At 67.1% G+C, this 57,318-nt stretch carries 50 protein-coding genes and 1 tRNA gene (1 of these 51 only partly in view); 35 read left to right on the forward strand and 16 right to left on the reverse strand.

Annotation, left to right across the window (positions count from 1 at the left end):
• Window positions 1-85: 85 nt before the first annotated feature.
• The 3 genes from ACFUEJ_RS15420 to ACFUEJ_RS15430 all read right to left on the reverse strand — a co-directional run bounded on the left by ACFUEJ_RS15420 (window position 86) and on the right by ACFUEJ_RS15430 (window position 2,932).
• On the reverse strand, window positions 86-901 hold the full coding sequence (locus tag ACFUEJ_RS15420; protein ID WP_388030374.1) for a transposase: 816 nt from the start codon (window positions 899-901) through the stop codon (window positions 86-88).
• Window positions 902-1,137: 236 nt separating this feature from the next.
• Window positions 1,138-1,917 (reverse strand): aquaporin Z, encoded by a 780-nt coding sequence (gene aqpZ, locus ACFUEJ_RS15425; RefSeq protein WP_165629942.1) that lies wholly within the window; start codon window positions 1,915-1,917, stop codon window positions 1,138-1,140.
• Between the two features lie 148 nt (window positions 1,918-2,065).
• Window positions 2,066-2,932 carry an alpha/beta fold hydrolase gene (locus ACFUEJ_RS15430; protein ID WP_078113205.1) on the reverse strand — a complete coding sequence of 289 codons (867 nt, stop codon included), beginning with the start codon at window positions 2,930-2,932 and terminating at the stop codon, window positions 2,066-2,068.
• Window positions 2,933-3,016: 84 nt separating this feature from the next.
• Between ACFUEJ_RS15430 and ACFUEJ_RS15435 the strand changes: the two genes are divergently transcribed.
• Window positions 3,017-3,616, forward strand: a complete 600-nt coding sequence (locus ACFUEJ_RS15435) for a TetR/AcrR family transcriptional regulator (RefSeq protein WP_068972542.1) — start codon at window positions 3,017-3,019, stop codon at window positions 3,614-3,616.
• An 80-nt stretch (window positions 3,617-3,696) separates the two neighbouring features.
• Here ACFUEJ_RS15435 and ACFUEJ_RS15440 read toward each other — a convergent pair whose 3' ends face one another.
• The gene (locus ACFUEJ_RS15440) at window positions 3,697-4,464 is read right to left on the reverse strand and encodes a pirin family protein (protein ID WP_068972548.1); all 768 of its coding nucleotides are present in this window, start codon (window positions 4,462-4,464) and stop codon (window positions 3,697-3,699) included.
• 86 nt (window positions 4,465-4,550) lie between these two features.
• Window positions 4,551-5,225: a DUF1345 domain-containing protein gene (locus tag ACFUEJ_RS15445; protein WP_165629943.1), complete on the reverse strand. Its 675-nt coding sequence runs from the start codon at window positions 5,223-5,225 to the stop codon at window positions 4,551-4,553.
• Window positions 5,226-5,331: 106 nt separating this feature from the next.
• Between ACFUEJ_RS15445 and ACFUEJ_RS15450 the strand changes: the two genes are divergently transcribed.
• From ACFUEJ_RS15450 to ACFUEJ_RS15490, 9 genes are all read left to right on the forward strand, one after another.
• On the forward strand, window positions 5,332-5,625 hold the full coding sequence (locus ACFUEJ_RS15450; RefSeq protein ID WP_078113201.1) for a hypothetical protein: 294 nt from the start codon (window positions 5,332-5,334) through the stop codon (window positions 5,623-5,625).
• Window positions 5,622-6,446, forward strand: coding sequence for a hypothetical protein (locus tag ACFUEJ_RS15455; protein WP_165629944.1), 825 nt, complete (start codon window positions 5,622-5,624; stop codon window positions 6,444-6,446). Before ACFUEJ_RS15450 ends, ACFUEJ_RS15455 begins: the two co-directional genes overlap by 4 nt.
• 58 nt (window positions 6,447-6,504) lie before the next feature.
• Window positions 6,505-8,451, forward strand: a complete 1,947-nt coding sequence (locus ACFUEJ_RS15460) for a fumarate reductase/succinate dehydrogenase flavoprotein subunit (RefSeq protein WP_226513498.1) — start codon at window positions 6,505-6,507, stop codon at window positions 8,449-8,451.
• Between the two features lies 1 nt (window position 8,452).
• Complete coding sequence (locus tag ACFUEJ_RS15465; RefSeq protein ID WP_065632377.1) at window positions 8,453-9,199, forward strand: succinate dehydrogenase/fumarate reductase iron-sulfur subunit; 747 nt, start codon at window positions 8,453-8,455, stop codon at window positions 9,197-9,199.
• 80 nt (window positions 9,200-9,279) lie between these two features.
• Window positions 9,280-10,656, forward strand: a complete 1,377-nt coding sequence (locus tag ACFUEJ_RS15470) for an AMP-binding protein (RefSeq protein ID WP_388030379.1) — start codon at window positions 9,280-9,282, stop codon at window positions 10,654-10,656.
• A 61-nt stretch (window positions 10,657-10,717) separates the two neighbouring features.
• Complete coding sequence (locus ACFUEJ_RS15475) at window positions 10,718-11,860, forward strand: acyl-CoA dehydrogenase family protein (RefSeq protein ID WP_065632378.1); 1,143 nt, start codon at window positions 10,718-10,720, stop codon at window positions 11,858-11,860.
• 239 nt (window positions 11,861-12,099) lie between these two features.
• The gene (locus ACFUEJ_RS15480) at window positions 12,100-13,044 is read left to right on the forward strand and encodes a WcbI family polysaccharide biosynthesis putative acetyltransferase (RefSeq protein WP_068972539.1); all 945 of its coding nucleotides are present in this window, start codon (window positions 12,100-12,102) and stop codon (window positions 13,042-13,044) included.
• Window positions 13,041-14,051: a hypothetical protein gene (locus ACFUEJ_RS15485; RefSeq protein WP_068972538.1), complete on the forward strand. Its 1,011-nt coding sequence runs from the start codon at window positions 13,041-13,043 to the stop codon at window positions 14,049-14,051. The genes ACFUEJ_RS15480 and ACFUEJ_RS15485 overlap by 4 nt, the downstream gene beginning before the upstream one ends.
• Window positions 14,048-15,424, forward strand: a complete 1,377-nt coding sequence (locus tag ACFUEJ_RS15490; protein ID WP_068972547.1) for a glycosyltransferase — start codon at window positions 14,048-14,050, stop codon at window positions 15,422-15,424. The genes ACFUEJ_RS15485 and ACFUEJ_RS15490 overlap by 4 nt, the downstream gene beginning before the upstream one ends.
• 70 nt (window positions 15,425-15,494) lie before the next feature.
• Here ACFUEJ_RS15490 and ACFUEJ_RS15495 read toward each other — a convergent pair.
• Window positions 15,495-15,571: transfer RNA gene (locus ACFUEJ_RS15495), tRNA-Leu, on the reverse strand.
• A gap of 111 nt (window positions 15,572-15,682) precedes the next feature.
• Between ACFUEJ_RS15495 and ACFUEJ_RS15500 the strand changes: the two genes are divergently transcribed.
• The gene (locus ACFUEJ_RS15500) at window positions 15,683-16,306 is read left to right on the forward strand and encodes an ANTAR domain-containing response regulator (protein WP_159371932.1); all 624 of its coding nucleotides are present in this window, start codon (window positions 15,683-15,685) and stop codon (window positions 16,304-16,306) included.
• A 193-nt stretch (window positions 16,307-16,499) separates the two neighbouring features.
• The gene (locus tag ACFUEJ_RS15505; RefSeq protein ID WP_388030385.1) at window positions 16,500-17,864 is read left to right on the forward strand and encodes an ABC transporter substrate-binding protein; all 1,365 of its coding nucleotides are present in this window, start codon (window positions 16,500-16,502) and stop codon (window positions 17,862-17,864) included.
• A gap of 92 nt (window positions 17,865-17,956) precedes the next feature.
• Here the strand turns inward: ACFUEJ_RS15505 and ACFUEJ_RS15510 are convergent, their stop codons facing one another.
• From ACFUEJ_RS15510 to ACFUEJ_RS15525, 4 genes are read right to left on the reverse strand one after another with little or no spacing between them, the layout of a single operon-like run.
• Window positions 17,957-18,769: an ABC transporter ATP-binding protein gene (locus ACFUEJ_RS15510; RefSeq protein WP_388030388.1), complete on the reverse strand. Its 813-nt coding sequence runs from the start codon at window positions 18,767-18,769 to the stop codon at window positions 17,957-17,959.
• Window positions 18,766-19,821, reverse strand: coding sequence for an ABC transporter ATP-binding protein (locus ACFUEJ_RS15515; RefSeq protein ID WP_388030391.1), 1,056 nt, complete (start codon window positions 19,819-19,821; stop codon window positions 18,766-18,768). The genes ACFUEJ_RS15510 and ACFUEJ_RS15515 overlap by 4 nt, the downstream gene beginning before the upstream one ends.
• On the reverse strand, window positions 19,814-20,803 hold the full coding sequence (locus ACFUEJ_RS15520) for a branched-chain amino acid ABC transporter permease (protein WP_247449452.1): 990 nt from the start codon (window positions 20,801-20,803) through the stop codon (window positions 19,814-19,816). Before ACFUEJ_RS15520 ends, ACFUEJ_RS15515 begins: the two co-directional genes overlap by 8 nt.
• A 3-nt stretch (window positions 20,804-20,806) precedes the next feature.
• Window positions 20,807-22,060, reverse strand: coding sequence for a branched-chain amino acid ABC transporter permease (locus tag ACFUEJ_RS15525; RefSeq protein ID WP_388030450.1), 1,254 nt, complete (start codon window positions 22,058-22,060; stop codon window positions 20,807-20,809).
• Window positions 22,061-22,320: 260 nt separating this feature from the next.
• Between ACFUEJ_RS15525 and ACFUEJ_RS15530 the strand changes: the two genes are divergently transcribed.
• The 6 genes from ACFUEJ_RS15530 to ACFUEJ_RS15555 all read left to right on the forward strand — a co-directional run bounded on the left by ACFUEJ_RS15530 (window position 22,321) and on the right by ACFUEJ_RS15555 (window position 29,843).
• A complete protein-coding gene (locus ACFUEJ_RS15530) occupies window positions 22,321-22,893 on the forward strand; it encodes a GNAT family N-acetyltransferase (protein WP_388030393.1) in 573 nt (190 codons plus the stop codon).
• Between the two features lie 60 nt (window positions 22,894-22,953).
• Window positions 22,954-25,734: a DNA polymerase I gene (gene polA / locus ACFUEJ_RS15535; RefSeq protein WP_388030396.1), complete on the forward strand. Its 2,781-nt coding sequence runs from the start codon at window positions 22,954-22,956 to the stop codon at window positions 25,732-25,734.
• Window positions 25,734-26,819 carry an isocitrate/isopropylmalate dehydrogenase family protein gene (locus ACFUEJ_RS15540; protein WP_165629949.1) on the forward strand — a complete coding sequence of 362 codons (1,086 nt, stop codon included), beginning with the start codon at window positions 25,734-25,736 and terminating at the stop codon, window positions 26,817-26,819. Before polA ends, ACFUEJ_RS15540 begins: the two co-directional genes overlap by 1 nt.
• Before the next feature lie 357 nt (window positions 26,820-27,176).
• Window positions 27,177-28,076 (forward strand): ABC transporter substrate-binding protein, encoded by a 900-nt coding sequence (locus ACFUEJ_RS15545; RefSeq protein WP_165629950.1) that lies wholly within the window; start codon window positions 27,177-27,179, stop codon window positions 28,074-28,076.
• 1 nt (window position 28,077) lies between these two features.
• The gene (locus tag ACFUEJ_RS15550) at window positions 28,078-29,040 is read left to right on the forward strand and encodes an amino acid ABC transporter permease (protein ID WP_165629951.1); all 963 of its coding nucleotides are present in this window, start codon (window positions 28,078-28,080) and stop codon (window positions 29,038-29,040) included.
• Window positions 29,037-29,843: an amino acid ABC transporter ATP-binding protein gene (locus ACFUEJ_RS15555; protein WP_272498183.1), complete on the forward strand. Its 807-nt coding sequence runs from the start codon at window positions 29,037-29,039 to the stop codon at window positions 29,841-29,843. The genes ACFUEJ_RS15550 and ACFUEJ_RS15555 overlap by 4 nt, the downstream gene beginning before the upstream one ends.
• Before the next feature lie 6 nt (window positions 29,844-29,849).
• Here ACFUEJ_RS15555 and ACFUEJ_RS15560 read toward each other — a convergent pair whose 3' ends face one another.
• Complete coding sequence (locus tag ACFUEJ_RS15560; RefSeq protein WP_165629952.1) at window positions 29,850-30,713, reverse strand: class I SAM-dependent methyltransferase; 864 nt, start codon at window positions 30,711-30,713, stop codon at window positions 29,850-29,852.
• Between the two features lie 44 nt (window positions 30,714-30,757).
• Between ACFUEJ_RS15560 and ACFUEJ_RS15565 the strand changes: the two genes are divergently transcribed.
• On the forward strand, window positions 30,758-33,745 hold the full coding sequence (locus ACFUEJ_RS15565) for a BTAD domain-containing putative transcriptional regulator (RefSeq protein ID WP_242697076.1): 2,988 nt from the start codon (window positions 30,758-30,760) through the stop codon (window positions 33,743-33,745).
• Here the strand turns inward: ACFUEJ_RS15565 and ACFUEJ_RS15570 are convergent.
• Window positions 33,695-34,789, reverse strand: a complete 1,095-nt coding sequence (locus ACFUEJ_RS15570; RefSeq protein ID WP_388030404.1) for a class I SAM-dependent methyltransferase — start codon at window positions 34,787-34,789, stop codon at window positions 33,695-33,697. The genes ACFUEJ_RS15565 and ACFUEJ_RS15570 overlap by 51 nt on opposite strands.
• A gap of 487 nt (window positions 34,790-35,276) precedes the next feature.
• Here ACFUEJ_RS15570 and ACFUEJ_RS15575 point away from each other — a divergent pair, with 487 nt between their 5' ends.
• Genes ACFUEJ_RS15575 through ACFUEJ_RS15615 form a run of 9 tightly spaced genes read left to right on the forward strand, consistent with a single transcriptional unit; the run spans window position 35,277 to window position 46,064 of the window.
• Window positions 35,277-36,161: a glycosyltransferase family 2 protein gene (locus ACFUEJ_RS15575; protein WP_388030408.1), complete on the forward strand. Its 885-nt coding sequence runs from the start codon at window positions 35,277-35,279 to the stop codon at window positions 36,159-36,161.
• Window positions 36,151-37,488, forward strand: a complete 1,338-nt coding sequence (locus ACFUEJ_RS15580) for a lipopolysaccharide biosynthesis protein (RefSeq protein ID WP_388030411.1) — start codon at window positions 36,151-36,153, stop codon at window positions 37,486-37,488. The genes ACFUEJ_RS15575 and ACFUEJ_RS15580 overlap by 11 nt, the downstream gene beginning before the upstream one ends.
• Window positions 37,488-39,173 (forward strand): glycosyltransferase family 2 protein, encoded by a 1,686-nt coding sequence (locus ACFUEJ_RS15585; protein ID WP_388030413.1) that lies wholly within the window; start codon window positions 37,488-37,490, stop codon window positions 39,171-39,173. Before ACFUEJ_RS15580 ends, ACFUEJ_RS15585 begins: the two co-directional genes overlap by 1 nt.
• Window positions 39,170-40,900, forward strand: coding sequence for a hypothetical protein (locus ACFUEJ_RS15590; RefSeq protein WP_388030415.1), 1,731 nt, complete (start codon window positions 39,170-39,172; stop codon window positions 40,898-40,900). The genes ACFUEJ_RS15585 and ACFUEJ_RS15590 overlap by 4 nt, the downstream gene beginning before the upstream one ends.
• Window positions 40,897-42,162, forward strand: coding sequence for a hypothetical protein (locus ACFUEJ_RS15595; RefSeq protein ID WP_388030418.1), 1,266 nt, complete (start codon window positions 40,897-40,899; stop codon window positions 42,160-42,162). Before ACFUEJ_RS15590 ends, ACFUEJ_RS15595 begins: the two co-directional genes overlap by 4 nt.
• On the forward strand, window positions 42,159-43,334 hold the full coding sequence (locus ACFUEJ_RS15600) for a glycosyltransferase family 4 protein (protein ID WP_388030420.1): 1,176 nt from the start codon (window positions 42,159-42,161) through the stop codon (window positions 43,332-43,334). The genes ACFUEJ_RS15595 and ACFUEJ_RS15600 overlap by 4 nt, the downstream gene beginning before the upstream one ends.
• Window positions 43,331-44,095 carry an alpha/beta hydrolase gene (locus tag ACFUEJ_RS15605; RefSeq protein ID WP_388030422.1) on the forward strand — a complete coding sequence of 255 codons (765 nt, stop codon included), beginning with the start codon at window positions 43,331-43,333 and terminating at the stop codon, window positions 44,093-44,095. Before ACFUEJ_RS15600 ends, ACFUEJ_RS15605 begins: the two co-directional genes overlap by 4 nt.
• Window positions 44,068-45,279 (forward strand): glycosyltransferase, encoded by a 1,212-nt coding sequence (locus ACFUEJ_RS15610; RefSeq protein WP_388030425.1) that lies wholly within the window; start codon window positions 44,068-44,070, stop codon window positions 45,277-45,279. The genes ACFUEJ_RS15605 and ACFUEJ_RS15610 overlap by 28 nt, the downstream gene beginning before the upstream one ends.
• Window positions 45,276-46,064, forward strand: coding sequence for a glycoside hydrolase family 16 protein (locus tag ACFUEJ_RS15615; protein ID WP_388030427.1), 789 nt, complete (start codon window positions 45,276-45,278; stop codon window positions 46,062-46,064). Before ACFUEJ_RS15610 ends, ACFUEJ_RS15615 begins: the two co-directional genes overlap by 4 nt.
• Window positions 46,065-46,347: 283 nt before the next feature.
• On the opposite strand, the gene ACFUEJ_RS15620 is transcribed toward ACFUEJ_RS15615, so the two are convergent.
• A complete protein-coding gene (locus tag ACFUEJ_RS15620; protein WP_388030429.1) occupies window positions 46,348-46,926 on the reverse strand; it encodes a 2'-5' RNA ligase family protein in 579 nt (192 codons plus the stop codon).
• A gap of 225 nt (window positions 46,927-47,151) precedes the next feature.
• On the opposite strand from ACFUEJ_RS15620, the gene rpsA reads away from it, so the two are divergent.
• On the forward strand, window positions 47,152-48,630 hold the full coding sequence (gene rpsA, locus ACFUEJ_RS15625; RefSeq protein WP_058251851.1) for a 30S ribosomal protein S1: 1,479 nt from the start codon (window positions 47,152-47,154) through the stop codon (window positions 48,628-48,630).
• Between the two features lie 76 nt (window positions 48,631-48,706).
• On the opposite strand, the gene ACFUEJ_RS15630 is transcribed toward rpsA, so the two are convergent.
• Together ACFUEJ_RS15630 and ACFUEJ_RS15635 are read right to left on the reverse strand one after the other, a co-directional pair.
• A complete protein-coding gene (locus tag ACFUEJ_RS15630) occupies window positions 48,707-49,306 on the reverse strand; it encodes an SWIM zinc finger family protein (RefSeq protein ID WP_388030432.1) in 600 nt (199 codons plus the stop codon).
• A complete protein-coding gene (locus ACFUEJ_RS15635; protein WP_388030453.1) occupies window positions 49,303-50,898 on the reverse strand; it encodes a DEAD/DEAH box helicase in 1,596 nt (531 codons plus the stop codon). Before ACFUEJ_RS15635 ends, ACFUEJ_RS15630 begins: the two co-directional genes overlap by 4 nt.
• Before the next feature lie 234 nt (window positions 50,899-51,132).
• On the opposite strand from ACFUEJ_RS15635, the gene ACFUEJ_RS15640 reads away from it, so the two are divergent.
• From ACFUEJ_RS15640 to ACFUEJ_RS15655, 4 genes are all read left to right on the forward strand, one after another.
• Window positions 51,133-51,879, forward strand: coding sequence for a TetR/AcrR family transcriptional regulator (locus ACFUEJ_RS15640; protein WP_388030435.1), 747 nt, complete (start codon window positions 51,133-51,135; stop codon window positions 51,877-51,879).
• 91 nt (window positions 51,880-51,970) lie between these two features.
• Complete coding sequence (gene aztD / locus ACFUEJ_RS15645) at window positions 51,971-53,203, forward strand: zinc metallochaperone AztD (protein WP_388030438.1); 1,233 nt, start codon at window positions 51,971-51,973, stop codon at window positions 53,201-53,203.
• Between the two features lie 126 nt (window positions 53,204-53,329).
• Entirely contained in the window at window positions 53,330-54,226 is an 897-nt protein-coding gene (gene coaE / locus ACFUEJ_RS15650) for a dephospho-CoA kinase (protein ID WP_259936489.1), read from the forward strand.
• 137 nt (window positions 54,227-54,363) lie between these two features.
• On the forward strand, window positions 54,364-54,834 hold the full coding sequence (locus tag ACFUEJ_RS15655; protein ID WP_065632416.1) for a hypothetical protein: 471 nt from the start codon (window positions 54,364-54,366) through the stop codon (window positions 54,832-54,834).
• Here ACFUEJ_RS15655 and ACFUEJ_RS15660 read toward each other — a convergent pair.
• A complete protein-coding gene (locus tag ACFUEJ_RS15660; protein WP_065632394.1) occupies window positions 54,820-55,428 on the reverse strand; it encodes a DUF402 domain-containing protein in 609 nt (202 codons plus the stop codon). The two genes, ACFUEJ_RS15655 and ACFUEJ_RS15660, sit on opposite strands and share 15 nt — an antisense overlap.
• Window positions 55,429-55,522: 94 nt before the next feature.
• Here ACFUEJ_RS15660 and ACFUEJ_RS15665 point away from each other — a divergent pair, with 94 nt between their 5' ends.
• Entirely contained in the window at window positions 55,523-56,188 is a 666-nt protein-coding gene (locus ACFUEJ_RS15665; protein ID WP_137810694.1) for a hypothetical protein, read from the forward strand.
• Between the two features lie 20 nt (window positions 56,189-56,208).
• Window positions 56,209-57,318, forward strand: the 5' portion of a protein-coding gene (gene uvrB, locus ACFUEJ_RS15670) for an excinuclease ABC subunit UvrB (protein WP_388030442.1). It continues 1,047 nt past the right edge of the window; only the first 1,110 of its 2,157 coding nucleotides appear in the window; its start codon is at window positions 56,209-56,211; its stop codon lies beyond the right edge, outside the window.

Consider the following 57,318-nt stretch of genomic DNA (forward strand, 5'->3'; position numbering starts at 1 on the left):
ACTAGCCCTGGCCTACCCCGACCGCATCGAACCCCACCTCAACTAGACCCAACCAGCAACCACAGGAAACCCAGGAGTCACGTTCTTACACAGACATCTTGACAAGCTCCAGGAACTCTTTGGCACACCCGGCCGAATCGGTACGGATGAGCACGTGGGCGCGTTCGGCAGCGGGCAACTGCGCCACCGCCCTCTCGGTGGCGGCGATGTGCATGTCCGCACCCTTGGGGGAGGCGCCCCCACGCCGCAGGTCCAGGTTCAGTGTTTCCCCGGTGCCGTAGGCGCCGTGGTCGACGAACGAACACATCGGGGAATGCCCGAACACCCGTTTATACGTTTTCTGGGCCTGTTCTTTGGCCGATCCGGCCGTCACGGTCGTGGCATCGAGATCGACGGTCACCAGCCCGCCATCGACGCTGCCCGCGGCGCCTTCCAGTGGGCGGGCGATGTCCCACACCCGTTCCCGCGCGGCGGCGCGAGCCGCACCGATCGCGGTACTGACCGCCTCGACATCAGCAGCGAGTCGGGTGATCACCCGCGAGATCGTGGGATCAGAGGCCACCTGCCCGTACAACTGTGGTTGAGCACGGACTGTGGCCACATCGGCCACACAGTCACCACCGGTCGCCAAGGTCATCGCCAGATCCAGCACGATCTTGGCCGGATCATGGACCGTGGCTGTCGTTCGCCATGGCGCCATTGCCGCGGTCAGGGCGGCGCCCAGGCCGCAGACCTGCACGGTTTTCGTCAGTAACACCCCGCCGGAGGTTGTCAGCACCGACTCGGTGCGCGTGGGGTCCACCATCAACTCGGGATACACGTTATTCTTCACCTGCGAGGTGCCTTTCTTCTTGTGACTATTTGTTTGTGGTGAATCAATAATCACAAGGTAGACAGGCACTTTCGCATATCACACGCCGAACACCAGCAACATCAGTGAAATATCCAGGCTGAGGAGCGCCCGGAGCTTGCAGGAGGCGCGTCACGAAGGGTCTTCGCAACCCGACTCACCAGCCCCCTTCGTGACGGCCTCCGCAAGCTCCGGCCTCCTCAGGGAGCAGTAGTTGGGCCCGCTCCGAGCATTCGGGTTCATCAGTCGCACGGCAGGGGCGTCCTCGAACCGGCCCATCGCCACGATCAGGCGTCGGCGGTCTCGGTCCGTGTTGGTTCGGCTGCCGCGCGCTTCCCGTTCTGGAACAGCAGCGGGTAGAGGAGACCGCCGATCAGTCCGCCGATCAGCGGCGCCAGCCAGAAGGCCCACAACTGACCGGGTGCGCCGTTGCCGTTGAAGAAGGCGACCGCCGTCGAACGCGCCGGGTTGACCGACGTGTTGCTGATCGGGATCGAGATCAGGTGGATGAGAGTGAGGCACAGGCCGATGGCCAGCGGGCCGAAGCCCGCGGGAGCGCGTCCGTCGGTCGCGCCGAGGACCACGATGAGGAAGAACGCCGTCAGCAGGATCTCCGCGATGAGGACCGCGGTGAGCGAGTAGTTGCTGGGGGAGTGTTCGCCGAATCCGTTGGCGGCCATGTTGCCCTCGGCCTCGAACCCGGGTTGGCCCTTGGCGATGAGGAAGAGCATGAGGCCGGCCAACAGGCCACCCACGACCTGCGCCACCCAATAGGTGGGCAGCTCTTTCCAGGAGAGCCGGCCGCTGACGGCGGCGCCCAGCGTGATCGCGGGATTGAAGTGTGCGCCGGAGACGTGCCCCACCGCGTAGGCCATCGTCACGACGGTGAGACCGAAAGCCAGAGAGACACCGAGGAACCCGATTCCGACCTGGAAGGTGTCCTGGCCGTCCTCGGACTGGGCGATCTGCTTGGCGGCGTAGATCGCGCTGCCGCATCCGCCGAAGACCAACCAGAATGTTCCGAAGAACTCAGCCGCGAGTCGTGCTGCGGGCGACGGGGAAGGCATGGACGTCCTTTCGCTCGGTGACCTGACCGGCGAGGCGCGCGCAGTGCCTCGCCCTTCGAGTGGCTCACACAGTAGCCGTGCCGCCGGAAACCGGCAGCGTTATGGCAAATCCTGTGCAGTTCAACGAAGAAACGGTCGCCGAAGCTCGTCACCGATCGCGGAATCGCGCGGCGATTGCCGCGCTCATCGTCTCGGGAGCGTCTTCGGACACGAAGTGCTTGGCGTCCGGGAGCTCGACGACCTCCAGGTCGGAGAAGGCCGCGCGAATCTTCGGGAGGCAGTGTCGCGGCCGGAAAACGATGTCCCCCATCCCCCATACGGCGAGTGCCGGCCTATCGCCCAGACGGAGTGGGACATCCGCGGCTAACTGCTCGAGGAGTGGTCTCGCCGAGCGGATCTCGCCGGGCATGACCGAGAGTCCATATCGGGCGTCGGGACTCGGTTGCACCCGGCGATAGTGCTCGCCCTCCGCGTTGGTCAAGGTCGGCCCGAACCTGCCGAGCAGTACGCCTTCGACGAGCAGATTCTGTTCGAGGATGCACTGTCGCAACGGACGACTGCTCATGACCGCGCTGAACAATCGATTCGGTAGCGGATCGATCGGCCAGAATGCAGTGTTCGCGAGAACGATCCCGCCCACGCGTTCGGCGCGGGGGACTGCCGCACCGAGTCCGATGGGTCCACCCCAGTCGTGACCCACCAGGACGAAGTCGTCCAAGGCGAGGTGGTCGATCAGCTCGCCGAGGACAACTGTCAGCTCGGCGATGGTGTAGCCGAACCCGTCGGGGCGAGTGGACAGCCCGAAGCCGGGGAGGTCCAGGGCGACGCAGCGAAAACGATCGCGCAGCCCGGTCACGATGTGCCGATAGAGAAAGCTCCAGGTGGGGGACCCGTGACACATCAGGACAGCTCGCCCGACGCCTTCGTCGATGTAATGAAGCCGTCCGACCGACGATTCGAACCATCGTGACTCGAAGGGATACAGCGTTGGGTCGGGTACGAAATCGATTTCCACTGGCGTCTCCGTCCACCGCGATGCATCGGGCTCTACACATGTAGAGACTACGGGACGATCCGCTACATCTGTAGTATCTCGCGCATGTCTGCGGATTCGACCAGTGGAGGCGGGCGTCGGGATGTCATCGCCGATGCCGGCATCCGAATCATCGCCCGCGACGGTGTCCGCGCACTCACCCATCGGGCTGTCGATCGGGAGGCGCGGTTGCCGCTGGGGTCGACCTCCTACCATGCGAGGACCCGGATCGCGCTGATCGAGCTCATCGTCGACGCACTGGCGGCCCGCACCCGGATCGACACCGAGGCATTGGTGATGACAGATGAAGGGGTCGACCACGACGGACGGGTTCCGGTCGACGAACTGGCCGGATCGCTGTCGGAATTGGTCGACACCCTCGCTGCCAGACACGACGACATGCGCGCCCGTTACGCGCTCATCCTCGAACTCGACGATCTGCCCGCCATTCGCCAAAGGTTGACGGGTCGGTCCGACGTCGAGGACGTGGCACGACTGGTGGCGACGCGTTCGCTCGCCGGTGCCGGCCTGCCGAATTCGGGCGTCGAGGTCGAAGATCTACTCGCGATCACGGATTCACTGGTGTTCTACCGCACCGCCATCAACCCGGCAGTCGACATCCGGCGCATTCTGGACCAGTACCTCCGGGGCGCCATCGTCGGGTGACCTCGCATTCGCAGTCGCCGTCATCGCCGGTTGACGAATGTTGGGCTTCCTTTCCGCGTCCAGTTCGGCCCGACGGGTGGTCAGAGGTCACGGTTGAACGTCGTGTGCATCTCCCAGAACAGGATCTCGGCCTCGGACGTCGCGGTGACACCGACCGCGCCCTCATCGATGGTGCGCAGCGCGTCGCCCTCGACGAGTCGGATGCCGTCGTCCAGCTCGACACCGCCTCGCGCAACGTAGAGATGTCCGTACGGTGCCGGGGGAAGGGCGACCGACTGTCCGGAACCGATCCGGGCCACGTGCAGTGCCGCGAACGGGTTGCCGATCGAGATCGCATCTGTGCCCGCGTGTTCGGGCCTGCCGGAGACCACCGTGACCAGCCCGCCGGTCGCGAGATCGGCGCTGAAGTCGCGTTCGGCGTAGCCGGGTTCACCTCCACCGTGCTCGGGCGCCACCCACATCTGCACGACGCGCAGGTCCCGGTTCTCGCTGCGCCGTGACGCATTCGCCTCGGTATGGGTGATCCCGCGGCCCGCGCTCATCCGCTGCGCGACGCCCGGCGTGATCGTGCCGGTGTTGCCGAACGAATCACGATGAGCGACAGCACCTTCGAGTACCCACGTGATGATTTCGGCATCCCGGTGGAAGTGGGCGTCGAAACCTTCACCGGCGTCGACGCGATCGTCGTTGTGCACCAGCAGGACTCCGTGGGCGTTCGCCGCGAGATCGAAGTTGCCCGTGACGGGGAAGGACTGGCGGGAATCGAGCCACCCGCTCCGGAAGATGTGCCGCTCGGTACCCGGAATGACCTGCCGCGACGGCACGGTCCTGATAGATGGCTCGCTCATCGTGACTCCGATCTGGTCCTCCGGACCCCGCCGGCACAACCGTCACGTCGCCGACCCTATTCCGGTGTGCGATCGTGCCGCGGTTGTCAATCGAGAAGGTTGACCGCGTTGGCCACCACCAGGCTGAGGATGACGATCGACAACAGCGACTGCGACGCCATCGCCAGCTTCGCACGACGCGACAGCGGCATCACGTCGGTGGGGCTGAAGGCAGTCGCGTTGGTCAGGGCCAGATAGAGGTAGTCGAAGAACACGGGACGCCATCCCGGCGGTGCCAGTCGGGGCTCGAGGTGTTGCGGAAAGGCGAGGTCCGGGTATGCGGCCGGACGCAGGTGCCGGTTCACCGGACCGCCGCCGTCGAGCTCCCAGTAGAGGAATGCGAACGCGATGACGGTCTGCAGCCAGACGAGAGCCCCGGCGACCAGCAACTGGTTCGCCGCCGCGGTCTGCGGATCTCCGTGCAGCAGGTCCCACACGAGTCGTCCCGCTCCCCACGCCGCACCTGCGGCGATGGCGACGACCAGCCCCACGGAGAGGCTGCGGACCCACCGGCCGGGCCGGTCGATGCGACCGGGGTCGACCACGATCAGTGTCAGCAGGACCAGCCCCTCGATCGCGGGTAGCAGCCAAGCGGTACCGGCGGCGTAACGCGCGGGCAAGAGGAACGGGATCGCCATCGCGACCAGTACGAACGCCGATGCGGTCCAACGCTGCTCAGCTCGGGGCAGGTTCTGCGCGGGAACGTGGTCGTCGTCGTTCATCTGGCGGCCTCCGGTCGGGGGAGCCGACACGTTCCGCCAACATCGTTGACTCAGCGGGCCCGGCCGGTACTGTGTTCTTCATCACATAGGCAGGAAGGGATGTGCCATGATACCGACCGAGATGAAGGAGCTGCATCGGAGTATAGGTGCGCTACGGCATCACATGACCACGCTGCAGACGCAGTACGGCGATGTAGACGCGGTTCGGCGAATGTCCAACGATCTGGATCGGCTGGAGATCGACCTTCACGACTTCGAGCACGCACCGCCACCGCTGCTGCAGACGAAAGTCGGGCGAGACCAGGTGATCTATGTGCCTGACTGCAAGTCGGACGAGTCGGCCTGGCTGGGTGCGCAAGACGAAGGGCTGGGCTTTCATTCGCGTGAGCGCACGAAGTGAGCGCCCCCGCGACTGAGCGGGACACAGTCGGGGTCTTCTCTCCGGGCCGCGCGCGAATCCTGGCCCGAACTCTCCGCCAGGACAGGTGGTGGCTGTCGCCGCTGCTGACAGTCGTGGGTCTCGCGGCCTTCGTCATCTACGCGACGATCCGGTCCTTCGTGCGCACCGCCTACTACGCCGCGGACTATCACTACCTCTCGCCGTTCTATTCGCCGTGCCTCAGCGAGTCGTGCGTGCCCGGGGCGAGTCATTTCGGTACCCCCTTCCCCGAACTCCCCATGTGGATTCCGCTGGCATTCCTCTCGCTGCCGTTCCTGCTCGGGTTCCGATTGACCTGCTACTACTACCGCAAGGCCTATTACCGGTCGGTCTGGCTGTCGCCGCCTGCCTGCGCCGTCGCCGAACCCCACAGTCGGTACACCGGCGAGACGCGACTGCCGCTCATCATCCAGAATTCGCACCGGTACTTCTTCTACGTGGCCGTGGTCATCTCGGTGATCAACACCTACGACGCGATCGTCGCCTTCCACGGTGAAGGCGGCGGTTTCGGCTTCGGGCTGGGCAACGTGATCCTCGTCGTCAACGTGCTCCTGCTCTGGACCTACACGGTGTCGTGCCACTCGTGTCGCCACGTGACCGGCGGCCGGCTCAAGCACTTCTCGAAACATCCGGTGCGGTACTGGGTCTGGAGTCAGGTGTCCAAGCTCAACACCCGGCACATGCAATTCGCCTGGATCACGCTCGGCACGTTGGTGCTCACCGACTTCTACATCATGCTGGTCGCCAGCAACACCATCTCGGACCTGAGGTTCGTGGGTTGACCGATTGACAACACAACGCCTGTGGTGCAGCCGTTCTCAACGTTGGGAGTCCCGCTAGATGACCGAGCCGGAACGCTACGAGTACGACGTCGTTGTCATCGGTGCGGGGGGTGCCGGCCTGCGAGCGGTCATCGAGGCCCGCGAGCGCGGCTACTCGGTGGCCGTGGTGTGCAAGTCGCTGTTCGGCAAGGCCCACACGGTCATGGCCGAAGGCGGATGTGCCGCCTCGATGGGCAACGCCAACTCGAAAGACAACTGGCAGACACACTTCCAGGACACGATGCGAGGCGGCAAGTTCCTGAACAACTGGCGCATGGCCGAGTTGCACGCCAAAGAGGCCCCGGATCGTGTCTGGGAACTCGAAACCTATGGCGCCCTGTTCGATCGAACCGCGGACGGGCGGATTTCGCAGCGCAACTTCGGCGGCCACACCTATCCTCGACTCGCTCATGTCGGCGACCGCACCGGGCTGGAGCTCATCCGGACGATGCAACAGAAGATCGTCTCGCTGCAGCAGGAGGACTACGCCGCCACCGGTGACTACGAGTCGCGCATCAAGGTGTTCGCCGAATGCACGATCACCGAACTGCTGAAGGACGGCGACGCGATCGCCGGTGCATTCGGGTATTGGCGCGAGTCCGGCCGCTTCATCGTGTTCGAGGCGCCCGCGGTGGTCGTCGCCACCGGCGGGATCGGCAAGTCGTTCAAGGTGACGTCGAATTCGTGGGAATACACCGGCGACGGGCACGCTTTGGCACTGCGAGCCGGCGCGAGCCTGATCAACATGGAGTTCGTCCAGTTCCATCCGACCGGGATGGTGTGGCCGCCCAGCGTCAAGGGCATCCTCGTGACCGAGGGCGTTCGCGGCGACGGTGGAGTTCTCAAGAACACCGAGGGCAAGCGCTTCATGTTCGATTACATCCCACCGGTCTTCAAAGGTCAGTACGCCGAGACCGAAGAGGAGGCCGACGAATGGCTGGCGGACAACGACAGCGCCCGGCGAACACCGGACCTGCTGCCGCGCGATGAGGTCGCGCGGGCGATCAACGAGGAGGTCAAGGCCGGACGCGGCACCGAGCACGGCGGCGTCTACCTCGACATCGCGTCCCGCATGCCCGCCGAGGAGATCATGCGCAGGCTGCCGTCGATGCACCACCAGTTCAAGGAGCTCGCCGACGTCGACATCACCGCCGAACCGATGGAGGTGGGGCCGACCTGTCACTACGTGATGGGCGGGATCGAGGTGGATCCGGACACGGCCGCGTCACGGGTTCCGGGCCTGTTCGCGGCCGGCGAGTGTTCCGGCGGGATGCACGGTTCGAACCGGTTGGGCGGCAACTCGTTGTCGGACCTGCTGGTCTTCGGGCGTCGTGCCGGCCTCGGGGCGGCGGCGTACGTCGAATCGCTGGCGACCCGTCCCGCGGTCTCCGCCGACGACATCGACCGGGCGGCGGCGTCCGTGCTTGCGCCCTTCGATCCGCCGGCCGAGGGCAAACCGGAGAACCCCTACACCCTGCACACCGACCTCCAGCAGGCCATGAACGATCTGGTCGGGATCATCCGGAAAGAGGACGAGATGCAGGAGGCGATCGGCGTGCTCGCGGACCTGCGAAAGCGCCTGGGCGGCATGCAGGTCGAGGGACATCGTCAGTTCAATCCGGGCTGGCATCTCGCAGTCGACCTACGAAACATGCTGCTGGTCTGCGAGTGCGTCGCGAAGGCCGCACTCATGCGCACCGAGAGCCGCGGTGGTCACACCCGCGATGACCATCCGTCCATGGACTCGAACTGGCGCAATGCGCTGCTGGTGTGCACCGCGGACCTCGACGGGGACGACGCCGCGGTGCCGGATGTCAGCGTCGTGCGCACTGAACAGACGCCGATGCGGCCGGACCTCCTGGAGCTGTTCGAGTTCCCCGAGATCGAGAAGTACTACACGGCGGCCGAGATAGCCGGTCATCCCGGCGCCGGTGGCGAGCGAGCCGAGGGGCATTCGGAGGACTGACATGGGATACGACGCAAAGTTCCGGATCTGGCGCGGCGACACCGACGCCGGCGGTCTCGAGGACTACACGGTGACCGTCAACGAGGGCGAGGTGGTGCTGGACATCATCCACCGCCTACAGGCGACGCAGGCTCCGGATCTCGCGGTGCGCTGGAACTGCAAGGCGGGCAAGTGCGGATCGTGTTCGGCGGAGGTGAACGGGCGTCCCAAACTGCTGTGCATGACCAGGATGTCGACGTTCACCGAGGACGAGGTCGTGACGGTGACCCCGATGCGCACGTTCCCGGTGATCCGCGACCTGGTCACCGATGTCTCGTTCAACTACGCCAAAGCCCGTGAAGTGCAATCGTTCACACCGCCACCGGGTCTGGCGCCGGGGGAGTACCGGATGAAGCAGGTCGACGTGCAGCGTTCGCAGGAGTTCCGCAAGTGCATCGAGTGCTTCCTGTGCCAGGACACCTGCCATGTCGTGCGCGATCACGAGGACAACAAACAGAACTTCTCCGGGCCGCGTTTCCTGATGCGCGTCGCCGAACTCGACATGCACCCCCTGGACGTGGCCGAACGCCGCGACTCGGCGCGCACCGAGCACGGACTGGGCCTCTGCAACATCACCAAGTGCTGTACCGACGTCTGTCCCGAGCAGATCAAGATCACCGACAACGCGTTGATCCCCATGAAGGAGCGAGTTGTCGACCGCACCTACGACCCGCTGGTGTGGTTGGGCAACAAGCTCTTCCGACGTTAACGGACCCATACGCAGTATCGTCTTCGACGAACTCCCGTTCCCCGGTGCGCGGCGCGCGCGGGCCACCCGCTCGAGGCCAGATGTCGCACAACGTTGCGCCCAGAGCAACGACTCACTACATCTACAGGGGTGACCGCACCGCCGTCATCGACGGTGCGCTCCGCCTCACCTACGCCGACCTGTATCGGCGGGTCGGGCACGTCACCGCCGCGCTGGAGGCGCTCGGCGTCAGGCCGGGTGACCGCGTGGCCGCCCTGTGTGCGAACAGTGCGGTGATGCTCGAACTGCACAGCGCCGTGCCCGCGCACGGTTCGGTGCTGGTGCCGCTCAACATCCGGCTCTCCGAGCCCGAGCTCGTCTACATCCTGGAGCACAGCGGTGCGACGCTCCTTGTCGCGACCGTCGAGTTCGCCGACCGTGCACGGGCGGTCGCCGAATCGGTGGGGATCCGGGTCGTCGTGGGCGGTTCAGCGGACGGCGCGGACGAGTACGAGTCGCTGCTCGCGCAGGCCGGGGCGCCGGTTCGGCGGGAGACCGACGAGCGGGGGTTGCTGGCGATCAACTACACCTCGGGGACGACGGGCCGTCCGAAGGGCGTGATGTACCACCACCGCGGCGCGTACCTGCAGTCCTTGGCGATGGCGTACCACTCCGGTCTCGGACCGGGCTCGACATACCTGTGGACCCTACCCATGTTCCATTGCGACGGTTGGTGTTTCACCTGGGCCGTCATCGCCGCGGGTGGTACGAACCTCTGCCTGCGCAGCATCGACACCGGACGGATCTGGCGCCACCTCACCGAGGACGGGGTGACTCACTTCAGCGCGGCTCCCACGGTGCTCACCATGATCGCGGAGGACCCGTCCGCGGCACGGCTCGACCGCGTCGTCCGGGCTGCGACGGGAGGTGCACCGCCATCTCCCGCGCTGCTCTCGCGGATGGCCGGGCTCGGCATCGAGATCACCCATCTTTACGGGATGACCGAGACGTTCGGCCCGATCGTCGTGAACGAGTGGCAGCCTCAGTGGGACGACGCCACGGACGACGAACGCGCCGTACGCAAGGCACGGCAGGGGATCGGGAACATCGTGGCAGGGCGGGTTCGGGTGGTGTCCGACGAGGGACGAGATGTCCCGTCCGACGGCGAGACCATCGGTGAATTGGTGGTCCGCGGCAACAACGTGATGCTCGGCTACTACCGCGACCCTGAGGCGACGGCTGCGGCCACCGTCGACGGCTGGTTGCGAACCGGTGATCTCGCGGTCATGCACGCCGACGGGTACGTCGAGATCCGGGACCGCAGCAAGGACGTCATCATCTCCGGCGGTGAGAACATCGCGTCGGTCGAGGTGGAGCGGGTGCTCGACAGCCATCCCGATGTCGTCGAGTCGGCGGTGGTCGGCCGTACCGACGAAGAACGTGCTCCGCAGTCAGGGCTGACGACGCCGCCACGATAGTGCCAACGGTGACTGTTACGCTCACCGTTGACACTGTCAATCGTGGATAGGTACGCACACCATGACCGAACGGTCCTCCTGGGAAGACGACGATCTCACCGCGCTGCGGGATCTCGCACGTAGCTTCTGTGAGAAGGAGATCCAGCCGAACACCGAGAAGTTCATCGAGCAGCACCACGTCGACCGCGACCTGTGGAACAAAGCCGGTGACCTCGGCCTGCTCTGCATGTCGATTCCCGAAGAGTACGGCGGCGGCGGTGGCACCTTCGCGCACGAGGCCGTGCTCATCGAGGAGCAGGCGCGCGTCGCCGACAGCTCGTGGGGCGTCAGCCTGCACAACGGCATCGTCGCGCACTACATCCTCGAGTACGGCTCGGAGGAGCAGAAGAAGACCTGGTTGCCCAAGATGGCCAGTGGCGAGGCGGTGGGCGCCATCGCGATGACCGAACCGGGTACCGGGTCGGATCTGCAGAACGTGAAGACGAAGGCGATCAAGCAGGGCGACGAGTACGTCATCGACGGCTCCAAGACCTTCATCACCAACGGTGGTCAGGCCGACATCATCATCGTCGTCGCGAAGACCGACGTCTCCGAGGGAGCCAAGGGCATCTCGCTCATCCTGGTCGAGGCCGAGCGCGAAGGTTTCCGACGCGGCCGGGTACTCGACAAGATCGGCCAGCGAGGGCAGGACACCTCGGAGCTGTTCTTCGATGGTGTGCGCGTCCCCACCTCGAACCTCCTCGGCCCCGAAGAAGGCCAGGGCTTCGTCCAGCTGATGATGCAGCTCCCGCAGGAACGGCTGATCATCGCGCTGGCCTCGGTGGCCGGCATGGAGAAGGCCGTCTCCGAGACCATCGCCTACACCAAGGACCGCACGGCATTCGGCCGGCCGATCTTCAGCTTTCAGAACACGAAGTTCAAACTCGCCGAGGCGGCGACCGAGGCACGGATCGCGCGCGTGTTCGTCGATGACTGCATCAACAAGCACATCAAGGGCGAGCTCGACATCCCGACCGTCGCCATGGCGAAGTGGTGGACCAGTGACCGGGCCATGGTGGTCGCCGACGAGTGCCTGCAGCTGTTCGGCGGGTACGGCTACATGAACGAGTACCCGATCGCGCGTCTGTGGGCCGACAACCGCGTCCAGAAGATCTACGCGGGCACCAACGAGATCATGAAGGAGATCATCGCCCGGACGTTGTGACGCCACCTCTCGTACGGCAGAGACGGCCCCGGTGATCTGATCACCGGGGCCGTCGCTCACCCGTCCGGTTTCCGGTTCGTTCCGAATGTCTGGGGACCGGGGCATTGTGACCAAACCGATGATTCGTCAGCGAGACGAACGGATATACGGGGAGTTGGGGTCGGCCGGTTGTCCGCGAGGGGAGTCGATACACACGATGACAGCACACCACCAGGTCGCTCGACCACAGCGAAGTGCGTATGACGTCGAGTGACACCGTGCTGGTGGACGGGCGGACCCGACACTACGGCGAGTTCTACGGCGTCACCGAGGCGCAGATGAACGATGACGAGCGGCTGCTCGTCGTCTGGGGAAACTGCCAGGCCGAAGCGCTGCGGATCGTGCTGTCCAGCTCCCCGGACCTTCCGTTCCGCACCATTCGAGTCCCACCGGTCCACGAACTCGAGTCCACCGACATCGCTGATGTCGAACGCCTCGTCCGCCGGGCCGCGGTCATCGTCTCTCAGCCGGTACGTGCCCGATACCGGGGGCTCCCGATCGGTGGACCCGACCTCGCGGAGATGGCGCCGGCCGCGACCGTGGTGGTGTGGCCGGTCATCCGCTACGGCGGGTTGTTCCCGTTTCAGGTCATCGCCCGACATCCCGCGCAACCGTCCGCGGTACCCGCTGCTGTTCCCTACCACGATCTCCGGACCGTCCTGGCGGTCAGAGCCGGCCGGACCCGCTTCGACGAATGGGATGTCGAGGTCTCCGCCGACCGCTTCCGGGAGGCCGCACAGTGGAGTGTGGCCCAGCTCGAGGTCCGCGAGCGGCGGCACTGCGACGTCGGGATCTCCGACATCCTGCTCGACGTCGGGGCCGACGCCGCACATACGATCAACCATCCCGGCAACCGGGTACTACTGACCCTCGGCGGTCGGATTCTCGAGGCGCTCGGGGCGTCGGCGCCGGTCCCACCGTCACGCGACCTGCTCGGCAACATCCGGGCGCCGCTGGAACGACGGGTGATCGACGCGCTCGGTATCCAGGCGACCCCGCGTGCGTCCTGGGACGTCGACGGTGCGGTGCTGACCGAGGAAGAGGTGCACCGCAGTCAGATGCAGTGGTACGCAGAGCATCCCGAGTTCATCGACGCCGTGCTGGACCGGTACGGCGATCTCATCGAGATCCTGGGAATGTCATGACGAGCCCAGTGGGGCACCTCCTCGTCGGACCCCGCTCGCACGGTGTGGTGCGGTATGCCCAGTCTGTCTTCGACGCGGTGACGGCCCAGGGTGGCGATCATCGACTCGTACACGTCCGCACGCGCTGTGCCGGCGTGTCCTCGGTTCTGGCCGAGTGCGCACACGTGCACATGCACGTGACCGACCGTCTGTTCGGACACACCCCGTTGCGAGCGCGCGACAACCTGCTCGCCATGATTGCGGGGCTCCGACGCCCGGTCTCGGTGACGTTGCACGATCTGCCGCAGCCCTCGGATGGACGGGCGATGCCGGCCCGGATCGAGTTCTTCCGGGCGGTGGCCCGATCCGCCGCGGGCGTGATCGTGTCCAGCCGACACGAGGCGTCGCTCTTCGCCGAGTATGTCGACGCGTCGATCGAGGTGGAGGTCGTGCCGCTGATGTTCGACGCCGTCCGTGCCCACAAGCCCTCGGACACAGACGAGTTGACCGTTGGTGTGCTCGGCTACCTGTATCCGGGGAAGGGTCACATCGAGACGCTCCGAGCGATGGCCGGTCTCGATCCGTCGGTCGGCTTCGTGGCGCTCGGCACTCCGTCGCCCGGCCACGACGATCTCGCCGACGATCTCGCGAAGCTCGCCGCGGACACGGGGAGGCGATGCACGATCACCGGCTACCTGACCGACGACGAACTCCGCCGGGCGTCTGCCGACGTCACGGTTCCGGTCGCATACCACCGGCACATGTCGGCATCCGGTTCGATCAATTCCTGGATCTCGGCCGGACGTCGTCCACTGGTTCCGCGGACCGCCTACACCGAGGAACTCGCCGCTCGGTCGCCGGGCGTGCTCACGATGCACGACAACAACGACGCGGCGCTTCGGGCCGCCATCGAGAAGGCGTTCGCGCATCCGGAATCCATGTGGATCGATGCGGCGGTGTCGCCGTCGCCGACCGTCGCCGATGTCGGTCGGAGTCACGAGCTGTTGCTGCGGCGGTGGAGTGCGTGACGATCGTCGGACTCGACGATGGCCGGACCATCGTGCCCGACAATCGCTGGGACCTGGTCGGGAGTACTTCGTCGAGACCCGTGGTGAGCGTCGTGATCCCGTACTACGAGCAGCCACACCAACTCTCATTGGTCCTCGAGGCGTTGACGGCGCAGACCTATCCGCCGGATCGACTGGAGGTGGTGGTCGCCGACGACGGATCGAGAGTTCCCCCGGATGTGAGCGCGTGGACCTCCCGGTTGACCATCACCGTGGTCAGGCAGGAGGACAAGGGATTTCGAGCCGCCGCCGCCCGCAACCTGGGTGTCGCGGCGTCGAACGGCTCGGTGCTGTGTTTCCTCGACGCGGATACGGTTCCGACCGCCGGCTACGTCTCGCACATGGTCCGACTGCCCGCCGCGGCGCCCGACGTACTCGTGGTCGGCCGACGTAAGCACGGGGACCTGAGCCAGGTCGAGCCGCGCTCGGTGGTCGAATGGCTGTCCACGCAGCGGCATCTCGAGGCTGCGCACGACCACGAACCCGAGTGGCTGGTCGACGCCTATGACCGCACATCCAACCTCCTGCTCCCGGGCTGGGACGGCTACAAGTACATGATCAGCGCGGTGATGAGCTGCAGCCGGGAGCTGTTCGACGACGTGGGAGGATTCGACCCTTCGTTCGTCCAGTACGGGGGAGAGGACTGGGAATTCGCGAACCGGGCTTTCATGATGGGTGCGGTGTTCGCTCACGAACCCGACGCCGTCGCCTGGCACGACGGACCCGACTGGGCAGAACGCGCTGTATCCGAACGGGTCTCGGCGAAGAATGTCGAAGCGTTGGCCCTCGCCCCGCTCGTCACCGACCCGGCGGCCAGGTCCGCCGAACTGGTGTACGCGATCCCGGACGTCGTGGTGCTGGTGTCGACGGCGGGCCACTCGGCGGCGTCGCTGATGCTCACCGTCGGCGGGGCGCTGCGCGGAACGGATGCCGCCGTCTGGCTCGCCGGCGCACACGCCGACGAATTGCTCGCACAACTGGGCGTGCGCGATTCGCGCTTCCGGGTCGGCGGTCCGGACGCATCGACGTTGTCGCGGTGCAGGTTCGTTCTGGAGGTCGACGGGCCCGTGATCTTCGCCGGTGACTCGCTCGCGCTGCTGACGGCCCACGTCGCGCCGGGGGAGTGCGGCCGGGTGACGGTGGAGTTCGACGGGTCCCCAGCGGCGTTGGTGACGCTTACATCGTCACGCGCCCGGCACCGGTCCCGACGCTGGTCGGAGCGCACCGACCTGGGCACGGACGAACTCCTCGACCGGCTGTTCGGTGTTCGGACGGTGCACCAGAGCGATGTCGGGATCGCGGTAGGCGACGACGAACCGTCGTTGTCCTGGTGAGCGAGAGTCGGACGTCGGACCGGCGTCGCGAATCGGTACGAGATGGCAGCGGGCCGATTACGGCTGTGCCTGGTGCCCCCGGTCAGACTCGAACTGACACTGGACGGGTTTTGAATCCGTTGCCTCTGCCAATTGGGCTACGGGGGCCAGTGCGCGGGTTGCCCGCGCCGGGAACCAACTCTAGATGATCGGCCGAGCGGCCTGCCAACCGGTACTCTGCGTGCACACAGACGTGGCGTCAGCGACGCGGAGGAGGGGATGGTGACGGTGACCGACAGTGCGACGACCGCAGCCGGTGAGACCACGACAACACACCGCGTGCTGGTGGCCGAGGACGATTCGCTGATCCGGATGGATCTGATCGAGATGCTGCGTGAAGAGGGCTACGACGTCGTCGGCGAGGCGCCGAACGGGCAGGTCGCCGTGGAGTTGACCGAGTCGCTGGCCCCCGACCTCGTGATCATGGACATCAAGATGCCGGTGCGCGACGGTATCGATGCCGCGACCGAGATCGCCGCGAAGCGCCTCGCCCCGGTCGTCATGCTGACCGCATTCAGCCAGCGCGACTTCATCGACAAGGCACGCGACGCCGGCGCCATGGCCTATCTCGTCAAGCCGTTCACGAAGGCCGATCTGGTGCCGGCCATCGAGGTGGCTGTGAGTCGCTACCAGGAGCTCAAACAGCTCGAGCGCGAGGTCGCGACCATGAACGAGCGGCTGGAGACCCGCAAGCTCGTGGAGCGGGCCAAGGGCCTGCTCATGGAGAAGCAGGCTCTGTCCGAACCGGATGCCTTCAAATGGATACAGCGTGCGGCGATGGACCGCCGGACCACCATGAAAGCCGTTGCGCAGGTTGTCGTCGAGACGCTCGGCAGCGACTGACCCAGAACCCCTGGACGGTGCAATGCCTGTGCGCGCAAACCAGTTTCACTGTCTTTACGCAGCCGCAACAAGATCGCGCTAGCTTTCTCCTGCGAGGCGCGGTTCGCCGTACGGCGATGCGCCGCCTTCGTGACAAACGCCGACCGCACCGGCCGACTGCCGAGCGCGCAGGCCAGACGCAAGGAGAGCATCGATGTCCGTACGCTTTTTGAGGAGCGGGGCAGTGGTCGTGACCGCGGCGGCGACGCTGGTGGTCGCGGGCTGTAGCAATTCAGATTCGGGTTCCGACGGCGGTTCCGAGGCGTCGTCGAGCGCCGCCGTCGAGTCCACGCCCGCACCTCCGGGCCTCGGCCTCGCACAGAAGCTGGCGTGCAACCCGCCCAAGGCCGTCCCCGGCCCGGCGAGCACGGCCGCACTCAAGGTCGGCACCCTGCTTCCGGCGACCGGTTCGCTGGCCTTCCTCGGACCGCCCATGGAGGCGGGCGTGGAGCTCGCGATCAAGGACATCAATGCCGCCGGCGGGGTCCTCGACCAACCCGTCGAGCTCGTCACCGGTGACTCCGGAGACACCACGACAGACACGGCCAACGCCACCGTCGACCGCGAACTCAGCGCCGGAACGCAGGTGATCATCGGTGCCGCGTCGTCCTCGGTGTCGTTGAAGGTGATCGACAAGGTCGCCAACGCGGGTGCGGTCATGTTCTCGCCCGCCAACACCTCCGACGAATTCACCTGCTACGAGGACAAGGGGCAGTACTTCCGCACCGCACCGGCGGATACCCTCCAGGCGCAGGCGCTCTCGCAGACGATGGCTGAGGACGGCGTGCAGCGCGTGTCGATCCTCGCGCTCAACGACCCGTACGGAACCGGACTGGCCGACAACACCGTTCGCGATCTCGAGGCCGCGGGTGTCCCGGCCGACCAGATCCAGAAGATCATCTACGACCCGAACGCCCAGTCGTTCAACGCCGAGGTCGATCAGGTGAAGAACTTCAACCCGGACGGCATCGCGGTCATCGGTTTCGAGGAGAGCGCCAAGATCATCACCCGTATGCACGAGGTGGGCATCGGCCCGAGCGACGGCAAGCTCGTCTACGGTGTCGACGGCAACATGGGCAACGCCCTCGGTGAGGCCGTCGGTCCGGGCCTGCTCGCCGGCATGAAGGGCACCACGCCGCTCACCCAGACCAGCGGTGACTTCCAGGCGGCCCTGAAGGAGGTCGACGGCGATCTCATCGACTTCAACTACTCGGGTGAGAGTTACGACGCCACGGTGCTGAGTGCACTCGCGGCCACCGCGGCCAAGTCGACCGACGGCCGCGCGATCGCGGCAAACATCATCGGGGTGACCAACGGCGAGGAGAACTGCGACTCCTACCAGGCCTGCCTGGACCTGCTGAACGGTGGCAAGACGATCGCCTACGTCGGCAAGACCGGCAACCTGGCGTTCAACGCAGCCGGTGAGCCGAGTGTCGGCTCGTACGGTGTGTTGGAGTTCGACGACGCCAACAAGCTGCTCACCCCGACGCGCAAGTACGTCTCGGTCGCGGCGCAGTAAGACCCGCACACGACGAGACCCCCGGCTTCGGCCGGGGGTCTCGTCGTCGGTGCGGTCGGCGGGGGAAGTGCCGTCGGGACGGGCCTATGACCTCAGCTCATCTCGGAGCTGCCCGCAAGCGTGCCGAGGTAGAGCTCGATGATCTTGGGGTCGGTGGCCAGGTTGCGGCCGGTGTCGGTGTAGGCGTTGCGGCCCTGGTCGAGGACATACCCGCGGTCGCAGATCTGCAGGCACCGCCGGGCGTTCTGCTCGACCATGATGATCGAGACGCCGGTCGCGTTGATGGCCTTGCAGCGGATGAACACCTCGTCCTGGAACATCGGGGACAGACCGGCCGACGGCTCGTCGAGCAGCAGTACCGCTGGGTCCATCATCAGCGCACGGCCCATCGCGACCATCTGCCGTTCGCCGCCGGAGAGCGCACCCGCCTTGATCTTTCGCCGTTCCGAGAGCAGGGGGAAGAGTTCGGACACGAAGTCGAACCGCTTGGCGAAGGTCTTGGGCCGCAGATAGACGCCCATCTCGAGATTCTCCTCGATCGTCAACGCGGGAAACACATTCTGTGTCTGCGGGACGTAACCGACACCCTTGTCGACGAGGACGTGGGCCTTGGCCGAGGTGATGTCGTCGCCGCGGAGTGTGACCGACCCCTTGCGCACCGGGATCAGTCCGAACAGGGTCTTCAACAGCGTCGACTTCCCAGCGCCGTTGGGGCCGATGATCCCGACGATCTCCCCGTCACCGAGGTAGAAGTTGCATTCCTCGAGGATGTTGATGCCGGGCAGGTAGCCGGCGGTGATGTCGTCGGCCCGCATCAGGGCGTTGCCGGCCAGCTTGCGGTGCTCCTCGGCGGTGGCCGCGAGTTGCGCGGGCGTCAGCTGTCCGGGACCGGGGTCGGTGCTCATCGTCCGTCCTTCTTCGTGTCCGGGGTCGTGGGGGGCAGTTCGGTGACCTCCGAGAGATCCCCGCCGTCCTCCAGCGTCGCCTCGATGGCCGCCTCGACCTTCTCCGCGAGTACGGCGGTGGCGCCCACCGGCCGACCCTGGTCGTCGAACTCGAGGGCCTGGTCGTGATGCCCGCCGAGGTACGCATCGACGACGGCGTCGTTGTCGCCCAACCGATCCGGGAGCGACTCGGCGATGATCTGCCCCTGGGCCATCACGACGACCCAGTCGCTGATGTCGCGGATGACGTCCATGTCGTGTTCGACGAAGACGACCGTGACCCCTTCGTCCCGCAACGACTTGATGTGTTCGAGCAGACTCTGGGTGAGGGCCGGGTTGACGCCGGCCATGGGCTCGTCGAGCATCACGATCTCGGGGTCGGTCATCAGCGCGCGCGCCATCTCCAGGAGCTTGCGCTGCCCGCCCGACAGGGAGCCGGCGAAGTCGTCGGCCTTGGCGTCGAGCTTGAAGCGCCGGAGCAACTCGTGTGCGCGTTCGGTGACCTCGGCCTCCTGTCTGCGCCACACCCAGGGCGCGAGTGCGGCGAGGAAATGCTCGCCCCGCTGCCCGGTCGCGCCGAGTCGGACATTGTCCAGCACAGTCAGTTTCGCGAGCGCCTTGGTGAGCTGGAAGGTGCGCACCATGCCACGGCGGGCCACCTGATGCGGAACCATCCGGCCCAGGGAGTCGCCGTTGAGCGACCACGTGCCCGAGTCGGGCTTGTCGAAGCCGGTGATCAGGTTGAAGAAGGTGGTCTTGCCCGCGCCGTTGGGGCCGATGAGGCCGGTGATGGCGCCGCGCTGCACCTCGAGATGATCGACCTGCACCGCCTTGATGCCGCCGAAAGTACGGGAGATGTTGTCCACCACGATGATCGGATCGGGTTTGGGCGAACCCGACTCGGCGGCCACACCGGCGAACAGCTGGGCACGCTCGGTGGCCGAGAGCGCGGTGAGGTCCCGGCGCGTCGCCCGGATGGCCGCAGTACCCGTGTAGGCGGAGTCGTCAGGCATCGAGCTGCACCTCCCTCTTGTTCCCGAGCAGGCCCTGCGGTCTGAACACCATCATCAGGATGATCGCCAGACCGAGCAGAACGTAGCGGAATGCGCCGACCTGCTGCGCGGACAGATTCAACAGCGGGTCGTCGCCGGACGTGGCCTGCCGCAGCAGTGCGTCGGGCACGGCGAGGAGGAACCAGAACAACATGGCACCGAGCACCGGACCGAACACCGTCGCCGCCCCGCCGAGGATCAGCGCGCCGTAGGCGAAGAACGTCTGTGCGGTCGAGTAGAAGTCGGGATTGATCGACTGCGTCGCAAAGGCATTGAAGACACCCGCGAGGCCGCCGATGCAACCGCCGAGTACCAGGGCCTGCATCTTGTAGAAGTAGGCGTTCTTACCCAGCGAGCGGGCGGCGTCCTCGTCCTCGCGCACCGCCTTGAGGACGCGGCCCCACGGACTGCGGACCAGCAGATACACCATCACACACAGCAGGCCGACGACGATCCAGCCGACCACCATCGACCACAGGTCGCCGCCGAGGAACTTGACCCCGAGGAACGAGTACTGCTTGCCGTTGTCGAACGGGCTGATGGAGAAGAAGCTGCCCGCGTATCCGTAGATGCCGTTGGTGGAGCGGGTGAAATCGTCGGTCGACGTCGAACGGAAGACCAGACGCAGGATCTCCGATGCGGCGATGGTGACGATCGCCAGATAGTCCGCGCGCAGACGCAGGGTCGGCAGGCCGAGCACCACGGCCAGCATCCCGGCCGCGGCGATGCCGATGAGGGCGCCGAGCCACAACGGCTGGTCGTAGTTCACCGCCATGATGCCGACGCCGTATCCGCCGAGCAGTGCGAAGGCGATCTGGCCGAAGTTGAGCAGGCCGGCGTAGCCGAAGTGCAGGTTCAGGCCGATGGCCAGCAGGGCGTAGAAGATCGCCGACGGGCCGATCAGCTGGGCGATCGCGATCTGGAGCGCTGAGATGATGTCCATGGGTCAGCCGATCCTCGCTCGAGATCCGAGAATGCCCTGGGGCCGGATGGTCAGGATGATGATCAGGATCAGCAGCCCGCCGATGTATTTCAGGTCCGGACTGAGGATGTAGGTCGACAACTGGACGAGCAGACCGACGATGACACACCCGAGCAGTGCGCCGTAGGCCGTGCCGAGACCGCCGAGTGTGATGCCGGCGAACATCAGCAGGAGCAGTTTGAAGCCCATCTCCCACTGCACCCGGCCGCCGAGCTCGGAGAGCGCGAACATCACGCCGCCGAGCGTCGCCAGACCGCCGGCCAGGGCCCACACGAACAAGATGACCCGGTCGACGTCGATACCCGACGACTCGGCGAGATCCTTGTTGTCGGCGACGGCGCGCATGGCCTTGCCGATCCTGGTGCGCTGCAACAGCAGTGCGACGCCGAGCAGGGCCACGATGCTGATGATGATGCAGGCCAGGTTGACCGGTGTGATCGCGAAGGGGCCCGAGCCGATCTGGGTCTGCGCCTGATAGTCGTCGAACGGTTCGGCGCGATCGGAGAAGAAGATCAGGATCAGGTAGCGAAGCACCAGCGACAGGCCGATCGACACGACGAGCATGGCGATCAGCCCGGTTCGTCGTCTTCGCAACGGTCTCCACAGACCGAGCTCGTTGAGGATGCCGATACCGATACCGACGATCACCGCCAGGATCGTCGCCGGGATCAGCTGGACGCCGAGCTTGACGTTGATCACCCATGCGATCACCGCGCCGAGTGTCACCAACTCGCCGTGCGCGAAGTTCGTCAGTCCGGTCGTGCCGAAGATGAGGCTGAGACCGACGCCGGTGATCGCGATGATCAGGCCGAAGCGTATGCCGTCGATGGCCAGCCGTGTCAGTTCGGAGACTGCCGACACCTCGGTGCCGGTGCGGACATCGCCGAAGGAGAAGATGACCGGTCGCGCGGTGCCACCGCTGACGTCGACGGGCAGCTCCGCCTTCTGGACCTCGACGCCGTCGGGGAGTGAGTCGGTGTTGATGACGATCGTGTACTGGCCGGGTGGCACGTTGATGGACCACGCACCCGTGGCCGACGAGGTCGCGGTGCCGACAACGGTTCCGGATGCGTCCTTGGCCTCGAGTTCGACGCCGGCGACCTTGTCCGTACCGTTGCGCAGCACGCCGAAGACGCGGACCGAGTCGCCGGGCGCGGCCGCGGCCGGGGAGGCGCCGAACAGCCCGAACAGCATCGACGCGGCGAGAAACACCAGCATGGCGATCGCCGACCGGCGCATCGGTGGAAGGTGGCCAGACGGATGGCTCTCGCGATCGGGACGGTCGTCGAGAGCGCATCGTGGCGGCGTCTGCGGCGCGGTGCCGGCGCGTTGCGATGTCACCTTGCGGGACATTAGCGCCAGCGTCGTCACCACGTGGCGACAACGACGTTTCCCGGAGGTAACTTCTCCTCGACGCTGCCCAGTCGGGAAGTCGCGATGTACTGTCGGAGACCCGATCCGGGTCGTACGCTGGTCCGATGGTCCCGGTCAGCGTGTCCACCACCACAGACGTCGAACTCGCCGCTTCGTTACTAGCACAGGCCTTCGCCGACGACCCGGTGACGGTCTGGATGCAGCCCGACACGGCGCGGCACCTCATCATGTTCCGCACCCTGCTCAAGTACAGCCACGGCCCGAATTCGACGCTCGATCTCGCGATGCGTGACGGGCAACCGGTCGGTGCCGCCGCCTGGGATCCCCCGGGCCACAAGGTCTCGGCCCTGTCGCAGATGGTGTCGATGGTCGGCTTCTTCCGGGCGATGGGCTCGCGGATGAGCCGCGGGATGAAGCTCGAGGAGGAGTTCGGCAAACGACGTCCCAAGGAGCCGCACTGGTACCTCGGTCAGATCGGGGCGCCGGTGCACGGGATAGGAGTGGGCACCTCCCTGCTGGGGCACCGACTCGAGCAGATCGACGGGCCCGCCTATCTCGAGTGCTCGAACGTCCGCAACGTGCCCCTCTACGAGCGTTTCGGGTTCAGCGTGACCGAGGAGTTCGAACTGCCGCTCGACGGCCCCAAGGTGTGGTCCATGTACCGGCCCCTCCCGTGAGAGGCCGAGTGTGAGGAGTCCGGCAGGCTGTGTCGGGGGCGGTCACTAGACTCGGCGATTGTGAGTCCAGCGCAGAGTTCCCCGGCAACGACCCCAGCCAAGGCCACCGGATCGACGGGCAAGGCGGCACCCGGCGCCAAGGGCAAGACCAAGCAGCCGGTGTTGATGCTGCTCGACGGGCACTCCCTGGCGTACCGGGCGTTCTTCGCGCTCCCGGCGGAGAACTTCAAAACCCATTCGGGGCAGACGACCAACGCCGTCTACGGCTTCACCTCGATGCTCATCAACCTGCTGCGCGATGAGGAGCCCACGCACATCGCCGCGGCCTTCGACGTCTCACGCAAGACGTTCCGGTCGGAGATGTATCCGGAGTACAAGGCGCAGCGGTCCAAATCCCCGGACGAGTTCAACGGCCAGGTCGATCTCACCAAAGAGGTCCTGGACGCGCTGGGTGTCTCGGTGCTGGCCATCGAGGGTTACGAGGCCGACGACATCATCGCGACCTTGGCGACGCGGGCCCGGGAGGACGGATACAAGGTCCTGATCGTCACCGGCGACCGCGACTCGCTGCAGCTCGTCGACGCCTCCACCACGGTGCTCTATCCGCGCAAAGGCGTGTCGGACCTCACGCGGTTCACGCCCGAGGAGGTCGAGAAGAAGTACGGTCTCACTCCCACCCAGTACCCCGATTACGCCGCGCTGCGCGGTGACCCCAGCGACAACCTGCCGGGTATACCCGGAGTCGGGGAGAAGACCGCCTCGAAGTGGATCCGCGAGTACGGGTCGCTCGCGGCCCTCGTCGATCACGTCGACGAGGTCAAGGGCAAGGTCGGCGACGCATTGCGCGCTCATCTGGCGTCGGTACAGACCAACCGACAGCTCACCGAGCTCGTCCGGGACATGCAGCTGCCGACGTCCCCCGACGACCTGGCCATGGTCGGGTGGGACCGGGACCGCATCCACCAGCTGTTCGACGACCTGGAATTCCGGGTCTTGCGAGACCGTCTCTTCTCGACGTTGAGTTCGGTCGAACCCGAGGCGGAAGCAGGTTTCGATCTCGACGGTGCGGTCCTGGGTGCCGGTGAGGTCGCCGGATGGCTGACCGAGCATGCGCGCACCGGTCGCGTCGGTCTCGCCGTCACCGCCCCGCATGTCGTGGTCGGGGCGGACCCGACCGGGGTGGCGGTCGCGGCCGCTGATGGGACCTCCGCCTATGTCGATGTGACCGCGCTGAATCCCGAAGACGAGGCGGCACTGGGGGATTGGTTCGCCGACCCGTCCGCGCCGAAGGCGGTCCACGAGGCGAAATGGGCCGTACACGCGCTGCGCTCACGCGGCTGGAAGCTCGACGGTGTCACCAGCGACACCTCGCTCGCGGCCTACCTGGTCCGACCGGGACAACGGACGTTCAACCTCGACGACCTCGCGCTGCGCTACCTGCGTCGTGAACTGCGCGCCGACGGCGGCCCGGGCGACGGCCAGATGTCGTTGCTCGACGACGATTCGGACGGGCGGGTGGCCGAACAGCACATGCTCGAGGCGCGGGCGGTCCAGGAACTCGCCGACACGCTCGACACGGAACTGGACCGGATCGACTCCAAACCGCTGCTCACCGAGATGGAACTGCCGCTGTCGTTCGTGCTCGCCGATGCCGAGGCCGCGGGCATCGCCGTCGACGTCGACCATTTCGGTGCCCTCGAGCGGATGTTCGCCGACCGGATCCGCGCCGCGGCCGAGGCGGCCTACGAGGTCATCGGAGAACAGATCAACCTCGGTTCGCCGAAGCAGTTGCAGACCATTCTCTTCGACAAGCTGGACATGCCGAAGACGAAGAAGACCAAGACCGGCTACACCACCGACGCCGACGCGTTGCAGTCGTTGTACGAGAAGACCGAGCATCCCTTTCTCGCACACCTCCTCGAGCACCGCGACGCGACGCGGCTGAAGGTCACTGTCGACGGGCTGCTGAAGTCGGTCGCGGACGACGGACGTATTCACACGACGTTCAATCAGACGATCGCCGCGACGGGACGCCTCTCGTCCACCGAACCGAATCTGCAGAACATCCCGGTGCGTACCGAGGCGGGCCGCGAGATCAGGCGGGGCTTCATCGTCGGCGCCGACACCGCGACCGGTGTGCCCTACGACTGCCTCATGACCGCCGACTACAGCCAGATCGAGATGCGGATCATGGCACACCTGTCGGAGGACGCCGGCCTCATCGAGGCCTTCAACACCGGGGAAGACCTCCACAACTTCGTCGGGTCACGGGCCTTCGGGGTGCCGATCGACGAGGTCACCACCGAGATGCGTCACCGGGTGAAGGCCATGTCGTACGGACTCGCGTACGGGCTCAGCGCATTCGGGCTCGCCGCCCAGCTCAAGATCAGCCGCGACGAGGCCAAGGAGCAGATGGAGGCGTACTTCGCGCGGTTCGGCGGGGTGCGCGATTATCTGCACGACGTGGTCGCCGAGGCCCGCCGAAACGAGTACACCGCAACACTGTTCGGTCGCCGGCGGTATCTGCCCGATCTGAACAGCGACAACTGGCAGCGCCGGCAGTCCGCCGAACGGATGGCGCTCAACGCTCCCATCCAGGGCACCGCCGCCGACATCATCAAGGTCGCGATGATCAACGTCCACAAGCGCCTCGCAGCTGAAGGGCTCACGTCGCGAACACTTCTCCAGGTCCACGACGAACTCGTGATCGAGGTCGCCTCGGGTGAGCGGGAGGCCGTCGAAGCCGTTGTCCGGGAGGAGATGGGCAATGCCATCACCTTGTCCGTCCCGCTGGAGGTGTCGGTCGGGTTCGGACGCTCCTGGGACGACGCAGCTCACTGATGGGTGACCGGGACAGAGAGTTCGGAGTCCTCGTCGGGGACGGGATCGGACCCGAGATCGTGCCGGCGGCGGTGACGATCGCCGAGGCTGCCGCTCGTGCGGAATCGATCGAGATCAGTTGGCAGCACTTACCTTTCGGGCTGTCTGCGATCACCTCGCACGGCGATCCGGTGCCGGCGGAGACGCTGACGGCCCTCGACGAGCTCGGCTTCTGGATCGTCGGCCCCCACGACTCGGCGGCGTACCCGCCGGGTCATGGGGACCGCACGCCGGGAGCGGTCCTGCGAACCCGGTACGACCTGTTCGCCAATCTCCGTCCCGCCCGGGCATTTCCGGGTGTTCCGGCGCTCCGGCCGGACATGGACGTCCTGGTCGTGCGGGAGAATTCCGAGGGCTTCTACGCCGATCGCAACATGGCGGTCGGCAGCGGCGAATTCATGCCGACACCCGACGTGGCACTGGCGGTCGGGCTCGTCACACGCGCGGCGTCGGAGCGAATCGCGCGAGTCGCATGCGCCGCCGCGATCGAGCGTGCGGGTTCCGACCGGCAGCCGCGGTTGACCATCGTGCACAAGGCGAACGTCCTGCGCATGACCACCGGCCTGTTCCGGGATGCATGCCGCGACATCGCCGCCGGGTTCCCCGAGATCGAGGTGTCCGAGCAACACGTCGATGCCATGGCGGCCCTGCTGGTTCGGCGTCCCGCGGACTTCGACGTCCTCGTCACCGAGAACCTCTTCGGCGACGTGCTGTCCGACCTCGCCGGCGAGCTCGCCGGTTCGCTGGGCATCGCCGGTTCGGTCAACAGCTCGGAGTCCCGCGTGATGGCGCAGGCGTCGCACGGTGCCGCACCCGACATCGCCGGGCGCGGCATCGCGAACCCGGTCGCGATGATCGCCTCTGTGGCAATGGGTTTTCAGAGGTACGGGCAGATGACCGACGACGCGGCCCTCGTCGCGGCCGGTGCCCGGATCGACTCGGCGGTTGCCGAGACGCTCGCGCACACCGCGACCCGCGACCTGGGGGGCGAGGTGACCACCGCCGAGTTCGCGGACGCGGTGGTCCGGCGGATCGTCGAGGGGTGAGCTCTGCGAGCGGACTACGAAAAAATTCGTTGTGCTCGGAGCGGGTCCGATTACTGCTCCCTGAGGGGGCCGGAGCTTGCGGAGGCCGTCACGAAGGGTCTTGGTGAGATGCGTCGCCAACCCTTCGTGGCTCGTCGCTTGCGCTCCTCGCACCTCAGGGAGCAGAGGGGGGCATTCGCTTGCACAACATAGACCAGCGGTTTGTTGTTCTTTCGTTTTGGGAGCAATGGTTTGCGGGACTCTCGGATTGAGGGAGCGGAAACAGGCGCGCACACGCGTGAACGGTGGGTGGCGAGCCGGGGCGCGGCGGGCGAACTACAGTGAGTTGGTGCGATCGGCCGGACGAAGGGTAGTGGTGTGACGCGGGTGGCTCGTTGGCTCGGCGTCCTGCTCGCCGTCCTCGTCGTCGTGACCGGATGCGTGGACAACGAGGCGCGGGAGCGCGCCGGTCAGGTCGTGCCGATCGACGTCGACGTCGCGACGGTGCCGGAGATCGCCGCGCTGGTCCCACCGGAGATCGCGCGCACTGGACGCCTGATCGTCGGGGTCAACATCCCGTACCAGCCGAATGAGTTCAAGGACGCATCGGGAAGGATCATCGGCTACGACGTCGACCTGATGAACGCCGTCGGCAAGGTGCTCGGACTCGTTCCTGATTACAAGGAGTCCCAGTTCGACACCATCATCCCCTCGGTGCAGGCCGGGACCTACCAGCTGGGGATGTCCTCGTTCACCGACACCCTCGAGCGCGAGAAGCAGGTCGACTTCGTGACCTACTACAGCGCGGGCGTGCAGTGGGCGCAGGCGAGCGACAACGACGACGAGATCGACCCCGACAACGCCTGCGGGCTCCGGGTCGCGGTGCAGACCACCACCTACGAGGACACCGACGAGGTTCCCGCCAAGAGCGCGGCGTGTGTCGCTGCGGGGAAACCGGCGATCGACAAGGTCCGGTTCGACAGCCAGGACGAGGCCGTCAACGCACTGATCCTGGGTCGGGTGGACGCGATGTCGGCCGACTCGCCGGTCACGGCCTATGCGATCAAACGCACCGACGATCGTCTGAAGCCCGCCGGCGGGGTCTTCGACTCCGCGCCGTACGGGTGGCCGGTGCGGAAGGGCTCACCGCTCGCGCCCGCACTGCAGCGGGCCGTGCAGTACCTGATGGACAACGGACAGTACGAAGAGATCGCGGCCAACTGGGGCCTCGAGGAGGGCATGATCGATGTCTCCGTCATCAACGGCGCGGTGAGCTGACATGACGTCACCGCACAGCACCGCCGCCTCCCCGCCGGGCGAACCCGAACCGATCCAGGCGGTTCCGCTCCGTCGTCCCGGACAGTGGGTCGCGGCGGTGATCATCGTCGTGTTGGGCGCACTGTTCATCTACGGTGCCGCCACCAACGAGGCCTACAGCTGGGGCACGTACGGCAACTATCTCTTCGACTCGCGCATCCTGTCGGGGGTCGGTTACACCCTCGCTTTGACCCTGCTGTCGATGGCCATCGCCATCGTGCTCGGCGTCGTCCTCGCGATCATGCGGTTGAGCCCGAACCCGGTGTTGCGCGGCACATCGTGGGTGTATCTGTGGATCTTCCGCGGCACCCCCGTGTATGTGCAGCTGGTCTTCTGGGGCCTGTTCCCGGCGATCTACAAGCAGATCGACCTCGGCATACCGTTCGTGCACCAGTTCGTGTCGCTCGACATCCAGACGCTCAACGCCGCGTTCCTCTTCGCGGTCATCGGACTCGGCCTGAACGAGGCCGCGTACATGGCCGAGATCGTCCGCGCGGGTGTGTCCTCGGTCGGTGAGGGGCAGACCGAGGCGTCGGTGGCACTGGGTATGTCGTGGGCGCAGACCATGCGACGAACGGTGCTGCCCCAGGCCATGCGGGTGATCATCCCGCCCACCGGCAACGAGCTGATCAGCATGCTCAAGACCACGAGCCTGGTGGCGGCGGTGCCGCTCACCCTCGACCTCTACGGACGTCAGCGGGACATCTCGGGCGTGATCTTCGAGCCGATCCCGCTGCTTCTCGTCGCGTCCACGTGGTACCTCGTCATCACCAGTGTCCTGATGGTGGGCCAGTACTACGTGGAGCGCTACTACGCGAAGGGCGCGACCCGGCAGCTCACGGCGCGGCAACTCAAGACGATGGCCGACGGCGCGGCCACGGCGCCCGGCGGCGCCGCCGGGCCGGCAGGGGGAGAGAAGGCATGAGTCCCGCAGAAGACACGGCCGCACCGGCCGCCGGCGGATCGCCGCCGCCGATGGTGGTGGCCGACCGGGTCTGCAAGAGCTTCGGTTCGGTCCAGGTCCTCAAGGGGATCTCGCTGGAGGTGGCGCGCGGCGAGGTGCTGTGTCTCATCGGTCCGTCGGGATCGGGGAAGTCCACGTTTCTCCGCTGTGTGAACCACCTCGAAGTCGTCAACGCCGGCCGGCTCTACGTCGACGGTGATCTGATCGGCTACCGGGAACGCAACGGCAAGCTCCACGAGATGAGTGCCAAGGACGCGGCGACCCAGCGACGCGACATCGGCATGGTGTTCCAGCATTTCAATCTGTTCCCGCATCGCACGGCCCTCGAGAACGTGATCGAGGCGCCGATGCAGGTGAAGCGTCAGTCGCGTTCGGAGGCGGTCGACAAAGCCCGCTACCTGCTGGACCGGGTCGGCCTGTCCGACCGGGCCGACGCCTATCCGGCCCAGCTGTCGGGTGGCCAGCAGCAGCGTGTCGCCATCGCGCGTGCGCTCGCGATGGACCCCAAACTCATGTTGTTCGACGAACCCACCTCGGCGCTCGACCCCGAACTCGTCGGTGATGTCCTGAAGGTGATGCGTGAGCTGGCTGCGTCGGGCATGACCATGCTGGTCGTCACGCACGAGATGGGGTTTGCCCGGGAGGTCGCCGACCAGCTCGTGTTCATGGACGGCGGCGTCGTCGTGGAGAAGGGGAACCCTCGTCAGGTCCTCGCCGATCCGAGAGAACAGCGCACCCGGGAGTTCTTGTCGAAGCTGCTGTGAGCGCCGCTAGTCGGGCTTGTGGCTGCAGAAGATGGCTGTTCCCGGGAAGTAGCTGCCGCGCAACGGGCTCCATTGCCCCCAGGTGCGGTCGAAACCGTCCGGCCACTCGGGTTCGATGATGTCGTCGAGAACGAACCCGGCGGCCCGGAGTTCGCGAACACGGTCACCGATGGTGCGGTGGTGCTCGACGTAGGTCAACGTTCCGTCGGCATCGGTCTCGGTGTACGGCGTGCGGTTGAAATAGGGGATCCGTACGGTCAGGCCCTCCGGCCCGGGATCGTCGAGGAACATCCAGCGCATCGGGTGATTGACGGCGAAAACCCAACGCCCACCGGGTTTCAGGACCCGTGCGACCTCGCTCATCACGCCGGCCGAGTCGGCGACGAACGGTACCGCGCCGAAGGCCGAACACGCGGCGTCGAACGACGCGGACGCGAAGGGCAGGGTCTCGGCGGTCGCCTGGACGAGCGGGACCCGCACGCCTTCCGCCGCCATCGCGTCGAGTCCGATGCCCAGCATCCGCCGCGACAGGTCGACGCCGACTGCGCGCGCGCCGTGCGCGGCCAGCCACCGGGCACAGGGCGCCGAACCGCAGCCGATTTCGAGGATGTCCTGGTCCTCGATGTCCCCCAGGAGCCCGACATCGGCCTCGCGTAAACCCTCCGGACACCATACGAAATCCCCGCCTGCGGCATGGGCACCGAGAAAGTCGCCGTGCTCGACGTGATAGTTCTCCGCGTCGTGATCCCACCACCACCGGCTGGCACGGTCGCTGGTCGCGGAGTCCACGTCGCCGAGGATCCTCGGGGGACGGCTCGACCCCGGGCCGTTCGATGTCGTTTGTTCGGATTCCGCCTGGTTGGGGGACATCCTGCGATGATAAGGCCATGGTCTGTCTCACTCTGCTGGGTCCGGTGGACACACCGGATGACGCGGGTGTGTCCCGACCGCAGTTCGGCACGCCTCGCCTCCGCTGTCTGCTCGCCGCCCTGGCATCGCGCGCGAATGCGGTTGCCGATGTGGACTGGCTGACCGACATCCTGTGGCCCGACGCGCCGCCGGCCACCCCGGAGTCGGCCCTGCACAACCTCGTCTTCCGACTACGAACCACCTTGCGGCGACGTCAGGTCGACGGCCGTCTGCGAGTCGTCACGACCGCGCCCGGGTACACGCTCATCGTCGATCGGACCGATGTCGACGCACTGCTCTTCGACGACACCGTGGCACGGGCCGTCGCCGTCGTCGATGCCGAGCCCCAGCTGGCTGTCGATCTGCTCGACCAGGCCGAGAGTCTGTGGCATGGAACGCCATACGGCGAGTTCGCCGACTGTGCCTGGGCGCAGCCGGAGGTCGGGGCGCTCCTCGAACGGCGTGTCCTGGCCGCGGAGACAGCTGCCGATGCCCTGGTCACCCTCGGCCGTCCGGAAGACGCCTATGTCCGGTTGCTGCCCTTCGTCGATGATCATCCCTATCGCGAGGGGCTCCACCTCCGGGTCATGGCGGCGCTGTGGCGGACGGATCGTGCGGCCGAGGCGCTCGATGCCTACCAACGGTTGCGTCGACGCCTCGCGGAGGATCTCGGCACGGACCCGGCCCCGTCGGTCCGCGAGCTGCATGCCCGCATCCTCGACGGGGACCCGCCGCCGCGCCGCGTCCGCGGGGATCGGCGGCCGGCCGGAACAGTCGCGGTACCACATACCGAAATCGGCGCGGCGAACCATGATTCGGGCCAGCTGATAGGCCGGGATGCCGACCTGACGGGCCTGACGGCAACCGTGCGGGGACGCGGGGTCGTCACGGTCCTCGGCCCCGGTGGTGTCGGCAAGACGGCGCTTGTCCGGCACCATGTCCGGTCGGCGAGTGACCGTCCCGTCTGGTTCGCCGAACTGGCAGCGGTCGCGAGCCGCGACGCGGTGGTGCACCTGGTGGCTTCGGCGACGGGCCTGTCGATGCGTCGCGATGTCGCGGCCCTGGACGCACTCACCGGCGCGCTGACCGGTCGACGCGGACTGCTCGTGCTCGACAATTGTGAGCACGTCCTCGAGGCAGCGGTCGAACTCGTTGTCGCGCTGCAGGATCGGTGCCCCGATATCACGGTGCTCGCGACCTCACGGGTGCCGCTGGGAATTGCCGCCGAACAGATCTTCTCCCTCGATCCACTTCCGGTGCCGGACGTGGACGCGGCGCCCGCCGCCATCGAGTCGTCGGATGCCGTCCGGCTGTTCTGTGTCCGTGCCCGGGCACGCGATCCGCGCTTCGAGCTGAACGAAGCAACTGCGCCGGCGATCGCGGAGATCTGCCGACGGCTCGACGGCCTGCCGCTCGGTGTCGAGCTCGCGGCGACGAAGGCGCGGGCGATACCCCCGGCAGTGCTCGTCGACCGACTGCACTGGCGTTTCCGGGTCCTGCGCGGTCCGCGCGGGATCGCGCCCCGGCACCGGAGCCTGCACGCTCTCGTCGACTGGTCCTATGGACTGCTGAGCGACCCGGCGCGTGGTCTGTTCGACGTCCTCAGCATCTTCCCCTCCCGGTTCGGCCTCGACGATGCGGAGTTCCTGGCCGCGGCGACGGGAGTGCTGGACCGCGAAGACGTGGCCGATGCGATGGCCGAACTGGTCGACGCGTGCATGGTGTCGGTCGATCCGGGGGGTTACCTCCTCTTGGAGACGTTGCGTGCCTTCGGTATTGATGCACTGGCAAGTCGGGACGCCCTCGACGGTGCGCGGTGCGCGCACACTGCGTGGGTCGCGGACTGGCTGGGTCCGTTGGGGTGCGAGGTCTACGGTCGCGGACACCTCGACGCCGCGCGCCTGGTCGATGCACGGCTCGACGATGTGCGGCAGGCGATCGATCATGCGAGTGCTCACGACCCCGCTCTCGCCGACACGATCCTGCAGGGGTCGATTCCTTTCCTCGAACTGACCATGAGTCCGGAGGTCACCGCATGGGCGCGGATGCTCATCGACCGTCACGACGACTCGTCGCTCGGGTCCGCGGTGTGGGCGGTGTCGGCCGGCGGCGCCCGCTTCGACGGCGACCTGCCGACCGCGCGGCGGTGCACGCGCCGGGGCCTCGACGCCGGCCCCGACCCGTCGGTCCGCGTCTACCTCCACATGATGCTCGTGGACATCGGGCTGTTCCAGGGGGATCTCGACGCTGCGCTCGACGACGCGCGGACGTTCCGCGAACTCGCACTGGCGGCCGGCATGCCGGGGGCGGCGCACATGGCCGACATCAGTGCACTGCTCATCCGTGCCTACCGCGGCGAGGACGCGTACCCGGCCGCGCGGTCCCTCGAGATCGCCTGTGCCACATCAGGTGAAGACGTTGTCGCGGCCTGGTGTCGCTATGTGTCCGGCGAGTGTCTGCTCGACGCCGATCCCGGGCGGGCGCGGCAACTCCTCGAGGGTGCCATCGAGTCCGCGCGCCGACACGGTGACCGGTACCTACTGGGGGTGGCGATGGCGTCGCGGGCGTCGATCGAGGCCCGTTCCGGCGCAACCGACGCCGCCGCCCGGTCGTACGTGGAGGTGCTCGAGCATTTTCGGCAAGCGGGAAACTGGACGAATCAGTGGGTGACCCTGCGCTCGGTGATCGACGTCCTGGTCGATCTCGGGCGGTGCGAACAGGCGGCTCTGATCCTCGGTGCCATCCGGCGAGCACACGAGGCGGCCGGGTCCGATCCGTTCGGGAACGACGTCGAGCGACTCGGTTCCGTCGAGAATCGAATCCAAGCCGCGCTGGGCGAGGCGGTGACGGACGATCTCGTCGCGACCGGTGCCGCCATGGCTGCGTCCGATGTCGTCGACGTCGCCGTCACCTCGTTGCGCGCCGGGCGCGCACCGACGGGGTCAGGTCGTCAGCTCGTAGAAGCGGAAGAAGCTGAAATCCTCGATGGGTAGGACCGTCACGTCGGCGTAACCCGCGTCGTGCGCGTACCGACGCAGCGTCGACGGTCGGAACACCGTGCCGGTGGCCGCGGACGGTGGTGAACTCATCGAGTCCGGCAGACACACCAGCAACGAGAACCCGTACATGATCTTGTCGAGATCGTCTGCGGGACCGTCGAACTCGTCGGATACGGCTTCATCCATGACGATCAGGGAAGCTCCGGGCGCCAGTGCACGCCGGACCGCGGCGAGGACCTCGACCGGCCGCGGCATGTCGTGTAGGCACTCGAACGCGAAGGCGGCGTCGAACGGGCCGTGCGCCGCGGCCTCGTCGCCGTCGGCGACGCGGAATGTCACGCGGTCGGTGACACCCGCCGCCTCGGCATGCGCGCGGGCCATCCGTACCGACGCCTCGTCGACGTCGAACCCGATGAAGGTGGCCTCCGGGTAGGCCCGCGCGAGTGCGATGGTCGAGTGGCCCGCTCCGAACCCGACGTCGGCGATCCGCGCCCCGGGCCGCGACAACCGCTCGTGCAGGGCTTCGACGCCGGCCAGCGCCGGCGCGAGGCGCGCGTCGAACCAGGGCCGATTGAGATCTGCCTGGCACTCCCGCGCGTCGGCGCCGAGGGTCTCCCAGCTCACGCCCCCACCGTTCCGGTAGGCATCGAGCAACTCCGGCAGATGGCGTGCCGACGCCGCGAACATACGCGGGAGGGCGCCGAGATACGACAGGCTCGTGGTGTCGGTGAGTACCTCGGCGACGCCCGGTGAGATGGCGAAGGTGTGCGGCTGGGTGGTCAGGTCGGCGTCGAGAATGCCGAAAGCGCTCTGCATCTCCAGCCATTCGCGGGCATAGCGCGCGTTGGTGCCGGTTCGCTCGGCCAGTCCGTCGGCGGTGAGCGGTCCCGATTCGGCCAGGCATCGGTACCACCCGAGGCGCTCGCCCAGGTACACGCTCAATGTCTCGGCGGTGGCAAGTGTCGAACCGAACAGTCGTTCGGCGAACTCGTCGGCGCTCGGTGCGGGTCGGTCGGTGGGGTTCATTGTCTCGGTCATGGACTGATCATGGCAACGGTGCCTCTCACGTCACTCTCACGTCGGTCACAACAGTTGACTACCAGTCCTCTGGGTACGGACGTCTTCCCGGGAAACATTCCAGAAGGTATGGAAAAAATGGTTCACCGGCCGACGTCCTCACTGGGCCGGATGCACCCGATTCGCGTTCGACGCTCATCGACTTTTTCGGACCGCGACCCGAAACGGATTGGTACGCAACGCTAGACATCTCAGTGATCTAACTCACGGGGGCAAAATGCACTGTTCATACTGTCGCGATTGCGACCCCATCAAATCTGTGCCAAGCTGTATTCAGCGATGCCCGGGGGGAAACCTTTCCGGGGGGATGGGTTCCGGCGTCGCATCGGCCCCGATTTTCGAGGGCTTCATGCGCAACTCATCGGTCCGACAGGCCGCTGTTGCGGGCATGTCGGTCCGGCCATGTGATGAGCGCTTTCATTCCTGGCCGACCTGAAAAGGGATTGTTATGGGGGAGAATCAATTCACTCCCGGGGGGAGCTCTGCTGTTCCCGGGATCTGGGACCATCTGGCGCCGGGAACGCCACGCCCGACGGTCTCGGTGATAGTGCCTGCGATGAACGAGGCGAAGAACTTGCCGCATGTCGCGGCGCGGATGCCGCCGGATGTCGACGAGATCGTCGTCGTCGACGGGCATTCGGTCGACGACACGGTGGCGGTGGGTCGTGCCCTGTGGCCGGACGCCGTCCACGTCACCCAGACCCGCAAAGGCAAGGGCAACGCGCTGGCGTGCGGTTTCGCCGCTTCGTCCGGTGAGATCATCGTGATGATCGACGCGGACGGAAGCACTGACCCGCAGGAGATCTCGCGGTACGTCGCAGCGCTGGTGAACGGTGCGGACTATGCGAAGGGGTCGCGCTTCGTGGCCGGCGGCGGCAGCGCGGACATCACCAGGGTTCGCCGAGCCGGCAACTGGGGCCTCAACCTGGTTGTGAACACCCTCTTCTCGTGTCGGTTCACCGATCTGTGCTACGGCTACAACGCCTTCTGGCGGCGGTGTCTCGGCGTCATGCAGCTGCCGTCCACGGCAGAGACCGACCCACAATGGGGCGACGGTTTCGAGATCGAGACCCTCATCAACGTCCGCATCGCGGTGAGCGGTCAACGGATCACCGAGGTGCACAGCTTCGAGGCGAACCGGATCCACGGCGAGAGCAACCTCAACGCGGTCCGCGACGGGCTGCGCGTGCTGCGGACGATCCGCCAGGAATTCGCTCATCAGCGGAGGTCGGGCCGATCGGTGACCCCGATCCGTATCGACGTGCCCGCGGCGCCCGCCGAACCGGTACAGAGTGGCGACTCCGGCTGGGCGCGATCCCGCCATGTCAGCTGACCTCGACGCCCGAGACCCATCGACCTCACGGTACGGCGCCCGCCGGGTGCATCGCGACGCATTTGCCGTCGCTGTCGGATCGGCGATCAATGCTGTTCTCGGGGTGGCTTTCTGGGCTTACGCGGCACGTTTCGTGACGCCGGACGAGTTGGGTGTGATGACCGCGATCCTGTCGGTCATCACGGCCGTCGGCTCGGTCATCGCGGCGGGCGTCGGCGACGCCTACTCGGCGGTCCTGCCGGCGGTCGGACGTGACCGTCCGACGGTGTTCAGGCGCGGTCTGCGGCTGGCGTCTCTCCTGTCGGTCGTGGCCGGCGTCGTCAGCGCGGTGCTCGTCGTCGCCACGTTGTCGGAGGTGCGCGCCGACTACGCTGTCGCTGCTCTGATCGTGGTCGGCATCCTCGCCTGGTCGGCATACGGCCTCCAAGGCGCCACGTTGATCGCCATCGGGCGGGCGAACTGGGTGCCGCCGTCGAACATCGCGCACGGTGTCGCCAAGATCGTGCTCCTGCCGGCGCTCGTCGCGACCATTGCATGGCAGAGCGTGCCTCTGGCGGTGGTCATCGCCTCGCTGTGCATGGTGGTGGTGTTGCGTCCGGCGATCAGGCGGATCGTCGACACCGGTGACGGCCTGCCGACGAGCGGAACGATCGAAGAAGGCCGGGCGGTCGTCGAGTTCCATCGCGTCGTCACCCGTACCACCGCGTTGTCCGGACTGAACCTGGGCGTTCTCGCTCTGACGCCGTTCCTCGTCACGCTTTTCGCAGGCCCCGACGAGGGGGCGCGGTTCGCGCTCGTCTTCTCGATCGTGTCCACACTCGATTTCATCGGGGCCTCGATGGCGGTCTCACTCGCGGTCCACGCATCCGGAGCACCCGGATCGGCCCGAGCGATGGCCACGAAACTCCTGTCCCGAGCGGGTGTGGTGACCGTGCTGGGATCGATAGGTGCCGCGGCGGTCGTGCCCGTCGCGCTGCACGTGCTGAACCCGGCGTACGACATGGCCTCGACCCTCGCGGTCGTCGTGGTGTTGTGTGCGGGTTCGATCATCCGTTTGCCCTACCTGGTGTGGGCGGCACTGCGGCAGTCGCAACGTCGACTCCGGGCCCCGCTGGTACTCAGCGGCGCCACCGCGATTCTGTTGTTCGCGCTGATGCCCGTGTTCTGCGCGGCGATGGGAGCGGTGGGCGCTGCGCTGGTCATTCTCGTGCATCAGGCGGTGCTCACCGCCGGAGCCGCAATCGTGTTCGCGCGCAGACATCTCGGTGAGGATGCGCACGGTCGGGGAGTGCTGTCGCGCTTCCGGTCGCAGAAGGAGGGGATGTGATGGGAGACATCACGACGGCCACCGCGCCGACGATGCTCGCACCGGTGAGACGAACCGACGGAGAGGACCCGGTGTGGCCGGGCGCCATCTGGGTGGGCCAGGTCGAACACGGGTCCATCCCATCCGCACGGATACCCGTGATCGACGGTACGGGTTTCGCGGAGGCGCGATTCCTCGTCTGGCGGGGCGGGCAGCCACTCGGCTTCGTCCAGGTCCCGCTCACCGACGGCGCCGTCGACGGCTCGATCCTGCGTGCACGCGTCGCCGACCTGCCCCGGCCCTCGCCGCCTGCGCTCCGGCAGACCTCGCCCGGGGTGTCGGTGGTGATCTGCACCCGTGACCGGCCGAACCACCTGGCGCGCCTGTTGTCGAGCCTCGTCGCCCTCGACTACCCGGAGTTCGAGATCGTGGTGGTGGACAACAACCCGGCGAGCGGTCTGACGCGCCCGGTCGTCGAAGCGGCCTCCGGCGTGTCGGTGCGGGTCGTCGACGCGGTCGGGCAGGGGTTGTCGATCGCCCGCAATGTCGGCGTCCGGCATGCCATCCACGACATCATCGCCTTCACCGACGACGACGTGGTGATCGACGCGCGGTGGCTGGATCGTCTCGTGGTCGGCTTCGAACGCGACGACCGGGTGGCCTGCGTGTGCGGGATGGTCCCGTCGGTGGAGGTCCTCACGCCGTCGCAGGCCTGGTTCGACCACCGGGTGGGCTGGGCGCGGCGGTGGGAGCCGGCGCTCTACGGACTCGACGACCACGCGGCCGACGACGCCCTGTTCCCGCTGCGGGTGTCGGAGTTCGGCACCGGCGCCAACTTCGCGGTCCGCCGGTCCGCGGTCACCGCGCTCGGCGGATTCGACGAGGCCCTCGGCGCGGGGGCGCCGGCCGGCAGCGGTGAGGACATGGACATCTTCGTGCGAATTCTGTTGACGGGCAGTCTACTCGCGAGAGAGCCCGCTGCCATCGTCTGGCACAGCCACCGAGAGACCGTTGCCGAACTCGACAAGCAGATGCATGACTACGGCGTCGGGTTGAGCGCTCTGCTCGTCAAGATGCTGGTGAACCCCCGTACCTCGCTGATGGTCGTCAAGCGGCTCGTGGTCGGTGTCCGGCACCTCGGCGCGGTCACCGAGGTCGAGCACGACGCAGCGCTCTCGGCCGAGCCGGGTCTGGCGACGTTGCGCCGCCGCGAACTGGCGGGAATCGCGCGGGGTCCGTGGCGGTTGGTGCGAGGTCGGATCGCCGGTCGGAGCGGAGCACCGTTGCGGACCCGCAGGCGACGGGTCACCGGGTTCCTGGACTTCCGTCGCGAGCAGATGTGGGGTGACGCAGGCAATTCCATCCTGGCCGGGCGGCTGGCGCGCGTCGCCGTCTGGTGCGGAACCATCGGGGCGCTGGCGGCAACCGGCGTGTTGCCGGGAGCACTGCAGGCGCTGGCGGTGGTGGTGTTCGTGCTGGCGGGTCCTGGTTCCGTCGTCGTCTCGTTCTCCCCGGACCTGCCGGGCTCGGCGCGATGGGCGCTGGTCCCGACAGTCGGCGCGGCTGTCTGCACGCTCAGCGTGACCGCTCTGTTGATGGCAGGTCTCTGGAACCCGTCGGCCGTGCTGGCGGGTCTCGGGCTGCTCACCGCAGCCGGAGGGCTGGCACGCGGTAGGTATCTCGCATCGCGGGTGATCCGGCGATGACGGCGACGACGGTGGCGCGCAACCCCGTTGCCGCAGTCGAGCCGGCCGACGCTACACCGGCCGCTCCGGTCCGCCCGGCGGGGATGGCGGCCGCACCATGGGTGGTGCTCGTCCTGTGTGCGGGGTGTTTCGTTCATGGCGTGCAGACGATCCCGACGTCGGCGTTCAGTCAGTTCGGACTCCTGGCCGGGGCGTCGCCGACGTATGCGATGTCGATCGTGCTTGCTGCGCTGGGATTCGGGATCGCGATTCGCCGGCGCAATGCGCCCGCGGCGGTGGCCGCGATCGTCGCGATGGTCATCTGTCAGCGGCTCCCGCGTGCGATCTCCACCGAGGCGCCGATGTATGCGTGGACCTACAAGCATCTGGGCGTCGTCGACCATGTCCAGCAGAGTCATTCGCTCGCGCACGGTGTCGACGTCTACAACGGTTGGCCCGGGCTCTTCGCGGTCACCGCCTGGCTGAGCGATCTCACCGGCGTCGAGCCGATCGACATCGCGCACGGGTTCACCCCGGTGTTCTGTCTCGCGCTCGCAGGTGTGGTCTACGCAGCGGCGCGCGCCTGGCAACTGACCCGGGACCAGAGCTTGATGGCGAGCTTTCTCGTGGTGACGCTCAATTGGGTGGAGCAGGACTATTTCGCCCCGCAGGCCTTCGCCATCCTGTTGACGGCCGGGATCATCGTTCTCATCGGGCTCTCTCGGAACCGACCCGCCGGGACCGTCGCCCTCGTGATCCTCTTCGCCGCTGTGGCCATCTCCCACCAGCTGACCCCCTACTGGGTTCTGGGCGCAGCCTGCCTGCTCGTCCTGGGTCGACAACTCAAGCCCTGGTGGATCGTCCTGCTGATGGGTGCGGCGCTCGCGGCCGTCCTGCTGTACAACTTCGATGTCGTCTCGCAGTACACACTGTTCTCCGGAGATGTCACCGGCAACGCAAGGACGAACGGGGCCGGACAGACCGGCATGACCGGGCAGGTCGTCGCCAGCTGGGTGATGCGACTGCTCACGGTCGGTCTGTGGGGCGCCACGGCGATCGTCCTGCTGGTCAGATGGCGACGGCGGCAACCGGTGTGGGCGCTGGGCGTCCTTGCGCTCAGTCCGATTCTCATCCTCGGCGGCCAGAACTACGGGGGCGAAGCGGTCTTCCGAGTGTTCCTCTACTCACTGATCGGTTGCGCGTTCGTACTGTCGCCGGTCCTGGTGAGCGGATTACGTGCACGGAGGATGATCCTCGGTCCGACGCTCGCGGTGCTTCTGCTCGTCACCGCGATGGCCGCACACGCCTCCGCGGCGAACTGGTACACGAATCTGATCGGCGACCCGCAGGTAGCGGCGAGCGAAGAGGTGTTGAACGGGAACGTCTTTCCCGCTTACGTCACTCCTCTCCTGCCGGTGTGGCCGGAGCGCAGCACCGGGGACTACGTGCGCTTCGCGGAGTACACCGACACCTACGACCATTCGATGATGTTCCTACCCGGGATGCGCGGTAGGAGTTTCGCGTCCGAGAGCGACTACCAGCAGTTCATGTCGGTCGTGACCGGCCGGGACCGACCCACCTATCTCGTCCTGTCCGAACCGATGCGGGCCTACGGCGCCTACTTCGGTCTGTTCCCCGCCGAAGCGGTGACGAACCTGCGCTCCCATGTGTCCACCGACCCGCGCTGGGAGGTCGTCGACGAGCGGCCCGGCGTGTGGGTCTACCTGTATCAGGAGAATCCGAGATGAAAAGTATCGTGACACGCATTCCCGGGTCCGCCGGCAACGGGTCGACCGAACCCCTCGCCGTGCAGCGGCGCGACCGGCCATGGACGGGCACGGTGCTGAGCCTGCTGCTCGGCCCGGTCGACCTGCCCTCGGTGGACGAGGTGCGCGCCGCGCTGGCCCGGGTGGCGGCCGAGAACCCCCATGCCCGGATCGGATGGCGACTCGACACCGACGCCCTGCGATGGACACCGGGTCAACCCACGGACGACATGGTGACCGAGGGGAAACCGTGGGCCGGGTCCACCGGCCTCGGTGAGGCCGTGGACGCACTGGTCGACAATGCCGATCCGCATCTGCCGCTTCAGTTCGTGGTGTTTCCACGCCATCTCGGGATGGTGGTCTGGCATGCGCTCGGCGACGGACGGAGCAACGGCGCCCTCATCGAGGCGGTGGCCGCCGCCGCGGCCACCGGCGACTACAAGCCGGTCGCCTCGCACCCGTCGGGACGGGCACCGGTCCTCGCTGCCGCCTGGGCGGCCTTCGGTAGAGACCCGAAACGGCTTCGCGCCGCGTTCGCCGACCGGCCGGATCGACCTGAGACACCGCCACCTGGTCCGACGGTGCCGTGGCACCCGTCGCGCAAGACCTTGTACACCGACATCGACGGATCGGTCCGTGACGAGGCGATCGCTGCGGCGCGAGCATCGGTCGGCAAGGTGAGCAACTTCGCGGTCGTCGCCTTCGCAGTGGTCCGGGCACTACGGGCGGCCGGCGTCGACGTCGCGCCGATCTCGAACGTGGTCGTCGATCTGCGAACGTATCTGGACGGGGACTGGATCAACGGGAACTTCCTCGGCTCGCTGCCGATCCGCATCGACGACGAGACCTCGATCGCCGATGTGTCGCAACAGATCCGCTCGGGGTTGCGCACTGGCCGCCCGCTGGCGGGTGCGGTCCTGTCTTCGGCACGCACGGGCGGGCGCCGCCGTCGTGCTGCGATCGCCGATTCGGTCGACCTGGGCTCGCCCGCCGTCGTCTCGTTCTCGGACGTGGGCATGCGTACCGACATCCCGTTCGAGCCCGACGGCCGCCAGGTGTACGCGAGCAGCTCCGAACCCGACGGCCCCCATGGGGTGACGGTTGTCGCATTGCACACCCGCGAGGCGAGTCTGTTGTCGGTGTCGTTCCACGACAACGTGGTCGACGCCAGACGCGTCGACGCCGCACTCGCCGCGCTGACTCATGACTTCGGGTCGTTGGTCGCTGGGAGCAGGGTGCGGTGATCAAGGTACTGGCGGTCTCCCCGTCACCCGAGGTGACCGGTGCCGAACAGAGCCTGCTCAACATCTCGTCGTTCCTCGACCGGTCCGCGGTACGGATGACGTTGGCCGCCCCCGGGGGCGGGACATTCGAGAAACGCTGGCGCGAACTAGGTCTCGAGTTCCACGCGATGGAAGTCCCGGTCCGTCAGGGCTTGCGGTCCGGGGACGGCCGGCAGTGGCACGGTGTGCGGCACCTGTCGGTCAGCGTGTGGCGAACGGTGCAGGCCATCGGCCGTCTCGTGAAGACCGTCCGAGCCGCCGACGCCGACGTGCTCCACTCGAATCTCCTGATGACACATCTCGATTGCGTGATCGCAGGTCTTCTCACCGGCACCAGGCCGGTCCTCGAGCTCCACGAGATCGTTGCTCCCGGTCTCCCGAGACAGCTGTTGGGCGCGATGATCCGGCTGTCCGGTGCCACCATCGCGATCAGCGCCGCCTCGCGCGACCAGGTGCCGACGTGGGCGCGAGCCAAGGTCGTGGTGGTTCCGCAGAGCGTCGATGCCCGCCGATTCGACAACCGAACCGACGACACCGCGGCCGATCCCGGGTGGCGCAGGCTTCTGGCGGCCCGTCCGGATGATCGGGTGGTGGCCGCCGTGGGCCGGGTCGACCCCGAGAAGGGGTTGCACATCCTGGTGAGGGCCGTGTCGCGTGCACGGTCACAGGGCTGTCCCCTGCAACTGGCGGTGGTGGGGTCGCCGGGCACCGACGACGGACGGTATCTGGCAGAGCTGACGGCGCTCGGCGGGGAGCTGCTCGGCGATGCGATCCGGTTCCTTCCGCACACGGAGGACATCGCCGGCGTGCTGGGTGCGGTCGACGTCTTGGCCTGTCCGTCGTTCGAGGAACCGTTCGGCATGATCCTGCTCGAGGCGCAATTGTGTGCGATACCGGTCGTCGCCTGCCGGTCGGGCGGGCCGGCGGAATTCATCGAGGACGGACACACCGGGTTGCTCGTGAGGCCCGGGGACGTCGACGATCTCGCCGCGGCGCTCGTCCGCCTCGCCGAGGACGATGTCCTCCGACAGCGACTCGCGCGGTCCGGCCGAGAACGGGTGTGCGGCGAGTACATCGCTCCGGTGCGTGCCGGTCGGGTCGGTTCGCTCTATCAGCGCGTGGCTGCGCGATGAGGCTCCGGATCGGGATCGGGGTGTTCCTGGCGATGATGCTCGTGGTGACGGCGTGCTCGTCTGTCGACGACGGCGACCTGACCCGCACCAGGGCAGTCGTCGACGGGGAGGCCACCCTGAGCGTCGTCGATCCAGACGTGACCACGCGAGGCGTCGTCGTCTATTTCCACGGTCTCGACGAGGACGAGGCGATCCTCGACAAAGATGATCCGCACCGTGGCCTGGTGCGCGAACTCGCGGATGCGGGGTATGCGGTGGTGGCCAGCCGCGCCGGTGGCAATGCGTTCGGTAACACCGCATCTCAGGCGAATTACGCCGAGCTGGCCGCCTGGGCGGTCGACCGCTACCGGGTGTCCGACATCTTCTTTCTCGCGGAATCGATGGGAGCGATCGCCGCGGTGAACCTGATGGCCGAGGACCGGGACCTACAGCCCCGGGGGTTGGCCGCGATCGGGCCGGCGCTGAGTTTCGAACAGGCCCCCGACGACTATCGCACAGCCATCGCGGAGGCAAATCCCGACCCGGCGGAGGTCGATCCGATGCGACTGCCGGTGGAATCGTTGCGTGGCAACAACTTTCGTTTCTATGTGAGCCCCGGTGACACCCTCGTGCCGACCTCGACGAACGCCGACGCGTTCCGGGGGCGGTTCGGTGCCGTCGCGGACATCTCGATCGTCGAATGCACGGGGCCGCACCTGGATGCGTCGTGCCTGCAAGGAGAGGATGTGGTGACATGGTTCAGCAGTCTCGCCCGATGGTGATCCAGGAAGCGTCTACGCCTTCGGGCCCGGTCACCGGTGTCGATCGGGTCATGGTCGTGGGCTCCGGGCCGCATTTCATGAGCGGCATCAGCCATTACACCCACGCCCTCAGCGAGGCGTTCGGCATGCGGTACGACACCTCGGTCGTCCTGATGCGACGCCTGTTGCCGACCCGGATGTACCCGGGCGCGGACCGGGTCGGCGCGCCGATAGCCGACCTGGACTATCCCCGAGACGGTTCCGTGTACGACGGGGTCGACTGGTTCTGGTTCCCGTCCATGTTCCGCGCTCTGTGGTTGCTGTGGCGCCGCCGCCCCCAGGTCGTCACCTTCCAGTGGTGGACGGGGGCCGTCGCACACAGCTATCTGCTGCTCGCGGTTGTCGCACGGTGCCGCGGATCGCGAATCATCCTGGAGATGCACGAGATCCAGGACACCGGAGAGGTGAAGATACCTCTGGTGCGGCGGTACACCCGCTCGATGATGGCGCTCCTGCTGCGTGTCGTCGACGGCTTCGTCATCCACTCCGAGGCAGATCTCGTGCCGTTGGCGACCACCTACCCGATCGGAGCGAAACCCGTCGAGGTCGTCCGGCACGGGCCTTTCCGGCAGTATTCGTCGAGTCCGCGACCGATGCGAACGGCCCCGCCGGGTTGCGTCAATCTGACCTACTTCGGCACCATCCGGCCCTACAAGGGGCTCGAGGACCTCATCTCCGCATTCGAGACCCTGGAGAATCCGGAACGCTACTGGCTCACCGTGATCGGGGAGACGTGGGAAGGGTGGGAGTTGCCCGCCGAACGCATCGGGACGAGTCCGCTCGCCGATCGGATCACCTTCGTCAACCGCTATGTGACCGACGCCGAGGCAGCGAGCTGGCTCGCCGGCGCCGACGCCCTGGTCCTGCCGTACCGGCGCTCGTCGGCCAGCGGCCCGCTGCACGTCGGGATGTCGCTCGGTCTTCCGGTGGCGGTCACCGACATACCGTCACTCACCGAAGCCGCACACGGCTATGACGGCTGCGTGTTCTTCCCGCCGGGTGACATCGACGCTCTGCGGAACGCTCTCGCCGCCGTGGCGTCGATGCAGGACATGACGTTCGACGACCCCGCGTCGTGGGATCATTCGGTGCAGGCGTACGGGTCGCTCATGGGTCGGCTCGACGCGACAGCCGGTCGCCGATGAACCGCCATCGTGGGCCGGCCCGGGCCGGTCGGAAGACGCGTCGATATCTCTGGTCGGCGGTCGCCCTCGCGATCGTCGGGGCCCTCGTGCTGATCGGTGGTCACCAACTCGGCGTCGGATCGTCGTCCGCGGACTCGGAGCGGTGCACGGCCACCGCCGCCCAACGCGGCGGGTGGGGGAGTCCGTCCAGACTCGATCACTTCGACACCGCGGCGTCGCTGGACAACTGGTGGATCTACGATGGCCCCGGTCACGACGGCAACGGGCGACGGACCCCCGAGGCGGTGTCCGTGTCGGACGGGAACCTGATCATCACCGCCCGCGCGGACGGCAGTTCGGGCGGGATGGCCGTGAAAGGCGGAGGCAGCAAGTACGGACGTTGGGAGATCTGCGCGCGCGCCACCGTGGCGGCGCCGACCTGGCATGCCGTGGCGCTGCTCTGGCCCGACGCCAACGACTGGCCGGTCGGCGGCGAGATCGACTTCATGGAGATCATCGACCCGCTCCGACGGACCGTCGAATACAACCTGCACTACGGCGCCCAGGACGACATCGAGCACCACCGGGTCGATGTCGACGCGACGAAGTGGCACTCCTGGGCCGTGGAATGGACCCCCCGGCGTATCGCGGTGTTCCTCGACGGCGTGCTGTGGGCGCAGAGCACCGACGTCTCGCGCTTCCCGCCCCGCTCGATGCATCTCTGTCTGCAAGTGGACAACTTCGGGGGCGTGACGGTGCCCGGCGGCCAGATGTTCGTCGACCGGGTGGCCGAGTACCCGGTGTAGCGAACGGGTCCCGTCGTTACCGATGGTCGGGGGCCACGCTTGGGTAATCTGTGCGCCGTGGGTGACGAGATCTGCCGTTGCGGTCACGACCGAGCGGCTCATGAGCACTACCGGGCGGGCACCGATTGCGCGTTGTGCGGTGCGCGCTCCTGTCCCCGGTTCCGGCACAACTCCCGAATTCGTCGCCTGCTCGCGGGATTGCCCGGCAAGCCCGGCTCAGGAGGACGGCCCGCCTGATCACGCGGCCCGGTCCGCGACGGTCCGGCGTGGGGGCCAGCGTCCGTCAGCAGGCGCGCCCCGCGAGTACGACGTCGGTTCCCGCGTCCGGGTCCCAGCGTCGCAGTGCGGTGAACTCGCCGACGATCTCGGCGCGTATGTCGAGGATGTCGAAGGCGCGGACGAGCTGTTCGGCGTCCATCCGCCGCGCGAGGGTGACGTGCGGAGTCCACTGCCCGGGAACGGTGTGCGCGAACGGAATTCGGTGACCATCGGTCGAACCCGTCGCCGTCCCGGCCGGTCCGGGGTCGACGAACTCGGCGGACAGCCGCGAGACCTGGGCGTGGACCGACAGTAGTTCGTTCGACGGCACCACGAGCCGCGCGAGCGTGGATCGCCGTCCGCCGCCGAAGACGATCGGAGCGCCGAGCCGCATGCCCACCGGCAGACGCATGGCGACCGCGGCCAGTGCCGCATCGGCGTTTCCGTCGATCCGGGACGCGGCCACCAGCGTCACGTGTGGCCGATTCGTCGGCGACGCGACGCGACCCTGATGGGGGAGTCCGGCTGCGGCGAGGGCGTCCCATTCGGCCCGAACCTGCTGGTCGGACGAGTCGTCGAGGAGGAGTTCGAGTGAGTGCGCCACGTGGGGATCGTCTCATTTTCCGCCGGGCCGCACGTCCTGGCGGCCTCGTGCGACGAGCCATTTGCCCAGCACAATGCCGCTGGAGTAGGCTTCTACACGCGCGTGTGCCCGATGACGCGCGGTTCGCACCTGCCCTGACCGGTGACAGGCCGGTCCAGGTGGTGTCGATCAACAGAGCTTTGCAGAATCGTACCTACTACACACCTGTCCGGAGCAACTCAACATATGTCGTCCCCCACGATCACCTCGCCGCAAGTAGCCGTCAATGACATCGGCACTGCCGAGGACTTTCTCGCCGCCATCGACTCCACGATCAAGTACTTCAACGATGGCGACATCGTGGAAGGCACCATCGTCAAGGTCGATCGGGACGAGGTTCTGCTCGACATCGGTTACAAGACCGAAGGCGTCATCCCTTCTCGCGAACTGTCGATCAAGCACGACGTCGACCCCAATGAGGTCGTCAACGTCGGTGACGAGGTCGAAGCCCTGGTCCTCACCAAGGAGGACAAAGAAGGCCGTCTGATCCTCTCCAAGAAGCGTGCGCAGTACGAGCGGGCTTGGGGCACCATCGAGGAGCTCAAGGAGAAGGACGAGGCCGTCAAGGGCACCGTCATCGAGGTCGTCAAGGGCGGCCTGATCCTGGACATCGGCCTGCGCGGCTTCCTCCCGGCATCGCTCGTGGAGATGCGCCGCGTCCGCGATCTGCAGCCGTACATCGGCAAGGAGATCGAGGCCAAGATCATCGAACTCGACAAGAACCGCAACAACGTGGTCCTGTCGCGTCGCGCATGGCTCGAGCAGACCCAGTCCGAGGTCCGCAGCGAGTTCCTGCACCAGCTGCAGAAGGGCCAGGTCCGCAAGGGCGTCGTGTCCTCGATCGTCAACTTCGGTGCGTTCGTCGATCTCGGCGGCGTCGACGGTCTGGTCCACGTCTCCGAGCTGTCCTGGAAGCACATCGATCACCCGTCCGAGGTCGTCGCCGTCGGCGACGAGGTCACCGTCGAGGTCCTCGACGTCGATCTCGACCGCGAGCGTGTGTCGCTGTCGCTTAAGGCAACTCAGGAAGATCCCTGGCGCCAGTTCGCCCGCACCCACGCCATCGGCCAGATCGTGCCGGGCAAGGTCACCAAGCTGGTGCCGTTCGGTGCGTTCGTCCGGGTCGACGAGGGCATCGAGGGTCTGGTCCACATCTCCGAGCTGGCCGAGCGCCACGTGGAGGTGCCGGATCAGGTCGTCGCCGTCGGTGACGACGCGATGGTCAAGGTCATCGACATCGACCTGGAGCGTCGTCGGATCTCGCTGAGCCTGAAGCAGGCCAACGAGGACTACACCGAGGAATTCGACCCCTCGAAGTACGGCATGGCCGACAGCTACGACGAGCAGGGCAACTACATCTTCCCCGAGGGCTTCGACGCCGAGACCAACGAATGGCTCGAAGGCTTCGAGAAGCAGCGTGAGGCATGGGAGGCCCGGTACGCCGAGGCCGAGCGTCGCCACAAGATGCACACCGCCCAGATGGAGAAGTTCGCCGCTGCTGCCGCAGAGGCCGCCAACGCTCCGACCGACTACTCGTCGGCGTCGGAGAGCCGCGGCGGATCGTCGTCGAGCAGCAGCTCGACCGGCGGATCGTCGGCCGGCGGTTCGCTGGCCAGCGACGAGCAGCTCGCCGCACTGCGTGAGAAGCTGTCGGGCAACGCCTGACACGCCTCGCTCACCGAGCACGATGGAGAAGCCCTCCCGGGAAACCGGGAGGGCTTCTCTCGTCTGGTGCCGACGGTCAGTCGGGCGCCCCGGTGCGACGCCGAGCACTCCAGTAGTTCCGGGCGTCGAAAGTCGTCAGGGCCGCCCACCGCAGCGGCATCTGGCGCGGTGGTCCATCGGTGTGGTCCGCGCCACGGGCGACTCCGCTGAGCCGTGCCTCGAAGTCGCGTAGGCGGAGGGCCAGCGAGGGCTCCCGATCGACGGCCGCGGCGAGGGCATAGAGCGTGGCGAGGATGTGCAGGCACCGGTCGCCGCGGGCGCGGCAGGAGCAGTCGGCGACCTCGAGAACCGGTGACGACCACGACGCCGCTTCGACGAGGCGACGGTGCATGTCGTCGGTCGGTTCGGTGGACTCGCCGAGCACCTCCCGCAGCGTCGTCGCGGTCGCCGGGGACATGGCATCGAACTCGAGATGTGCCATCGACGCCTCGCCGCCACGCTGCACCAGACCGCTGACCGAACGTCCGTCGACGGTGAGCGTGACGCGGCCGTTGCGGGCGACACTGCGGGCTCGTGGTGCCGAGGCGTTGGGGCCACGCGCCGAGATCGGCTCGGCGAGCCGGACGATCTCGGCGCCCCAGCGGGTGAACCCGAATTCGGCAGGAGTGCTGGTCATCGCGCCTCCCGGTGACGCCGCAGGATGTCCATCAACCGCTCGTCGTCGAGGCCGGTCAGCTCGGTGAGAGCGGACGTGTCGTCCGCGTGCGCGCCGAGCACGGACTTGCGCCGGTGCAGGCGATCGATGTGCTCTTCGAGGGATGTGGCCGAGGTGAGGGTGGTGATCGTGACGGGACGTTCCTGGCCGATTCGGTGCACGCGGTCGGACGCCTGGGCCTCGACCGCCGGGTTCCACCAGCGGTCGAAATGGATGACGTCGCAGGCGTGCGTGAGGGTGAGTCCGACGCCGCCGGCTTTGAGGCTCATGACCATCAGCCCGGGGCCATCGCCCGACTGGAAGGCGGCGACGAGTTCGTCGCGACGGCTCGCCGAGAGACCGCCGTGGAAGAACGGTGCGTCGACCGCCAGTTGTTCGGCGAAGTGTCGGACGAGGAGTTCACCGGTTTCCCGGTACTGGGTGAAGACGAGCGTGGGGGAGCCGGTACGCAGGTTGTCACCGAGGATCTCCGTGCACACGTCGAGCTTGCCCGAGCGTCCCGCGAGCACCCGGGTGTCGCCGGTGACGAGGCCGGGATGGTTGCAGATCTGCTTGAGCCGGGTGAGTGTGGCGAGAATCCGTCCGTGTCGTTCGAATCCGTCGCCGAAGCCGGTGTCTTCCACGCGCGCGAGGTGAGCGTCGTAGAGCTGCGCCTGTTCGTCGGTCAGATCGACGAGCACCGGATTGGCGATCTTCGGCGGCAGCGCCGACGCCACGCGGGACTTGGTGCGCGCCAACATCACCGGCGCGACCGCCACCCGAAGTCGTCGCAGCGCGCCGGCGTCGCCGTCGTCCACGGCTTTGGTGAAGCGCCGCCGGAACACCGCCCGGTGAGGAAACAGTGCGGGCGCGACGACCCGGAGAATCGCCCAGAGGTCGTCGAGACTGTTCTCGATGGGAGTGCCGGTCAACGCGACGTGAGCCCGGGCGCCGACGGTGCGCGCCGCGCGTGACACCTGGGTGCGCGGGTTCTTCAGGGCCTGCGCCTCGTCGAACACGGCTGTGGCCCAGTCGAATCGACGCACATCGGCGATACTCAGTCGCAGTCTCCCGTAGGAGATCACGGTGATCGAACCGGGCCCGTCCGGCGCGTGCTCGAGGGGGCCGGTGTACACGTTCAGATCGGGCGCGAAGCGGGCCACCTCGTGACTCCAATTGGTCACGAGGCTGGTCGGGCAGACGACCAGCTGTGGTCCCTCGTGCGCCCGAAGCGTCAGCAGGCCGATCGCCTGGACGGTCTTGCCCAGTCCCATCTCGTCGGCCAGCACGGCACCGCCGGTGACCTCCACGGTGCGGGCCAGCCAGGCGACACCGCGAATCTGATACGGCCGCAGGTGTGCTCGCAGAGCGTCTCGCAGTACTTTCTCGGCGGCGAGACTCTCCTGCAGCGCTGTCCGGGCGAAGTCCGCAGTCGTCATCGCCGTCCCGGTGGGATCGATCTCGGCGTGTGCGGCGAGCGGCAGCGGTGTCGCGGAGTCGTCGGCGAGTGTGCGTCGCCACGCTTCGACCGACTCCGCGACTCGGCTCGGATCACCCTGGTCGCACGCGGCCAGGAGTGCCGGGGGATCGACGAGTTCGCAGCGGACGTCGCGAACGACGAGGCCGCGGCCGTCCGGGACCGCGAGACGGCAGGTGTCCGACAGGTTTCCGGCATCGGACTGGTGGGAAGACCAGAGTGCGAACTGGTGCAGGTCCGGCAGATAGGTGGCCTGAGTGGGCAGTGGACGCTCCTCTTGGTACGGTGTACGGAGTTATGACTCAGTACACCGTACGGGAAAGGCGTCGCCGTGTCGACCGCAGATGATGCACGCACGCTGGTCCGACTGCTCTGGCGGGCCGAGGCCGGAGATGGCGGTCCGCGGCGGGGGCCGCGGCAGCGGGTGTCGGTCGACGACATCGTGACGGCGGCGATCGACCTCGCGGACGAGCGCGGGCTCGGTGCCGTCTCGATGCGCGCCCTGGCCGCCGAACTCGGCGTCGGGCCGATGAGTCTGTACACCTACGTGCCGACGCGTGACGTGCTGGTGGCGCTCATGATCGATCACGTGACAGCACGGACTCCGATGCCCGGGCCGGCGCCGACCGTCGTCGAGTCCCTGGCGGGAGTCGCGCGCGCACTGCGTGCCGAGTGTCTCGACCACCCATGGCTGCTGGTGGCCTCGCCGTGGCGCCAGGTGCTGGGCCCGCACCGCCTGGCCCGGTACGAGCGGCAGCTCGAACTGCTCGAAGCGACCGACATCTCGGATATCCAGCGGGACAACATCATCGCACTGCTCGGCGCCTTCGTGGCCGGCAACGCCCGCGAGGCGGTCGGGGAGCGGACGGCCGCCGAGGAATCCGGGATGAGCGACGCGCGATGGTGGGAGATCGTCGGTCCTGAACTCGCGGCGGTCATCCCCGATGGTGCGTACCCCCTGTCGGATCGGGTCGGCAGTGCGGTCGGAGAGATCCATCAGGCGCCCGGCGCCCCCGATGACGCCTTCGAATTCGGACTCGCCCGCGTGCTCGACGGGTTGCGGCCGTTGCTGGCCTGATGCCGGGGTGTTCGCGAGGAGCGGCCGTTGCGGGCCACCACCATCCCATGCGTTGTTGACAATGATTTTCATATCCATGTTCACTGTTCGGGTGTTTGCACAACGGACAAAACTGACCCGCTCTCTCGCGTTTCTCACCGCCGCGTCATTCGCGCTCGTCGCTTGCGGGAGCGAGGATTCGAGCGAATCCGCGCCCGCCTCCAGCTCGGCCGCGGCCGTCGAGCAGCAGAGCGCCACGCCGCGCCTCGCGCTCAGCTACGACGGCGGCATCCTGGTCCTCGACGCAGAGTCGTTGGAGCAGGTCGCCGACCTCCCGATCGACGGCTTCATCCGACTCAACAGCGCCGACAACGGCCGCAATTTGTTCGTCTCGGAGTCGGACGGGTTCCGGGTTCTCGACATGGGTACCTGGACGCGTCAACACGGCGACCATGGTCACTACTACACGACGACACCGGCCCTCACCGACATGACGTTCGGCGGTGAAGAGCCGGGACACGTTGTGCCGCACGACTCCCGGGTCGCCCTCTTCACCGACGGCACGGGCCAGGTCGACATCGTCGAGCCCGCCGAGCTCCTGCGCGGCAACCCGGCGTCGACCTCGTTCACACTTCCCGAGCCGCACCACGGGGTCGCGGTGTTCCGTGAGGACGGTACGGTCGTCGTCACCGTCGGAAACGAGGACTCGCGCAGCGGGATTGCGATCCTCGACCCCGAGCGCAAGGAGATCGTGCGTAACGACCAGTGCCCGGGTGTGCACGGTGAGGCCGCCGGCGCCGACGGAGTCCTCGCTTTCGGTTGCGAGGACGGACTGCTCATCGTGAACGGGAACGACATCCGCAAGGTCGAGAGCCCCGACGAGTACGGCCGCATCGGCAACCAGGCCGGCAGCGAGGAGTCCCCGATCATCCTCGGCGACTACAAGTCCGATCCGGATGCCGAACTCGAACGGCCGACCCGGTTCTCGCTCACCGACACCCGCACCGGTCAGCTCCGGCTCGTCGATCTCGGCACCTCCTACAGCTTCCGGTCCATCGAGCGCGGTCCCGGCGGGTCCGCCGTGGTCTTGGGAACCGACGGTGCCCTACACGTCTTCGACGCCGACACTGCGGCCAAGACCGCCACGATCCCCGCCATCGGCGCGTGGACCGAACCCGACGAGTGGCAGTCCCCGATGCCGAACGTCGCGGTGCAGGAGGGCATCGCCTACGTCAGCGACCCGGCGGCCAAGAAGATCGTCGCCGTCGATCTGAACAAGAACGAGAAGGTCGGCGAGGCGGACCTGCCGCACGAGACCATCGAATTGGCGGCCGTCACCGGCTGATCCATCAACCCGAGGAGACCTCGTCTCGACGTCGTGACCCGCTGAGGGTCATCGCGCGAGACGGGGTCTCTCGTGTTTGCGGGGGCCTTCCAACGTGTCGCAGACGGATTTGTCAGACTGGTGGGCGTGATCAGGCTTGGGCTGACCGGTGGCATCGGGGCCGGCAAATCGACTGTGGCAAAGACGTTCGTCGAGCGGGGCGCGTACATCATCGACGCGGACAAAGTCGCCCGGGAGGTGGTCGAGCCGGGATCCGAGGGTCTGGCTGCGCTCGTCGAGGCGTTCGGTCCGGACATCCTGACCGCCGACGGGAGTCTCGATCGTCCGGCTCTCGCGGCGAAGGCCTTCGTCGACGACGAGTCGAGGCTGACGCTCAACGGCATCACCCACCCGCTCATCGGGGCGCGGACTCAGGCCATGCTCGACGACGCACCGGCCGACGCGATTGTGGTGCAAGACATCCCGCTGCTGGTCGAGAACCACACGGCGCCGTTCTTCCATCTGGTCGTGATCGTGTTCGCCGAGGCCGACGTGCGGTTGCACCGGCTGACGACCATGCGGGGTGTTGCCGAGGCCGATGCCCGTGCCCGCATCGCCGCGCAGGCGACCGACGAGCAGCGTCGTGCCGTGGCCGACGTATGGCTGGACAACTCGGGCGCCCCCGAGGAACTGGCGGCATCGGCCGCCCGGGTCTGGGACGAGCGCCTCGTGCCGCTCGAGTTGAACGTCCGCGAGCGTCGCGTCGCCGAGTCGGTGCCCGGACTCGTGGCAGCAGAACCGAATCCCAATGGTCCGTCCGCGCGTCTGGTGAACCGATTGTGGGCGCTCGCCGGCGAACTGGCCACCGCGGTCGACATCGTCGACCCGGCGGCGGTCGAGTTGCGGGTGACCGCACGTGACGCCGGCGCCGCGGAGGGCTTGGCGGATCGTCTCGCCGACGGTGGATTCGCACCGGCCGGACCGGATCAGTACGGGTCCTGTGACCCGGGGCGGCCTGCCACGGTGCGGGTCGTCACACGCTGACCGGCGGTTGGCACAAAAACTGACTACAAACGTTACCAAAATCGGCACATGCCGCCCCGTCCGCTGCTAACTTGTGAGTCGCACGCCCCCGCGGTGGGGGTGGTCGCTGAGGACGAAGCCCAGGAGTGGAGCACAGCATGGTCGGTCGGGGAAGTCGGAGTCGCGCGCGGATTGCCAGTGGCGCAATAGCTTTTGGTGCAGTTGCGTGCGCAAGCGTGGCGCTGGCCGCGCCGGCGGAGGCGGCGCTGCAGGGCATCGCGGTGGACACTCTTCCGGGTTACGGCTCGTCGGCCAACGGCTCGTTCAACTACGGGGTGTACGGCGCGGGATGTTCCTACACACTGTCGGTTCTCGTCAGCGATCCGCGTTCGGCGAAGTCGAATCTGAAGGTCACCCTGGTGGGCGCCGGGCGCACGGTCACGATCTACGACCAGAAGCCCACGAGTGTCGAGATCCGGCCCAAGTGGCGGCCGTCGACGCCGGGCCGCTACCTGCTGAAGGCGACCCTCGATGGAGTCGAGAAGTCGAGGGCGGTCACGGTGGGCACCGGCGTCCAGCTCCCGGACTTCATCCGTAACGGATCCTGTTTCGTGCTACCGACGTACTGATCTACCGGCCTGGCCGTGGCGACGGTGGTCGTGGTCGCGAAAGGCCACCGCGCCACCCGCCGCGGCGTCGAGCCAGGCCTGTATGTCGTTGCCGTGTTCCGCCGCACCGACGAGTGCACGCGTGGCGATCTCGACGGCTTCGACGCACTGCGCGGTGTCGAGCAAACCGTCACGGTGGGCCTCGAGCAGCTCGTCGGTGTCGAGCAGCAGGGGAGGGGTGCCCGGCACGTCGACGAGATCGAGGTACCAGTCCTCGGCATGCCACCGGCCGTCGTCGTCGGGGCCGGCGAACCGGCCCACATCCAGGTACAGGCGCTGCCCTTCGCGGTAGCCGCCCTGGTAGTGGAAGATGTTGGCGCGCAACCCCAAAGCGGGTAGCAGCCATGACTCCAGGTGGTCGAATCTGGGGTGCCCGGGAGCGTGGCGCGACATGTACAGCCCGAAGTCGGTGACGCGATACTCCTCGACCTCCCGGACGAATCCCTTGTTGTCGGTGTTCGTCATCGCCGGGACGTCGAAGACCTCGCGTTTCGGCGGGTGCAGCGGGTGCGGTGCTGACCCGGGGTCGGCGGTGCGCCCGCCATCGCTCGTCATGCTTTGAATCTAGCCAGCCTCACCGACGATCTCAGGGTGAAAGCCCGAGTTCTCACCGATGCGTCCGACCGCCGGTCCGCGGGATGGTCGGAACATGAGGACTTTCGTCGCCGAACGGGGCCGTGCTGTGGCCCGCGAACGAATCACAGCGCGGCCGACCGTCAAGCGCGCACGGCACGTGCTGCTGTGGATACACGTGCTCTCGTCCGTCTGTTGGATGAGCCAGGCGCTCGCGATGGCGGTTCTGATGCTGAATCCCGGGGACGGGGGCGCGGTCGCCGCGCACGTCCTCGACACCACGGTCCTGGTGGTCTCGGCCAATGTGTCCGCGATGTCGGGATTCCTGTTGTCCGCCACGACGCCGTGGGGCTTCTTCCTCCACTGGTGGGTCCTCGTGAAGTTCGCGATCACGGTGAGCCAGCTCGTCGTCGGGATCGCGGTGCTCTCACCAGCTCTCGACTCGGCGGCGCGCGCCCGCGAAGTCGCGTCGGCCGGCCTGCTCGCGTCGACGGTCCTGATGGCCACGTTGATCGCGTTCCAGGGCTGGCTGTCGATCGCGAAACCGTGGTCGCGCGTGCCGCGCCGGACCCGCGGCAAGGCGCCGGTTCCGGGCCCGGTGGTCCGGGTCGCGGCGCCCGTCGCGCTCCTCGCCGACGTCGGAGTGTTCGTCGTCGTCGGCCAGCCGATCCCGCTGTGCTCGGCGGTCGTGCTCGTCGCCGCGCTCGTCGGACGCCGGTCCGCGGGAACATCGCTGTCATAGGTCGCGTTTACCCTGGCACTATGGCTTTTGCAGCAGAACGCCCCGTCATCGCGCACTCGGAGTTCCGGCCGGTCGGCGAGATCGAGCGGACCGATGCCCGCCTGCAGGTCGTCAGCGAGTACGAACCGGCCGGCGACCAGCCCGCCGCCATCGAAGACCTCACCCGCCGGATCAAGGCCGGGGAGAAGGACATCGTCCTCCTCGGCGCGACCGGCACCGGAAAGTCGGCGACCACGGCCTGGCTCATCGAACAGGTCCAGCGCCCGACGCTCGTGATGGCGCCGAACAAGACGCTCGCGGCGCAGCTCGCGAACGAACTGCGCGAGATGCTGCCCAACAACGCCGTCGAGTACTTCGTGTCGTACTACGACTACTACCAACCCGAGGCGTACATCGCGCAGACCGACACCTACATCGAGAAGGACTCGTCGATCAACGACGACGTCGAGCGCCTACGTCACTCGGCGACGTCGAGCCTGCTGTCGCGACGCGACGTGGTCGTCGTCGCCTCGGTGTCCTGCATCTACGGCCTCGGTACGCCGCAGTCCTATCTCGACCGGTCCGTCGAGATCGAGGTCGGGCAGGAGATCGATCGCGACGCCCTGCTGCGTCTGCTCGTCGACGTCCAGTACACGCGCAACGACATGTCGTTCACCCGCGGCAGCTTCCGGGTGCGCGGGGACACGGTCGAGATCATCCCGTCCTACGAGGAACTGGCTGTGCGCATCGAGTTCTTCGGCGACGAGGTCGAGTCGCTGTACTTCCTGCATCCGCTGACCGGTGACGTGGTGCGCCAGGTCGACTCGCTGCGCATCTTCCCGGCCACCCATTATGTTGCCGGGCCCGAGCGCATGGAGAAGGCGATGGCGAGCATCGAGCGCGAGCTCGAGGAACGACTCGCCGAGCTGGAGGGCAAAGGCAAGCTGCTGGAGGCCCAGCGTCTGCGCATGCGCACCACCTACGACCTGGAGATGATGCGTCAGGTCGGGTTCTGCTCGGGCATCGAGAACTACTCGCGCCACATCGACGGCCGAGCCGCGGGGAGCGCGCCGGCCACGCTCATCGACTACTTCCCGGACGACTTCCTCCTCGTCATCGACGAGTCGCACGTGACGGTGCCCCAGATCGGC

The sequence above is a fragment of the Gordonia sp. NPDC057258 genome (assembly GCF_042668985.1).
Lineage (GTDB): Bacteria > Actinomycetota > Actinomycetes > Mycobacteriales > Mycobacteriaceae > Gordonia > Gordonia hongkongensis.

Excerpts from the sequence above, each read along its gene's own strand:
- aqpZ (WP_165629942.1), bottom strand. The coding sequence starts at position 1,917 with ATGCCTTCCCCGTCGCCCGCAGCACGACTCGCGGCTGAGTTCTTCGGA.
- ACFUEJ_RS15435 (WP_068972542.1), top strand. The coding sequence starts at position 3,017 with ATGTCTGCGGATTCGACCAGTGGAGGCGGGCGTCGGGATGTCATCGCC.
- ACFUEJ_RS15440 (WP_068972548.1), bottom strand. The coding sequence starts at position 4,464 with ATGAGCGAGCCATCTATCAGGACCGTGCCGTCGCGGCAGGTCATTCCG.
- ACFUEJ_RS15445 (WP_165629943.1), bottom strand. The coding sequence starts at position 5,225 with ATGAACGACGACGACCACGTTCCCGCGCAGAACCTGCCCCGAGCTGAG.
- ACFUEJ_RS15450 (WP_078113201.1), top strand. The coding sequence starts at position 5,332 with ATGATACCGACCGAGATGAAGGAGCTGCATCGGAGTATAGGTGCGCTA.
- ACFUEJ_RS15460 (WP_226513498.1), top strand. The coding sequence starts at position 6,505 with ATGACCGAGCCGGAACGCTACGAGTACGACGTCGTTGTCATCGGTGCG.
- ACFUEJ_RS15465 (WP_065632377.1), top strand. The coding sequence starts at position 8,453 with ATGGGATACGACGCAAAGTTCCGGATCTGGCGCGGCGACACCGACGCC.
- ACFUEJ_RS15470 (WP_388030379.1), top strand. The coding sequence starts at position 9,280 with ATGTCGCACAACGTTGCGCCCAGAGCAACGACTCACTACATCTACAGG.
- ACFUEJ_RS15475 (WP_065632378.1), top strand. The coding sequence starts at position 10,718 with ATGACCGAACGGTCCTCCTGGGAAGACGACGATCTCACCGCGCTGCGG.
- ACFUEJ_RS15480 (WP_068972539.1), top strand. The coding sequence starts at position 12,100 with ATGACGTCGAGTGACACCGTGCTGGTGGACGGGCGGACCCGACACTAC.
- ACFUEJ_RS15485 (WP_068972538.1), top strand. The coding sequence starts at position 13,041 with ATGACGAGCCCAGTGGGGCACCTCCTCGTCGGACCCCGCTCGCACGGT.
- ACFUEJ_RS15500 (WP_159371932.1), top strand. The coding sequence starts at position 15,683 with ATGGTGACGGTGACCGACAGTGCGACGACCGCAGCCGGTGAGACCACG.
- ACFUEJ_RS15505 (WP_388030385.1), top strand. The coding sequence starts at position 16,500 with ATGTCCGTACGCTTTTTGAGGAGCGGGGCAGTGGTCGTGACCGCGGCG.
- ACFUEJ_RS15510 (WP_388030388.1), bottom strand. The coding sequence starts at position 18,769 with ATGAGCACCGACCCCGGTCCCGGACAGCTGACGCCCGCGCAACTCGCG.
- ACFUEJ_RS15515 (WP_388030391.1), bottom strand. The coding sequence starts at position 19,821 with ATGCCTGACGACTCCGCCTACACGGGTACTGCGGCCATCCGGGCGACG.
- ACFUEJ_RS15520 (WP_247449452.1), bottom strand. The coding sequence starts at position 20,803 with ATGGACATCATCTCAGCGCTCCAGATCGCGATCGCCCAGCTGATCGGC.
- ACFUEJ_RS15525 (WP_388030450.1), bottom strand. The coding sequence starts at position 22,060 with ATGCTGGTGTTTCTCGCCGCGTCGATGCTGTTCGGGCTGTTCGGCGCC.
- ACFUEJ_RS15530 (WP_388030393.1), top strand. The coding sequence starts at position 22,321 with ATGGTCCCGGTCAGCGTGTCCACCACCACAGACGTCGAACTCGCCGCT.
- ACFUEJ_RS15540 (WP_165629949.1), top strand. The coding sequence starts at position 25,734 with ATGGGTGACCGGGACAGAGAGTTCGGAGTCCTCGTCGGGGACGGGATC.
- ACFUEJ_RS15550 (WP_165629951.1), top strand. The coding sequence starts at position 28,078 with ATGACGTCACCGCACAGCACCGCCGCCTCCCCGCCGGGCGAACCCGAA.
- ACFUEJ_RS15555 (WP_272498183.1), top strand. The coding sequence starts at position 29,037 with ATGAGTCCCGCAGAAGACACGGCCGCACCGGCCGCCGGCGGATCGCCG.
- ACFUEJ_RS15560 (WP_165629952.1), bottom strand. The coding sequence starts at position 30,713 with ATGTCCCCCAACCAGGCGGAATCCGAACAAACGACATCGAACGGCCCG.
- ACFUEJ_RS15570 (WP_388030404.1), bottom strand. The coding sequence starts at position 34,789 with ATGACCGAGACAATGAACCCCACCGACCGACCCGCACCGAGCGCCGAC.
- ACFUEJ_RS15575 (WP_388030408.1), top strand. The coding sequence starts at position 35,277 with ATGGGGGAGAATCAATTCACTCCCGGGGGGAGCTCTGCTGTTCCCGGG.
- ACFUEJ_RS15580 (WP_388030411.1), top strand. The coding sequence starts at position 36,151 with ATGTCAGCTGACCTCGACGCCCGAGACCCATCGACCTCACGGTACGGC.
- ACFUEJ_RS15585 (WP_388030413.1), top strand. The coding sequence starts at position 37,488 with ATGGGAGACATCACGACGGCCACCGCGCCGACGATGCTCGCACCGGTG.
- ACFUEJ_RS15590 (WP_388030415.1), top strand. The coding sequence starts at position 39,170 with ATGACGGCGACGACGGTGGCGCGCAACCCCGTTGCCGCAGTCGAGCCG.
- ACFUEJ_RS15595 (WP_388030418.1), top strand. The coding sequence starts at position 40,897 with ATGAAAAGTATCGTGACACGCATTCCCGGGTCCGCCGGCAACGGGTCG.
- ACFUEJ_RS15605 (WP_388030422.1), top strand. The coding sequence starts at position 43,331 with ATGAGGCTCCGGATCGGGATCGGGGTGTTCCTGGCGATGATGCTCGTG.
- ACFUEJ_RS15610 (WP_388030425.1), top strand. The coding sequence starts at position 44,068 with ATGGTTCAGCAGTCTCGCCCGATGGTGATCCAGGAAGCGTCTACGCCT.
- ACFUEJ_RS15615 (WP_388030427.1), top strand. The coding sequence starts at position 45,276 with ATGAACCGCCATCGTGGGCCGGCCCGGGCCGGTCGGAAGACGCGTCGA.
- rpsA (WP_058251851.1), top strand. The coding sequence starts at position 47,152 with ATGTCGTCCCCCACGATCACCTCGCCGCAAGTAGCCGTCAATGACATC.
- ACFUEJ_RS15630 (WP_388030432.1), bottom strand. The coding sequence starts at position 49,306 with ATGACCAGCACTCCTGCCGAATTCGGGTTCACCCGCTGGGGCGCCGAG.
- ACFUEJ_RS15655 (WP_065632416.1), top strand. The coding sequence starts at position 54,364 with ATGGTCGGTCGGGGAAGTCGGAGTCGCGCGCGGATTGCCAGTGGCGCA.
- ACFUEJ_RS15660 (WP_065632394.1), bottom strand. The coding sequence starts at position 55,428 with ATGACGAGCGATGGCGGGCGCACCGCCGACCCCGGGTCAGCACCGCAC.
- ACFUEJ_RS15665 (WP_137810694.1), top strand. The coding sequence starts at position 55,523 with ATGAGGACTTTCGTCGCCGAACGGGGCCGTGCTGTGGCCCGCGAACGA.